The sequence below is a fragment of the Flavobacterium sp. ACAM 123 genome (assembly GCF_000264055.1).
In the GTDB taxonomy this organism is placed as follows: domain Bacteria; phylum Bacteroidota; class Bacteroidia; order Flavobacteriales; family Flavobacteriaceae; genus Flavobacterium.
On the sequence record NZ_AJXL01000005.1, the window covers coordinates 1 to 57671 of the forward strand.

51 protein-coding genes and 2 pseudogenes are annotated in these 57671 nt (G+C 35.2%); 37 read left to right on the forward strand and 16 right to left on the reverse strand.

The genetic code is table 11. From position 1 onward, the window contains the following. Positions 1 to 365: 365 nt before the first annotated feature. The 4 genes from alaS to A3SG_RS0101495 all read left to right on the forward strand — a co-directional run bounded on the left by alaS (position 366) and on the right by A3SG_RS0101495 (position 5730). Complete coding sequence (gene alaS, locus A3SG_RS0101480; protein WP_016988237.1) at positions 366 to 3014, forward strand: alanine--tRNA ligase; 2649 nt, start codon at positions 366 to 368, stop codon at positions 3012 to 3014. Positions 3015 to 3342: 328 nt separating this feature from the next. After that, positions 3343 to 4110 carry a hypothetical protein gene (locus A3SG_RS0101485; protein WP_016988238.1) on the forward strand — a complete coding sequence of 256 codons (768 nt, stop codon included), beginning with the start codon at positions 3343 to 3345 and terminating at the stop codon, positions 4108 to 4110. A gap of 31 nt (positions 4111 to 4141) precedes the next feature. Continuing rightward, entirely contained in the window at positions 4142 to 5107 is a 966-nt protein-coding gene (locus A3SG_RS0101490; RefSeq protein ID WP_016988239.1) for a GSCFA domain-containing protein, read from the forward strand. 2 nt (positions 5108 to 5109) lie between these two features. Then, positions 5110 to 5730: a DUF4230 domain-containing protein gene (locus A3SG_RS0101495; RefSeq protein ID WP_029596548.1), complete on the forward strand. Its 621-nt coding sequence runs from the start codon at positions 5110 to 5112 to the stop codon at positions 5728 to 5730. Positions 5731 to 5902: 172 nt separating this feature from the next. On the opposite strand, the gene A3SG_RS23015 is transcribed toward A3SG_RS0101495, so the two are convergent. The 5 genes and pseudogenes from A3SG_RS23015 to A3SG_RS0101510 all read right to left on the reverse strand — a co-directional run bounded on the left by A3SG_RS23015 (position 5903) and on the right by A3SG_RS0101510 (position 10227). After that, positions 5903 to 6253, reverse strand: coding sequence for an AMP-binding enzyme (locus A3SG_RS23015; protein WP_410500984.1), 351 nt, complete (start codon positions 6251 to 6253; stop codon positions 5903 to 5905). Positions 6254 to 6298: 45 nt separating this feature from the next. Next, positions 6299 to 6960, reverse strand: a pseudogene (locus A3SG_RS23020) (AMP-binding protein); the annotation flags it as partial. 137 nt (positions 6961 to 7097) lie between these two features. Beyond that, entirely contained in the window at positions 7098 to 7481 is a 384-nt protein-coding gene (locus A3SG_RS22110; RefSeq protein ID WP_016988243.1) for an AMP-binding protein, read from the reverse strand. Between the two features lie 501 nt (positions 7482 to 7982). After that, a complete protein-coding gene (locus A3SG_RS0101505) occupies positions 7983 to 8252 on the reverse strand; it encodes a hypothetical protein (protein ID WP_029596549.1) in 270 nt (89 codons plus the stop codon). A 214-nt stretch (positions 8253 to 8466) separates the two neighbouring features. After that, positions 8467 to 10227: an aromatic amino acid hydroxylase gene (locus A3SG_RS0101510; protein WP_016988244.1), complete on the reverse strand. Its 1761-nt coding sequence runs from the start codon at positions 10225 to 10227 to the stop codon at positions 8467 to 8469. A gap of 415 nt (positions 10228 to 10642) precedes the next feature. Between A3SG_RS0101510 and A3SG_RS0101515 the strand changes: the two genes are divergently transcribed. Beyond that, positions 10643 to 10897 carry a hypothetical protein gene (locus A3SG_RS0101515; protein WP_016988245.1) on the forward strand — a complete coding sequence of 85 codons (255 nt, stop codon included), beginning with the start codon at positions 10643 to 10645 and terminating at the stop codon, positions 10895 to 10897. Positions 10898 to 11029: 132 nt separating this feature from the next. Here A3SG_RS0101515 and A3SG_RS0101520 read toward each other — a convergent pair whose 3' ends face one another. The 5 genes and pseudogenes from A3SG_RS0101520 to A3SG_RS0101560 all read right to left on the reverse strand — a co-directional run bounded on the left by A3SG_RS0101520 (position 11030) and on the right by A3SG_RS0101560 (position 15648). Beyond that, complete coding sequence (locus A3SG_RS0101520; protein WP_016988246.1) at positions 11030 to 12160, reverse strand: esterase-like activity of phytase family protein; 1131 nt, start codon at positions 12158 to 12160, stop codon at positions 11030 to 11032. Between the two features lie 177 nt (positions 12161 to 12337). Further along, the gene (locus A3SG_RS22830) at positions 12338 to 12574 is read right to left on the reverse strand and encodes a group III truncated hemoglobin (RefSeq protein ID WP_016988247.1); all 237 of its coding nucleotides are present in this window, start codon (positions 12572 to 12574) and stop codon (positions 12338 to 12340) included. A gap of 61 nt (positions 12575 to 12635) precedes the next feature. Continuing rightward, complete coding sequence (locus tag A3SG_RS0101530; RefSeq protein WP_016988248.1) at positions 12636 to 13169, reverse strand: DUF4136 domain-containing protein; 534 nt, start codon at positions 13167 to 13169, stop codon at positions 12636 to 12638. 48 nt (positions 13170 to 13217) lie between these two features. Continuing rightward, a pseudogene (locus tag A3SG_RS22660) lies at positions 13218 to 15162 on the reverse strand (urocanate hydratase). Between the two features lie 297 nt (positions 15163 to 15459). Continuing rightward, positions 15460 to 15648 (reverse strand): DUF5522 domain-containing protein, encoded by a 189-nt coding sequence (locus A3SG_RS0101560; RefSeq protein WP_016988254.1) that lies wholly within the window; start codon positions 15646 to 15648, stop codon positions 15460 to 15462. 121 nt (positions 15649 to 15769) lie between these two features. Between A3SG_RS0101560 and A3SG_RS0101565 the strand changes: the two genes are divergently transcribed. From A3SG_RS0101565 to hemL, 4 genes are all read left to right on the forward strand, one after another. Beyond that, positions 15770 to 16111: a hypothetical protein gene (locus A3SG_RS0101565; protein WP_016988255.1), complete on the forward strand. Its 342-nt coding sequence runs from the start codon at positions 15770 to 15772 to the stop codon at positions 16109 to 16111. A gap of 170 nt (positions 16112 to 16281) precedes the next feature. Then, the gene (locus tag A3SG_RS0101570; RefSeq protein ID WP_029596550.1) at positions 16282 to 17187 is read left to right on the forward strand and encodes a 1-aminocyclopropane-1-carboxylate deaminase/D-cysteine desulfhydrase; all 906 of its coding nucleotides are present in this window, start codon (positions 16282 to 16284) and stop codon (positions 17185 to 17187) included. Next, positions 17180 to 18055, forward strand: a complete 876-nt coding sequence (locus tag A3SG_RS0101575; RefSeq protein WP_016988257.1) for a glucosaminidase domain-containing protein — start codon at positions 17180 to 17182, stop codon at positions 18053 to 18055. Before A3SG_RS0101570 ends, A3SG_RS0101575 begins: the two co-directional genes overlap by 8 nt. A gap of 48 nt (positions 18056 to 18103) precedes the next feature. Beyond that, on the forward strand, positions 18104 to 19390 hold the full coding sequence (gene hemL, locus A3SG_RS0101580; protein WP_016988258.1) for a glutamate-1-semialdehyde 2,1-aminomutase: 1287 nt from the start codon (positions 18104 to 18106) through the stop codon (positions 19388 to 19390). A gap of 227 nt (positions 19391 to 19617) precedes the next feature. On the opposite strand, the gene A3SG_RS0101585 is transcribed toward hemL, so the two are convergent. Further along, on the reverse strand, positions 19618 to 20097 hold the full coding sequence (locus A3SG_RS0101585) for a hypothetical protein (protein ID WP_016988259.1): 480 nt from the start codon (positions 20095 to 20097) through the stop codon (positions 19618 to 19620). A gap of 125 nt (positions 20098 to 20222) precedes the next feature. Between A3SG_RS0101585 and A3SG_RS18800 the strand changes: the two genes are divergently transcribed. Together A3SG_RS18800 and A3SG_RS0101595 are read left to right on the forward strand one after the other, a co-directional pair. Beyond that, entirely contained in the window at positions 20223 to 20435 is a 213-nt protein-coding gene (locus tag A3SG_RS18800; RefSeq protein WP_016988260.1) for a hypothetical protein, read from the forward strand. A 255-nt stretch (positions 20436 to 20690) separates the two neighbouring features. After that, positions 20691 to 21716: a 2-hydroxyacid dehydrogenase gene (locus tag A3SG_RS0101595; RefSeq protein WP_016988261.1), complete on the forward strand. Its 1026-nt coding sequence runs from the start codon at positions 20691 to 20693 to the stop codon at positions 21714 to 21716. 56 nt (positions 21717 to 21772) lie between these two features. Here the strand turns inward: A3SG_RS0101595 and lysS are convergent, their stop codons facing one another. Next, entirely contained in the window at positions 21773 to 23482 is a 1710-nt protein-coding gene (lysS, locus tag A3SG_RS0101600; RefSeq protein WP_016988262.1) for a lysine--tRNA ligase, read from the reverse strand. Between the two features lie 323 nt (positions 23483 to 23805). On the opposite strand from lysS, the gene A3SG_RS0101605 reads away from it, so the two are divergent. Then, on the forward strand, positions 23806 to 24543 hold the full coding sequence (locus A3SG_RS0101605) for a hypothetical protein (RefSeq protein WP_016988263.1): 738 nt from the start codon (positions 23806 to 23808) through the stop codon (positions 24541 to 24543). A gap of 68 nt (positions 24544 to 24611) precedes the next feature. Then, positions 24612 to 25319 (forward strand): lipoyl(octanoyl) transferase LipB, encoded by a 708-nt coding sequence (lipB, locus tag A3SG_RS0101610; RefSeq protein ID WP_016988264.1) that lies wholly within the window; start codon positions 24612 to 24614, stop codon positions 25317 to 25319. 97 nt (positions 25320 to 25416) lie between these two features. On the opposite strand, the gene A3SG_RS0101615 is transcribed toward lipB, so the two are convergent. Further along, the gene (locus A3SG_RS0101615) at positions 25417 to 26076 is read right to left on the reverse strand and encodes a ribonuclease HII (RefSeq protein WP_016988265.1); all 660 of its coding nucleotides are present in this window, start codon (positions 26074 to 26076) and stop codon (positions 25417 to 25419) included. Positions 26077 to 26421: 345 nt separating this feature from the next. Between A3SG_RS0101615 and A3SG_RS18805 the strand changes: the two genes are divergently transcribed. The 15 genes from A3SG_RS18805 to A3SG_RS20620 all read left to right on the forward strand — a co-directional run bounded on the left by A3SG_RS18805 (position 26422) and on the right by A3SG_RS20620 (position 44333). Continuing rightward, entirely contained in the window at positions 26422 to 28383 is a 1962-nt protein-coding gene (locus A3SG_RS18805; RefSeq protein WP_016988266.1) for a S8 family serine peptidase, read from the forward strand. 991 nt (positions 28384 to 29374) lie between these two features. Beyond that, the gene (locus tag A3SG_RS0101625; RefSeq protein WP_016988267.1) at positions 29375 to 32419 is read left to right on the forward strand and encodes a SusC/RagA family TonB-linked outer membrane protein; all 3045 of its coding nucleotides are present in this window, start codon (positions 29375 to 29377) and stop codon (positions 32417 to 32419) included. A gap of 12 nt (positions 32420 to 32431) precedes the next feature. Further along, positions 32432 to 33910, forward strand: a complete 1479-nt coding sequence (locus tag A3SG_RS0101630; RefSeq protein ID WP_016988268.1) for a RagB/SusD family nutrient uptake outer membrane protein — start codon at positions 32432 to 32434, stop codon at positions 33908 to 33910. 16 nt (positions 33911 to 33926) lie between these two features. Next, the gene (locus A3SG_RS0101635) at positions 33927 to 34766 is read left to right on the forward strand and encodes a hypothetical protein (protein ID WP_016988269.1); all 840 of its coding nucleotides are present in this window, start codon (positions 33927 to 33929) and stop codon (positions 34764 to 34766) included. A gap of 78 nt (positions 34767 to 34844) precedes the next feature. Then, on the forward strand, positions 34845 to 36059 hold the full coding sequence (locus A3SG_RS22665; RefSeq protein ID WP_255347650.1) for a putative porin: 1215 nt from the start codon (positions 34845 to 34847) through the stop codon (positions 36057 to 36059). Continuing rightward, entirely contained in the window at positions 36049 to 36774 is a 726-nt protein-coding gene (locus A3SG_RS22670; protein WP_255347652.1) for a putative porin, read from the forward strand. The genes A3SG_RS22665 and A3SG_RS22670 overlap by 11 nt, the downstream gene beginning before the upstream one ends. A gap of 238 nt (positions 36775 to 37012) precedes the next feature. Beyond that, on the forward strand, positions 37013 to 38374 hold the full coding sequence (locus A3SG_RS0101645) for a pyridoxal-phosphate dependent enzyme (protein ID WP_016988270.1): 1362 nt from the start codon (positions 37013 to 37015) through the stop codon (positions 38372 to 38374). 147 nt (positions 38375 to 38521) lie between these two features. Continuing rightward, positions 38522 to 39004: a 3'-5' exonuclease gene (locus tag A3SG_RS0101650; RefSeq protein ID WP_016988271.1), complete on the forward strand. Its 483-nt coding sequence runs from the start codon at positions 38522 to 38524 to the stop codon at positions 39002 to 39004. 293 nt (positions 39005 to 39297) lie between these two features. Then, positions 39298 to 40656: a hypothetical protein gene (locus tag A3SG_RS0101655; protein WP_016988272.1), complete on the forward strand. Its 1359-nt coding sequence runs from the start codon at positions 39298 to 39300 to the stop codon at positions 40654 to 40656. A 191-nt stretch (positions 40657 to 40847) separates the two neighbouring features. Continuing rightward, a complete protein-coding gene (locus tag A3SG_RS0101660; protein ID WP_029596551.1) occupies positions 40848 to 41216 on the forward strand; it encodes a hypothetical protein in 369 nt (122 codons plus the stop codon). Then, positions 41213 to 41635 carry a hypothetical protein gene (locus A3SG_RS0101665; protein WP_029596552.1) on the forward strand — a complete coding sequence of 141 codons (423 nt, stop codon included), beginning with the start codon at positions 41213 to 41215 and terminating at the stop codon, positions 41633 to 41635. Before A3SG_RS0101660 ends, A3SG_RS0101665 begins: the two co-directional genes overlap by 4 nt. Positions 41636 to 41925: 290 nt before the next feature. After that, positions 41926 to 42102 (forward strand): hypothetical protein, encoded by a 177-nt coding sequence (locus A3SG_RS0101670; protein WP_157485261.1) that lies wholly within the window; start codon positions 41926 to 41928, stop codon positions 42100 to 42102. 242 nt (positions 42103 to 42344) lie between these two features. After that, a complete protein-coding gene (locus tag A3SG_RS18815; protein WP_050979813.1) occupies positions 42345 to 42965 on the forward strand; it encodes a hypothetical protein in 621 nt (206 codons plus the stop codon). Between the two features lie 49 nt (positions 42966 to 43014). Then, positions 43015 to 43608 (forward strand): hypothetical protein, encoded by a 594-nt coding sequence (locus tag A3SG_RS20615; RefSeq protein ID WP_050979814.1) that lies wholly within the window; start codon positions 43015 to 43017, stop codon positions 43606 to 43608. Positions 43609 to 43682: 74 nt separating this feature from the next. Beyond that, positions 43683 to 44333: a hypothetical protein gene (locus A3SG_RS20620; RefSeq protein WP_029596553.1), complete on the forward strand. Its 651-nt coding sequence runs from the start codon at positions 43683 to 43685 to the stop codon at positions 44331 to 44333. A 271-nt stretch (positions 44334 to 44604) separates the two neighbouring features. Here A3SG_RS20620 and A3SG_RS0101690 read toward each other — a convergent pair whose 3' ends face one another. The 3 genes from A3SG_RS0101690 to A3SG_RS0101700 are packed head-to-tail and all read right to left on the reverse strand — an operon-like array spanning position 44605 to position 46333. Continuing rightward, positions 44605 to 44793 (reverse strand): hypothetical protein, encoded by a 189-nt coding sequence (locus A3SG_RS0101690; RefSeq protein WP_016988274.1) that lies wholly within the window; start codon positions 44791 to 44793, stop codon positions 44605 to 44607. A gap of 8 nt (positions 44794 to 44801) precedes the next feature. Further along, positions 44802 to 44945: a hypothetical protein gene (locus A3SG_RS21485; protein WP_016988275.1), complete on the reverse strand. Its 144-nt coding sequence runs from the start codon at positions 44943 to 44945 to the stop codon at positions 44802 to 44804. A 53-nt stretch (positions 44946 to 44998) separates the two neighbouring features. Beyond that, positions 44999 to 46333: a hypothetical protein gene (locus tag A3SG_RS0101700; RefSeq protein WP_016988276.1), complete on the reverse strand. Its 1335-nt coding sequence runs from the start codon at positions 46331 to 46333 to the stop codon at positions 44999 to 45001. 1171 nt (positions 46334 to 47504) lie between these two features. On the opposite strand from A3SG_RS0101700, the gene A3SG_RS0101705 reads away from it, so the two are divergent. The 9 genes from A3SG_RS0101705 to A3SG_RS0101745 all read left to right on the forward strand — a co-directional run bounded on the left by A3SG_RS0101705 (position 47505) and on the right by A3SG_RS0101745 (position 57577). After that, complete coding sequence (locus A3SG_RS0101705; RefSeq protein ID WP_016988277.1) at positions 47505 to 49067, forward strand: type I restriction-modification system subunit M; 1563 nt, start codon at positions 47505 to 47507, stop codon at positions 49065 to 49067. Next, positions 49064 to 50299 (forward strand): restriction endonuclease subunit S, encoded by a 1236-nt coding sequence (locus A3SG_RS20625; protein WP_016988278.1) that lies wholly within the window; start codon positions 49064 to 49066, stop codon positions 50297 to 50299. Before A3SG_RS0101705 ends, A3SG_RS20625 begins: the two co-directional genes overlap by 4 nt. A gap of 4 nt (positions 50300 to 50303) precedes the next feature. Further along, positions 50304 to 51056: a PD-(D/E)XK nuclease family protein gene (locus A3SG_RS0101715; protein WP_016988279.1), complete on the forward strand. Its 753-nt coding sequence runs from the start codon at positions 50304 to 50306 to the stop codon at positions 51054 to 51056. A gap of 1 nt (position 51057) precedes the next feature. Further along, complete coding sequence (locus A3SG_RS0101720) at positions 51058 to 51618, forward strand: hypothetical protein (protein WP_016988280.1); 561 nt, start codon at positions 51058 to 51060, stop codon at positions 51616 to 51618. 1 nt (position 51619) lies between these two features. Further along, positions 51620 to 54805 (forward strand): type I restriction endonuclease subunit R, encoded by a 3186-nt coding sequence (locus A3SG_RS0101725; protein ID WP_016988281.1) that lies wholly within the window; start codon positions 51620 to 51622, stop codon positions 54803 to 54805. Beyond that, positions 54798 to 55490, forward strand: coding sequence for a M48 family metallopeptidase (locus A3SG_RS0101730; RefSeq protein WP_016988282.1), 693 nt, complete (start codon positions 54798 to 54800; stop codon positions 55488 to 55490). The genes A3SG_RS0101725 and A3SG_RS0101730 overlap by 8 nt, the downstream gene beginning before the upstream one ends. Positions 55491 to 55717: 227 nt before the next feature. Then, a complete protein-coding gene (locus A3SG_RS21490) occupies positions 55718 to 55891 on the forward strand; it encodes a hypothetical protein (RefSeq protein ID WP_016988283.1) in 174 nt (57 codons plus the stop codon). 104 nt (positions 55892 to 55995) lie between these two features. Further along, positions 55996 to 57267: a DUF2851 family protein gene (locus A3SG_RS0101740; protein ID WP_016988284.1), complete on the forward strand. Its 1272-nt coding sequence runs from the start codon at positions 55996 to 55998 to the stop codon at positions 57265 to 57267. 70 nt (positions 57268 to 57337) lie between these two features. Beyond that, positions 57338 to 57577, forward strand: coding sequence for a hypothetical protein (locus A3SG_RS0101745; RefSeq protein WP_016988285.1), 240 nt, complete (start codon positions 57338 to 57340; stop codon positions 57575 to 57577). Positions 57578 to 57671 lie beyond the last annotated feature (94 nt).

Here is a 57671-nt window from a genome sequence, read left to right on the forward strand (position 1 = left end):
ATCTTTCGATACGCCAGTATTTTCCGAATCATAATAATATTTTACTTTCGCCATATTTTAAAATACCCTATTTTTGCGCATTGTAAAATGCAAGTAGAACAAATTTAATAAATGTTTCATTTGTTCTCGCGTTTTTTCAATAATAAATAAAATAATGTGCCTATTCCAGCTATTCGTTGCAAGTTCTCGTTTAGTTCTCGTTTTTTCTAATGAACTTGCAGGAGCTTTCTCTGGTCGCTCTGCCATTTCATGAAAAAATAGAGCACTAAATCTCGAAGCTTTGCACTGCTATCTGGGGCGTAGATTGCTTTTGAGCAAAATATAAATTAAAAAACTTAGCGCCTTAGTGGCAAAAAAGATAAATAATGAAATCACAAGACGTACGTAAACAATTTTTAGACTTTTTTCAGAGTAAAGGACACTTAATTGTTCCTTCGGCTCCCATAGTTCTTAAAGACGATCCCACGCTGATGTTTAATAATTCAGGAATGGCGCAGTTTAAAGAATATTTTTTGGGGAACGCCAAGCCAAAAAACAATAGAATTGCCGACACTCAAAAATGTCTTCGGGTTTCAGGAAAACATAATGATTTAGAAGATGTAGGTTTTGACACTTACCACCATACCATGTTCGAAATGCTGGGAAACTGGTCTTTTGGCGATTATTTCAAGAAAGAAGCCTTGCCTTGGGCTTGGGAATTTTTAACAGAAGTGTTGAAATTAGATAAGGAACGCTTGTATGTTTCTGTTTTTGAAGGAAACGAAGCAGAGAATGTGCCTTTTGATCAGGAGGCTTTTGATATTTGGAAACAATTCGTTCCTGAAGATCGCATTATCCTAGGAAATAAAAAAGACAATTTCTGGGAGATGGGAGATCAAGGACCATGCGGACCATGTTCTGAAATTCATATCGATCTCCGCAATGATGAAGAAAGAGCGGCAGTTTCAGGTAGAAGTTTAGTCAATGCAGATCATCCGCAGGTAGTTGAAATATGGAACAACGTATTTATGGAGTTCAACCGCAAAGCCGATGGTTCTCTAGAAAAATTACCAGCACAGCACGTAGATACCGGAATGGGATTTGAGCGTTTGTGTATGGCAATGCAAAATACTACCTCAAATTATGATACAGATGTGTTTACACCGCTTATTCAAAAAGTGGAGGAAATTACCGGATTGAAATATACACCTAATTCTGTCATTCTGGACGATAGTGAAGAATCTGAAGAACAAAATAAAACGAATATTGCGATTCGTGTAATTGTAGATCACGTTCGCGCGGTAGCCTTCGCTATTGCCGACGGTCAATTGCCTTCCAATACAGGAGCGGGGTATGTGATTCGCCGTATTTTGCGCCGGGCAATTCGTTACGGATTTACTTTTTTGAATACCAAAGAACCTTTTATATTTAAGTTGGTTGCTGTTTTAGCAGATCAAATGGGTGAATTTTTCCCTGAAATTAAAAAACAACAAGGCTTAGTGACAAATGTGATAAGGGAAGAAGAAACGTCTTTTTTGCGTACACTAGATCAAGGTCTACAGTTGTTAGATAACGTAATTGCTACAAATCAAGGAAAAGAAGTTCCGGGAGCAAAAGCATTTGAATTATACGATACTTTTGGTTTTCCTATTGATTTGACGGCTTTGATTCTTAGAGAAAGAGGATTCAGTCTGGACGAAGCCGGTTTTGATAAGGCGATGCAAGAACAAAAAACGCGTTCACGCGCAGCCTCTGAAGTTTCAACAGATGACTGGAAAATTTTAGTGGAAGGAAATACGGAGACTTTCGTGGGGTATGATCTAACGGAAATCCAAGCAAAAATAACAAGAATTCGTAAAGTGGACTCTAAGAAAGAAGGTGTGATGTACCAAATAGTTTTAGATACAACACCGTTTTATTCTGAAGGGGGAGGACAAGTGGGAGACAAAGGGGTTTTAGTTTCTGCAAACGAGACCATTCAAATTATAGATACTAAAAAAGAGAATAACTTAATACTGCATTTCACTAAAAAATTACCGCGGAATGTAAACGGTGTTTTTGTTGCTAAAGTAGATAGTAAATTAAGATCAGATACTACAAAAAATCACTCTGCGACACACTTGATGCATCAGGCATTACGGAGCATATTGGGAACACATGTGGAGCAAAAGGGATCATTAGTAAGTCCAAATCATTTGCGTTTTGACTTTTCTCATTTTGCAAAAGCTACTGATGAAGAATTGCAGCAGGTAGAAGATTTTGTTAATGCCAGAATTCAGGAACAATTGCCATTAATAGAAAGGAGAGATATTCCTTTCGCGCAGGCGGTAGAAGAAGGCGCTATAGCCTTGTTTGGTGAGAAATATGGAGATCATGTTCGTGCAATTAAATTTGGCGAAAGCATGGAGCTTTGTGGAGGAATTCACGTGAAGAATACAGGAGAAGTCTGGTATTTTAAAATTGTTGCAGAAGGAGCAGTTGCTGCAGGGGTTAGACGTATCGAAGCGATTACCGGTGATGCTGTCAAAGGTTTTTTTGCTTCTCAGGAAGTTGCATTGAATGAAATTAAGATCGCCCTAAAAAACCCGCAAGATGTTATTAAAGCGGTAGTGTCAGTACAAGAAGAGAATGCAAAATTAAAAAAGCAGGTAGAGCAATTAAGTAGAGATAAAGCAAAAGGATTAAAAATAGAATTAGCGCAACAAATTCAAGAAATAAATGGAGTACAGTTTCTTGCGGTGCAAGTGGATCTTAACCCAGAGGGAGCTAAAGATTTGGCGTATGATTTAGGGAAATTAGGGAGTAATATGTTTTTAGTTTTGGCTACAGCTGAAGAAGGAAAACCGATGCTGAGTTGTTATATTTCTAAAGAGCTGGTTGCGGATAAAAAATTAAATGCAGGGCAAGTAGTTCGTGAACTAGGGAAGTACATACAAGGAGGCGGCGGAGGTCAGCCTTTCTTTGCTACTGCTGGAGGAAAAAACGCAGGCGGCATTCAAGAGGCTTTAAACAAGGCAGTAGAGTTCGTGAGGTAGTTCTTTCTTACTGTTAAATAAGTAACCCTTTGCGTTTGTTCAGGCAAATCGAAAGGGTTTTTTGATAAAGTGTTAACTGCTTCAGCAATTAATTTAACTGCTCTTTGATCGTAAAAGCGATATAAAAACACCTATCACTCAAAAAACGATATTTAAATTGAAGCATGTTAGATTCAATCTTTTTATAAGATAAAAAGGAGTTTGCGATTTTCTATAAATAGTCTCTTAAACGAGTTTTTAGGCTGTTGGACTTGTTTAGTTTGCTAAGCAGAATTTATTTTTTAGATTTACTCGCCCTATTTGCAGCAAGCTTATATCACCTACTCCCATGAAACATTCAATTAAAATATTTTTGTTCCTCTCTGTTTTTTTTGTCTTATTGAGTTCTTGTTCCAATGACAACGAGGGTAAAGTTAAATTCCTTACAAAGTTAGTTGAAACACCAGAGGGTAGTGCATCGACTACAACTTTGCTCAAGTATATTGGGAATGAAATCGCAACTATAGATCGCGTCAATTCACATACTGACTTCAGCTATACAAATGGTCTGATTACAAAAATAGTAACGATAGACAAAGCTACGCAGGAAAGTACCACCTTAGAATATTCATACGATATCGATCAGTTAATACAGGTTCTCTGTCCAAACAATTATGTGATAAAGTATATTCACAATATCGATGGCACTGTTTCTTATGAAAAAAAGAGCGTAAATTCGGGAAGTCAAGAGGCCATGATTTATCATGGAACATTGCATTTTAAAGATAAAAATTTAATAAAAGACGAAAGGATTTTAGATGAAGCAGGGCCAGGCGTAGTTTCAAAACACACTGTAAATTTTGAATATGATTCTAAAATTAATCCTTTTTTTGCTATTTTAGGATATAATAAGTTACTGGATCACAAGGAGATTATTTCATTCAATAATAAGCTAATTAGCTTCGATGAGAATAGTACAACTAATGCGGCAGATCAAACCATATCTTCAGCTCAATTTTTTAATAGTACGTTTAAATACGACACGGATGGTTACCCTACAGAGCAGTTGACGGAAACAGCGAAGTCCGGATATTTAAAATCCGAATATTTTTACTAATAAATCCCTAAGTTTGCAGAAATAATATGCGATGCAATTTAGAACCCAAATACCCATTCCTAAAACTATTCACCCGATCGATTATAGCTCGAAGATTATATCTTTAGGCTCTTGTTTTGCGGTAAATATGTCGGAGAAACTGGATTATTTTAAATTACAGAATTCCTGTAATCCTTTTGGTATTTTGTTCCATCCGCTTGCAATCGAGAAATTAATCACCTTCGCTGTTGCACAAAAGGTATTTACGGAAGCTGATATTTTTTTTCACAATGAGCGCTGGCATTGTTATGATGTCCATTCTGATTTAAGTAATGGAGATTCAACTGAGTTATTAAAAGATTTGAATACCATTATTCAATCAATGATGAAAGAAATAAGCGAAGCGACGCATGTCATTATAACCTATGGGACGTCTTGGGTCTATCGAAATAAGGAAAGTAATGAAATAGTTGCTAATTGCCATAAAGTACCTCAAAAACAGTTTGAAAAGCATCTATTATCGATAGCTGTAATTCAAAAAAGTATTCAAAATACAATCTATTTAATACAATCTATAAATCCAGAGGTAAAAATCGTTTTTACGATTTCACCTGTTCGTCATTTAAAAGACGGTTTTGTTGAAAATCAGCAAAGCAAGGCGTATTTAATTAGTGCTTTGCGTGAAGCGCTGCTTCAATTGGTTTCTGTCAGCCCCGCCGGGAATTTTGGACTCTTTCCTTCCTACGAAATTATGATGGATGAACTTCGTGATTACAGGTTTTATGCCGAAGACATGTTGCACCCCAATCAAGTGGCCATCGATTATATTTGGAAACGTTTCAAGGAAACAAACATTTCAGAAACCGCTTTTGCAACAATGGAGGAAGTAGAAACGATACAGAAAAGCTTGTCTCATAAGCCGTTCAACCCCAATTCAGAGAGTCATCAAAAATTTGAAGCTAAACTAAAAAATAAAATCGCTACATTGGTTTCTCAATATTCATTTATGAAATTTTAATTATGCTTAGAAGATTACTTGTTTTTATGGGAATGATAGTCACCGTTGTGCTGTTGTTTAAATATTGTGAATTTAAGAAAGAGGACGACTCGGGAATCGATTATAATACTGACCTGATTCAGCAGCAAATTGTTAACGTAGGTAAGCTGGTAGTGACGGAAGGGCATTTCTCTGAAGTGGTTACGTACAAGAATAAGGAAAAGTATCTAATGGGTATGGTTTCATTCGATAAAAAAGCGTTGATTGTTGTTAACGCTGATGTCACTGTCGCTTATGATTTGCATAAAATGAAATATGACATTGATGAAAAAAATAAAACAATTTCCATTTTAAGTATTCCAAAAGAAGAAATAAAAATTAGTACTGACATTCAATTTTATGATGTGGAGCAAAGCAAGTTGAATCCTTTCACAGGGGATGATTACAACAAGATAAATAAATCAGTAAAAGCTAATCTGACTAAAAAGATACAAAAGTCTACCCTTAAAACTAATGCTCAAAATAGATTAGTTAGTGAGTTGGCGAAGTTTTTAATTCTTACTAATAGTTTAGGATGGACGTTGAAATACGAAGGTGTTATCATTGAAAGCGAAAAAGATTTTGAAGAAAAAGTAAAATTATAACAGGTTTATAATTTGTTTTTCTTTTGGTTAAAAAGAGATTAAACAGTACATCTGATTCAAACCCTTTTTTATGCTATTTTGACGGTCTTAATTCAGTTATCATCGTTTCTCTCATCTCGATTTTATGAATTTTACCAGTAACAGTCATAGGAAATTCAGTGACAAATTACACCTAGCTGGGAATGTTGTAATGGGCTATTTTTCCTCTACAGTATTCTTGTATTTCTAAAATTGTAAGTTCTGATTTGTCATATATTTGAATCCAAACACATACTTGCTCTCCGTATTTTTCATCTGAAATAGCAAAAACCGAAACTTCTTTAATTTTTTCATGGGTATATAGAAATTCTTCAATGACTTTCGGGTAAATGTTTTCTCCGCCATGGATAATCATGTCTTTAATACGCCCCACGATATTAATATACCCTTCTTCATCCATAGTCGCTAAATCGCCGCTATGTATCCAGCCTGAAGCATCAATAGATTCTTTTGTTTTGATGGGGTCGTTCCAATAGCCAAGCATTACGCAGTAGCGACGGTTACAAAGCTCTCCCGATTCACCTACAGGAACGACTTGATCCGTCCCGGGATAAATGATTTTTATTTCGGTATGCGGTAAAACCCTACCCACCGTGCTAACTCTTTTGTCAAAAGGTGCATTATGCTTATTTTGAGTACTCAATGGACTCGTTTCTGTCAGGCCGTATCCAATTTCCATTTCGACTAAATGCATTTCGGTTTGCACTTTCCTCATCAATTCGGAAGGACAGAGCGATTCGGCCATGATTCCTGTTCGCAAGCTGCTGAAGTCGTATTGTTTAAAGTCAGAATGCGCCAGTTCAGCAAAAAACATTGTGGGCACACCATAAATAGCGATTGTTTTTTCCTCAGCGACTGCTTTTAAAGTTGCTTCCGCATTAAAGGTCTCACTCGGGCAAATCATGGTTGCCCCCTGACTGATGCAACCCAAATTCCTAATACCATACCGAAGCAATGGTAGAGGGGAACTGGTATAACGATTTTGTCTTTTTCGGTGGTGAGTTGCGTTTTTACTGCGATATAGCCATTGTTTAGAAGGCTGTGATGGCTTAATGTCGCTCCTTTTGGGCTGCCGGTTGTTCCACTTGTAAATTGAATGTTAATGGGGTCGTCAAAAGAAAGGTGGCGCTGTCTGGTTTCCAGTTTATGATGATCAATTTGAATTCCCATATCGATAAATTCTTCCCACATCAGGATCCCTTGTAGGTTGTTTTGCTTAAAGGAATAACCGATTTTAACAACGGAAGCTCATCACAATCGAAAGTAGGAAGTCTATTGCTTTTGAGATTCGGAATCAATTCATAAAGCATTTGACTGTAGTCTGTGTACTAGTTTTTGTCCGCAATTACAATTGATTTGCAGCCTAAATAATTTGAGGCATATTCTAGTTTGTACGTTTGGTAACTGGTATTTATGTTTACTAAAATAGCACCTATTTTGGCTGTTGCAATTTGAACAATTAACCATTCTACACATTTGCTAGCACATATTCCTACACGATCGCCCTTTTGGATTTCAATCGCTAAAAATGCTTTGACACATTGATTTACTCGAATTTCTAATTGCTCGTAGGTATGGCGAATATTATGGTGTTTAGAGACCACGGCCTCGGTTTTGGGAAATCGACTTACGGTCTCCTCAAAAGCTTCGCTTATTGTTAGACCTAATAAAGGCTCGTCATTGATGCCGCTCGCGTAGCTGTATTTTTTCATGATCTCTTATTTAAAAAGGAGTGGATTATTTGTGATATCAGGCTCGGGTTTTCTTTAGGTGGAAAATGTCCGACGTCTTCAATAATAGTATATATCGCATTACTTCCAATTTTTTCGGTAATTCCGGTGCAATGTTCTTGAGTCGCATACTCGTCTTTTTCGCCTTGCAGTATGAGACTTGGGGACTGAATTTTTATAAGTAGCTTTTCAATATTCCAGTTGTTGAACGGCTGCGATAGCCAGTATTTGTCCCAAAATTTTGAAAAAGCGGGAATGTTTCATCGTTATGGTATTTTTGTAATTGGAAAATAATTTTTTCTGAATTCTTAAGGATGTTTCTAATTCCTGTTGTGGTAGCTTCTTCTACTTTAGCATGATCTGCAATACTAATGATTGCTTGCCAATCTTGATATTTGGCGGCATATAATAGCGAGACACTAGCCCCATCACTAAAACCAATTAAAATAAAATTTGTAAAGTTTTATGACAGTACAATTTGCCTTAGAAAATCGGCTTCCGCTTCAAGATAGCCTTTTGACCATTGCTTATCCAGCGGATCTTATTTTCCATGACCCAATCGATCATACAAAACCCTGCTATTTCCATTTTGCTACAAAGTTGAAAAGGAAAATCTTTCCAACTTGCAGAACAGCCCAATGCATCATGAATAAAAATCAGTACTGGTTTATTAGTTGAGTTCTGTGAGATGACCTGGCTGCAATAAATATTTTTCTTTGCTATGCAAATCTTCTTATTGCCTTTAGTACTCATGCTCAAATTTTCTTTATAAAATTTAAACATAGGTTTTTTTAGACCTGAATCAGTCTGACATCTGTTTTTCTTTTGCTACCATTTCGCAGAACTATTCCCATTTAACAAATAAGTAGAAAATCTGTTTTAGGAACAAACAAAATACGCCGCCAAACAAAAGATGTAGGGCGGCGTGTACAATGTAGAAATACTTTTTATGTAATAGTAATCGGTGTTATATCGTTATGATTTTGCGAAAAATTAAATCTAGGCCTCCAGAAATTAAATGGGCTATTGTAGGTCTTTTTTGTTTTAAATCTTCAAGGTAATCTAGAACTTCTTGAAGTAGGGGAGAGTCGTTTCGAGTTTGGAGAAGTTCCGCAATTTCAACAGTAAGTAACCAGTCATTTGGATGGTCCTTTTTTAGTCTATGGAAAATAGGATCTAAGGAAGCATAGATGTCTTGAGATTTCCTAATAATCCTTACCATCTGGTAAAGTACTTCCAAGTCATCCCGTTCAGCAGTCTGTTTTGCTTTAATGGTCGTGCTCGAAGGCATGTGGTTAATCAAGTCAAAACTGTTTGCGTCAGCTGGTCCGGAAAAAGCAGAAACTACTTTTTTTCCTACTGCCATATCATAAACGCCCCACTCCGGTTGAAACAAGATAGTTTCCCCATGTGTTACGGTACAGTTTTTAAAACGGATAAGGATAATTGCTCCTTTTAAATTTCTGGAACCAGTGATGATTTCTCCTTCTACGGTAATACCTCCTTCAAATTCCAGTTTTATACTGTTGCTTTCTGTTATGTTATAAGCGCTTAAGTCCTTTGGACTCATATCTTCAATCGCTAAATTGATTCCTTTCAGTTTCCCGATTGGACTACCAAAACCGCCGGTATGGTTTGCTGTTCCATGACCTACCAATTCTTTTTCGCGAGAAGCTAGTGCTGTTTTTCCTGTCGTTTGTATGTATATCGGTTTTCCATCTTGTTCAATTACGTTAGTGAACACTCCAGAAACTTGTAAACCGGTACTTAGTTCAATTGTACCTAAGGCACCCGAGACGATCAGTTTTTCGATTCCCGATAAGCCTCCAGTTCTCAATGCCATCTTATTGGCAAATTCCTCTAAAACTAAATTTAGATAAGCAAAATTAGGTGTCACATAAAGCTGGGGTTGCGGTTTTGTTATATCAAAATTAGCGTGCGCAGCAGCAATGGAATAAGTAATTTTTTGTACTTCATTAGTCATACACCATGCGCTTTCGCCAATGGAAGACAATAAACCAGCACCATATATTTTAGGGTTGTCCAATGTGCCTATCAAGCCATATTCCACAGTCCACCAGTGAAGGTTTCTAATTTGTGCCATTTCAGATAATTCACCCATGTTATTTTGTAAATCTTCTACTGCCTTTTCGGCTTCGTCAATAATTGCTTGTGGCGTATCTTCTGCTTCCTTCACAATCGAAAGCAAACGGATGGCTTCGTACATTTGGTAATCTTTATAGGATGAAATTGCTTTGCAGCCTATTTCTCCAAAACGACGCAAATATTCTGCATATTCTGGATTGGCGATAATCGGGGCGTGACCTGCACCTTCATGAACAATATCTGGCGCTGGCGTATATTCTATGTGTTCCAGTTGACGTATGTCTGATGCAATAACTAACACATTATAAGCCTGAAATTCCATAAAAGCGTTAGGAGGAATAAATCCGTCAACGGCTACGGCAGCCCAACCAATTTCAGTTAGGATACGATTCATACCATACATGCTCGGGATATTGTCGACTTCTATGCCCGTTTTTTTCAATCCTTCGAGATATGAATTATGTGCCACTTTTGACAAGTAATCTACATTTTTACGCATTACATAGCGCCAAACCGCTTGATTTATAGGCGTGTAATCGCTATAATCCTGGGGTTTAATAAATTGTTTCAAGTGTTTTGGCAATCGGTCTAATAAGGGATTACTTTCAATAGTTGAGTTCATGTTCAAAACGTTCTAGTTATGATACAAAAGTACGAATTCCGGTAGCTATTTCTCGCTTTTCACCACAAGTTTTTGCAAAGCTATTTGTTTTTTTAAAGTTCATAAAAAATCTTCCTTTAGTCGTCTTTTATAAACAAGAAGAACTAAAACGACTTTTACAAAAAGCTTTGTATTGCAATCTGGGCTAGGTTAGTCGGGTAGTACTGATGAATATCTTCTTCTACTCTATTAAAAAAAACAGTTACAGCAATCGTATGAAAAATCAGTAGTTCTGCTATTATCATCCTTTGCTGAGGTCTCTTTTTTAAAAGATGGTAACTAATAAGTTGCTAATAATCAGATTAATAGTTGGTTAATGTAAAATTTTTTTCCACTTTCAAAAAGTTGTATCTTTATAGTATAAAACAAAAATATTATGAATATTGAAACGTACAAAAATCAGATAATCAAAAAACTAATAGATGTGCAAGATAAAAGTATTTTAAAAAAAATAGATACAATCTTGAATGGAGACATTATAGTGGCGCGAACTATTGAAGGGAAAAACTTGACTAAATCACAGTATGTTGAACATATTGAGTCTGCTAGTGAGTCCGCTATAGATGGAGCCGAAACTTGCACGTCTGCGAAAGTGATTGATCATATATTGGGTGAAAAAGAAGACGGGTAATTTATTCTCGAGAAGTGGGATATTTATTTTCTAATAATCATAATTGCACTTTGGAAGGCTGTTCGCAAAGTACTGATAAATATATAAATAGCCATGGTATTTATAGCGCAGTTATTGTTCTGTTCTACAACCTTAGTCTACTTCAAAAAGCAGCACTTGCGTTTTTTGTTTATCAGAGAAATTATTGTCCGAAACAAAAAGTAGTGACTGCTTTCCACTGGCTAGTTTTGGACCAAAAGTCACTCCTTCAATATTATCTATAAAAACTCCCAAGTCGTCCATGTTTAGGATTAGTTTTTTAGAGGTTACTATAAACTTATTATGCTGCAAAGAAGTAATATTCTTAACGTCAGTCGCTTTTGAGAAATCACATAAATAGACTTTTATCGTACAGGCCTGTTTTCCCACAGAGTAGGATCGTTCCACCACTAATAACTGATCTTTTCCATAATACTGAATAGCAGATACTCCATTGACAGCAAAACCATCTTTAGGATTGGGTTCGTGCGCTATTGGATCTAATTCATAGGCATATTGCGCTGTATTTTTTCTGGATTTCACATCAAACTCATATAGGCGTATCAAGCCGCTCTTTGTTAGAGAAGCCTTACTGTCGTCCTCGTACAGGGGCTCTTCAATGTTAGTGTATAGTGTCGTATAGTTTTTGTTAAAAGCGATTCCTTCTAACACGCCATTGTTACGAGGGCCTTTTTCTTCTTTTTGCATGTTGAGATTCGCGGGTAAATCATAGGCATTTATAAATTTTCCTTCTGTGGTAGCTGTCTGAATCGCGGCGTGCTGCAGTACTGAAAAACCGTTGGAGATAACGCGAGCTCCTTCACTGCTCCATACTACTGTTTTTGTTTTTGGATTGTAACGTAATTCTTCGGGATCAATCGATTTATCAGGTTGTTCCTCCCAATTGCTGTATTTTTTACCAGCTGCATTTTTTAAGGGAACCACATTTTGAAAGGCTATACTATCTATTTTATTAGTTCCCAAATGGATTTTGGCAGTATAAAAGCGAGCGTCGTTGTAGACGGCTCTATCATCACAAATAAAATAATAAAGATCATTTTTAGCATCATAATCGATACTAGATAGTCCACCAACGACTGTGTTTTTAAATTCTTTATTGAAAGGAATTTCAATGCTGTTTAACAGTTTAAAGTTGGGATTGCTGTTTGCTGTTTGATTCGTTTTTACAGTAGAACAAGAGAGGAAGCTAAAGGGTAAAAAAGCAAGGAATAATAATTTGCGCATCTGGTGTTATTTCAAATTTAAAATGTTTCTGTTTTGTCCTCTATTTCTAAAATAGTCAATTTTATAATTGAACATTTCTGCCATATTCTTGGCGCGCAATTTTGCTTATTCAGCGGCAGCGCTAGCAAATAATTCGTCCGTTGTAGCGGTAAAAATTTCCATCCGGTGGTCAAAATGTTATTTGGCAACCGGTAATTGTTTAGAAGGAGGTAAAGGACTGCCTGAACAGGTATGTACCTCGAGTAGGATTGTTTGCCATAAGTGGAACATTTTTTCCAAATGTTCCGGCCAGCGATCGCCTATTTTTCTATTAAATATTGGACCGATCAAGTCGTCTTCTTGCACCTTGGGATAGAATGTGTCAACAAGTAATTTTATGTCCTCAAGGGTTGTTATTTCCCTAAGAATTGCCATAATTGGGTATAAAGAATTCTATGCAAAAGTAGACCAATTATATAGGAAAAATAATATTTGACTATTTAGATTTTGGAGGAAATTGTGCTAAAATCTTGGCGACAAACTCATTGATTCGTTTTTCTTTTTGCTCCCGATTTTCTGTTAAGTACCCTACACCTTGACCTTCCCAAATTAGTTCTTTTCTCTTGGCATCAATTAAGTCAATGTAAAGTGTTCCCTCTGTTGTCGAGCTAATATAATTGCGGCCTCCCCACAGGTAAGGGTTCCATCCGTATCCCCATCCATAACCCCAACCAGCATTGTATTGGTTTACGTCGATGCGTTCTCTTTCTTTGGTAAAAATATTCACCAACAAATCAGGGGTTTCACTTTTGATCATTCCTTTTTTGCTGAGTTCAGCATCTATGGCATTAAGAATTCTCTTTTTATCTAATCCAGAGATTTCAACTTTATCCACTCCTTTTTTATGGAATGCATAAGTCTTATATTGATTAAAATCTATGTTTTTATCGTAGTCATAATTAACTCTAACGGAGCTGCAAGCGCCTAAAATAAAAATAAAAAGTACCGGTATCAGTTTAAATGCTTTCATGGTGTAAATATTTGACGGATAAATCTTTACTAAGATACGTTCCTTTTTTTAAAAATCCAATAAATTATCAGCAACTATATTAGGAACCGTCACTTTTAATAAATGTTCCGCTTCCATCGTTCTTTTAATCGCAAATAGTGCACCTTCGTTACGAGCCCAACTTCTCCTAGAAATACCATTGTTAACATCCCAAAAAAGCATGGATTCAAATCGTCTTGCGGTTTCTTTAGATTAGTCGAGAAGCATACCGAAACCGCATTAATTACTTCGCCCCAGCCCACTCCGCCACCATCGTGGATCGATATCCAAGTGGCACCACGAAAACTGTCTCCAATCACGTTTTATATGGCCATATCAGCCGTAAAACGCGAGCCGTCGTAGATATTAGATGTTTCTCTGTAAGAAGAGTGTGTTCCCGATACATCATGATGGTCCCTTCCTAAAATTACCGTTCCAATATCTCCTTGGGCAATAGCCTCATTAAAAGAAGTTGAAATTTTTACACGGCCTTCCGAGTTGGCAGAAAGGATTCTCGCCTGTGAGTCGACTACTAATTTATTTTCCTGTGCGTCTTTTATCCATTGTCTTTTATCCAGCATTTCAACTGGTGCCCTCTTTGCCATCTTTTCCAGTACTTCGCAGGTGATGGTATCTGTTTTTTGTAATTCTTTCGGTTTCCCTGAAGCGCAAACCCAACGAAAAGGACCAAACCCATAATGAAAGCACATGGTTCCCATGATGTCTTGGACGTAACTTGGGTACTTGAAATCAGTATGATTCTCAGCCATTACGTCGGCTCCGGCACGAGAAGCTTCTAGTAAGAATGCGTTTCCATAATCAAAGAAATAAGTTCCTTTTGCTGTATGTTTATTGAAGGCGGTCGTGTGACGGCGTAATGTTTCCTATACTTTTTCTTTGAATAGATCGGGATTATTTGCCATCATTTCGTTCGCATCCTCAAAGGAAATGTCGGCTGGATAATGCCCGCCCGCCCATGGATTATGGAGGGAGGTTTGGTCACTTCCCAAATCGATATGAATGTTTTGTTCGTCAAATTTTCCCCAAACATCAACTACATTTCCGAGGTAGGCAATCGATACGATTTCTTTGTTGGCTTTCGCCAAAGCGACTCTTTTTACCAACTCCTCAATATCTTCGATCACTTCGTCGATCCAACCTTGGCTGTGGCGAATATAGGTAATCTTGGGATTGACCTCAGCACAAACCGTAATGCAACCGGCAATATTTCCTGCTTTGGGTTGGGCACCACTCATACCGCCTAGTCCTGAAGTAAGAAAGATTCCTCCTGAAGGACTTCGTTTTATTTTTCTAAAAGCATTCATTCAGTACCGTAATGGCGGTTCCGTGTACAATTCCTTGTGGTCCAATGTACATATAGGAGCCCGCAGTCATTTGCCCGTATTGTGATACTCCCAAAGCATTCATTTTTTCCCAGTCATCTGGTTAAGAATAATTAGGGATCACCATTCCGTTAGTTACCAAGACTCTAGGTGCTTCCTTGTGAGAAGGAAACAATCCCATAGGATGACCGGAATATAAAGTTAATCATTACTCGTCTGTTATTTCTAGCAGGTATTTCATAGTCAACAGCTATTGTGCCCAGTTTTGAAAAACAGCTCCATTTTCGCCAGAAGTGATTAATTCATGAGGATGATGTGCCACGGCATAATCCAGATTATTTTGGATCATCAGCATAATGGCTGTTGCCTGTTCGCATTTTCCGGGATGTTCCTCAATTGGGCGTGCGCGCATTTTATAATCCGGACAGAAGCGGTACATATAAATGCGACCATAGGTTTATAGCTTCTGACGAAATTCTTGAATTAGCTCGTCGTGATGTTGCGGATCAATATAACCTAAGGCATTTTTTTAAGGCTAGTTTTTTTTCGTCAGCCGAAAGGATTTCTTTTCGTTTAGGCGAGTGATTGATAGCCGCCTCATAAGGTTTTAGTTGAGGCAGTATAGCGGGTATTCCTTGTTATATTTGTATTTGAAAGAGCTCCCTAATCTCCAAAGGGGGAACTGTTTCTGTTGTCATATTTATGATTTTTTAGCTGTATTTTTTATGTCAACTATAAAAAATTTGGAATGTCAACTTAGTTTTTTATCGTGTGTATTCGTGAGATCATTTAAGATAACAACTATCTGATTGATGGTAGGATTCGTGAATGTTGATTCGATATCATAGTGAACAAATACCCATCTCTTTTTTTCGTCGTTTTAAACACTTCAACTATTATTATTAAGCTCTAACCTAAATTACTATTTGTTATTCATAGTTTTTATTTATCCCACCTTTGGGGGTTGGAGGTCCTCCATAGGGACAATGACGGCATCCGCTTTTACAGCAATATCCTCTTTTTAGGTGGTGTTTTTCGGTAAAGCATTTATAACCTTCAGGAGTGTAATAAAAGTCTTCGCCTTCGATTAATTTATTTGGATCATTCTCATCTATCATATTCGGAAGTAGTCTATTGTAAGCAGATTTGTAATGTTTCAATTTATCGCGATACTCAAATAATTGAGTATTTCATTAAAAAGCACTATTTTAGTCGTGCAAATTTATAATTTTATAACGAATGTTTCTTATTATAACAAAATATTTAATTCCCAAAGATTTTCGTGGATTAACCATTTTTCCATTCGTTTTTGTAAGATGTCGCGAGGACAAACAAAACATTGTTTTTATAAATCATGAAAAAATACACTTGCGTCAGCAATTGGAATTATTAATAGTTCCTTTTTATATATGGTACATCTTGGAGTATTTTGTACGATTGGTTCAGTATAAAAATAGGGATTTGGCTTACAGGAATATTAGTTTTGAGCGTGAAGCGTACAGCAATGAATACGACGTGGGCTACTTGAAAGACAGAGCTATTTTCCGATTCACAAAGTATTTGGCACTAAGCGAAAAGTAACTTTAATCAAAAGCGCTTTTAAAAAGCTTCTACTTCCTGTTGTGTTGTCTTTCATTTTTATGATGTTTAGGGTTTTATGACCATTTAAAGGAGCAAGACTTTTGGCGAGAATGGCTGTGAATCTTGCTTTTTTCTTGCATATAAACTTTACCTTTGTAAAAAATATTAATTTGAATCAAGCTCTTTCTATACTATTTCCTAATTCAATTTCTGTAACTATTAAACGGGAAGATTTGATTCATCCTTTTGTTTCGGGAAATAAGTTCCGGAAGTTGAAGTACAATTTACTTCAAGCAAAAGAGGAGAACCAGACGACACTGCTCACTTTTGGCGGAGCCTACTCTAATCACATTGCCGCAGTAGCTTTTGCCGGAAAAGAACACGGATTTAAAACCATTGGAATTGTTCGAGGGGATGAGTTGTATGATAAAATAGCAACTAATCCAACCTTGAAATTTGCCCAAGACTATGGTATGCAATTCGAATTTGTCTCAAGAGAAGAGTATCGATTAAAAAGCGAAATTTTATTTTTAGAAAACTTAAAACAGAAATACGGGGATTTTTACCTTATTCCCGAAGGAGGTACCAATGAGCTAGCCATAAAAGGCTGTCAGGAAATTCTAACCAAAGAAGATGAACAGTTTAATTATATTTGTTGTCCCGTGGGAACTGGCGGAACAATTTCCGGAATTATTAACAGTGTATTGCCACATCAAAAAGTTTTAGGATTTCCTGCTTTAAAAGGGGACTTTTTAAAAGATGAAATCCGTAGTTTTGTACCTGCTATTACAAATGAAAATTGGGAGCTGATAACTGAGTATCATTTTGGTGGATATGGTAAAGTCAATCAGGATTTAGTTGCTTTTATCAATCAGTTTCTTGAAAAAAATAACATCCCTTTGGATCCTATTTATACTGGAAAGATGGTTTTTGGCGTTATGCATAAGATAGATACCAATTATTTTCCGGCAGGTTCAAAAATTTTGCTGATCCATACCGGAGGAATTCAAGGAATCGAAGGGATGAATACAAAATTGAGAAAGAAACAATTACCAATAATAAATGCCCATGTTTAAAAAAATCCTACTTGTACTTACACTACTTACTTTACTGAGCTGTAATGTTACAAAACCTGTAATAGTAACGAAAAAACCCGTGCCCTCAAGCTCAAAAAAAGTGGCTACTCGTTCTGTCAAAAAAACAAATGAAGTCAAGTCGATACTGAGGAACGATAAAAAACAAGTTGATGAGGTAGGTGAAGTGATAGAAGCAACATCGATAACATACGTTGGGACTGATGTGATAGGCAGGTATATTTCTCAATATAAAGATATTGCCATAAGTAATATGCGAATTTATGGAATCCCGGCAAGTATTATTTTAGCTCAAGGGATATTAGAATCGGGAGCAGGAAGAGGCGACCTGTGTATTAGAGCCAACAATCATTTTGGGATAAAATGCCATGAGGGTTGGACTGGAGAGTCGGTCAGGCATGATGATGATTCCAGTCAAGAATGTTTTAGAAAATACTATGAACCTGCAGAATCGTTTAATGATCACGCCTTGTTTTTGACAGGTAGAAGCAGGTATTCCAGTTTATTCACTTTGCGCAAAGAAGATTATAAAGGCTGGGCAAATGGGCTAAGGAGAGCGGGATATGCCACGGATCCGAAATATCCAGATAAACTAATATCGTATATCGAGCGCTACCATCTGGATCAGTTTGATGCCTTCGTAATGGGTCAAGAGTATGTTCCAAGTGAAAATCGAGATACGAGAATAGCAGCTCTTGGCAGTCAAAACCAGTCGTTACATGAGGTTCAAAAAGGAGATACTTTGTATTCGATATCAAAAAAATATAATTTATTGGTTACTGAATTAAAGCAAATAAATAATCTGTCAGCTAATACCATATCTATCGGTCAAAGGCTGATAGTGAAATAATAGAATTTTAGAATAGAGAAGGTTGTAAATGAAATAACAAAATTACACATGTTATATAAAAGAAGTAGTCAGCTTTTTGCTGAAGCAGAAAAGGTAATTCCAGGAGGAGTAAATTCACCAGTAAGAGCATTCAAAGCAGTAGGGGGAACTCCAATTTTTGTGCAACGTGCCAAAGGCGCTTATCTGTACGATGAAGATGGAAATCGTTTGATTGATTATATTAATTCTTGGGGTCCTATGATTTTAGGGCATGCCTTTGAGCCTGTGGTACAGGCCGTAATTGAGAAAGCAAAGTTGGGTACTTCTTTCGGTATGCCAACAGAATTGGAGACTCAAATTGCTGCTTTAGCTGTTTCTATGGTGCCTAATGTCGATAAAATAAGATTTGTGAATTCAGGTACAGAAGCCTGTATGAGTGCAGTAAGACTAGCTCGTGGATTTGCAAAAAAAGATAAAATAATAAAATTTGCTGGTTGTTACCATGGGCATTCTGATTCGTTTTTAATTCAGGCAGGAAGTGGAGCAGTAACTTTTGGTTCGCCTAATAGTCCTGGAGTAACTGCCGGAACAGCTAAAGACACTTTACTGGCTACCTACAATGATTTAGAAAATGTTAAGACTGTAATTGAAGCCAACCAAAATGAAATTGCCGCTATAATCGTGGAACCAGTTGCGGGTAACATGGGCTGTATCCCGCCGAATAGAGGATTTTTAGAAGGTTTACGCCAACTTTGTAACGACAATGACATTCTCCTTATTTTTGATGAGGTTATGACTGGATTTCGCCTAGCACGTGGCGGAGTACAAGAGTTATTAAATGTTAATGCTGATATTATTTGTTTCGGAAAAGTAATAGGTGGTGGTTTGCCCGTAGGGGCTTTTGCAGCTCGCGCAGAAATAATGGATTATCTTGCTCCAATAGGACCTGTTTACCAAGCAGGAACTTTATCAGGAAATCCATTGGCCATGGCTGCAGGGTTGACGATGTTGCAAACATTAAATAATGATCCTGCTATTTTTGACAGATTAACAGAGAAAACAGCTTATTTGCACAAAGGAATTGAAGCGGCTTTAACAGCAAATAATGTGGTGCATACTATAAATAGAATTGGATCTATGATTTCGGTTCATTTTGATGCTACTCCCGTAATTGATTTTAAATCGGCAGCAAATGGAGACAATGAGACATTCAAAAAATTCTTTCATGGATTGTTGCAGGAAGGAATCTATATTGCGCCATCTGCATATGAAAGTTGGTTCATAACGGATGCACTTAGCTACGAAGATTTAGATTTTACGATTCGAGCAGTTGATAAAGTATCTAAAACCTTTTAAATACTGAAAAAACTTCCGGTAAAAGCCGGAAGCTTTTTTTACTGATTGAATATTCAAAACAGTCAGTCCAAAAATTTTTATGGGGTAATACAAAGCTTCCGGGCATAATAATACTAGTTGAAGAGGGAAATAGTAAAATGGAACTAGACTATATCGAACATAAAGCGGTATTTGATAAAACAGGGCGTGATATTAATGCTATTTCAGTAATACACCATAAGCGTGCTCTATCTAATTAGATTTATTTCTGTATGTCTTTTTTTTTGATCCATTCTATCGCCCCTTTTTTTCTGCATTCTTTCTGACCTTCTTGTTTCTTGCTTACTTTTCATAGTATTCCATTTTTCAAACTGATCTTCAGGTAAGATATTTTTCATTTTGGCTTTCATGTTAATGTGCTCGTCTAGCATTTGACTTTTTCTTGTGACACGCTCGTCTGAAGAAAGTTGTGAATTCAAATCTTTATTTGCTTTCCTTTCTTTCATTCGTGATTCTCGTTTAGCAGTTTGCCCGACGATGATACTTTTCATCTGTCCTTGCTGTTTTACACTCAATTCCAGTTCTAAAGTTATTTTTTTCAACATCAATTGATTGCTTTGCTCAAGAGTGAATTTTTCCATTTCAGCTCTTTTAGGCCTGTCTTTTCTGTCTTTTGCAACACCGGTCATACTAACAACAAATACTACCGCGATAATTAATTTTTTCATTTCTATTGTTTTAGAGTTATGTTTATCAGATGCGTATCATTAAATAAGGTTTAATCCCATAATGAAAGTTTAGTAGAAGTGATATTTGTCAAATAGAATTGAAAAGAAAGATCTGCCTTTGCACGATGAAAAAATGTACGGTCATAATTATTCTCGTTTTGTTTCTAAAACCAGTATTTCCGGTTCTAGACTATGCTGTAAATAATGATTATCTATCGAAAGTACTTTGCATCAATAAAGACAAACCAGAACTTAAATGTTATGGCAAATGTCATTTGTTGAAAGAATTGGCGAAGGCTTCAGAAGAGGACAGACCCATTTCTTCTGATAAAAAGTAAAGTTCAAATCTTTTTGTTGACCTCAATCACTTTAGTTCTGGCATTGTAGCTTCAGCTGCTTTAGATTCTATTTTAAGACAAAGTGGAAAACTGGGAATTATACTTTCTGAAACATAAAAAGCACAACTAAGCACTTTCTTATTTATAAATATTTTGAATAAATAGTGTAGCGGTACTGTATTTCTAACTTTTGATATTATCTTTATGGCATTCCCCTTGTGAGATTAACTACTCCTTTTAATTTATTTCAATACTATGACAACAAAGAGCAACTTAATTACACAAAAGATTTCTTTCTTTTCAACACAGTCTTACGATAAAGTCTTCTTCGAAAAGTACAATGCTGATTTTGGCTTTGAATTAGAGTTTTTTGAAGTTCAATTGAATTCTCGTACTATAAATTTAATGCAGGATACTGCTATTGTGTGCGTTTTTGTTAACGATGTTGTAGATGCCGAAGTCATTGAAAAACTGGCAGAAAATGGCGTGAAAATTATAGCATTGCGTTGTGCAGGCTTTAATAATGTTGATCTTATAGCTGCAAATAAAGCAGGTATCAGAGTTTGTCGTGTGCCATCGTATTCTCCCGAGGCTGTGGCTGAGCATGCTATGGCAATGATATTGACTTTAAATCGTAAAACACATAAAGCGTACAATCGAGTGCGGGAACAAAATTTTTCGTTAAACGGACTTTTGGGTTTTGATTTACATGGTAAAACAGTAGGGGTTATAGGAACCGGAAATATAGGTAAAGCATTTGCTAAAATTGTTTTAGGCTTTGGTTGTAAAGTTTTAGCTTTTGATATCAATAAAGATCAAGAAATGGAAAAGTTGGGAGTGCAATATGAACCCATAGAGACTATCTTTAAATCGGCTGATATCATTTCTTTGCATTGTCCATTAAATGATAGTACAAAGCACATGATAAATCAAAGTTCGCTTTTGCAAATGAAAGATAATATCATGCTTATTAATACCAGCAGAGGAGCTTTAATTAATACTACAGATATTATCGAAGCGCTAAAAAATGGTAAAGTTGGTTATTTAGGGATTGATGTATACGAACAAGAAGAGAAATTATTCTTTAAAGATTTGTCTGAAGATATTATCCAAGACGATGATATACAGCGACTAACGAGTTTTCCTAATATGTTGCTAACTGCTCATCAGGCATTTTTCACTAATGAAGCACTTACCCAAATTGCGCTCACTACTTTTAGAAATGTATCTGATTTGATCATTAAAAAGGACATTGATAATAAAGTAGCACTATTAAATTAAATGAAAAGAGGCTGTTCGAAAATGACAGCCTCTCTTCTATATTTTATATGTAAAAATTATTCCTTCAAGCGACAAGCCTTAGTATCTCCAACAACAATGACTTCGGTCATTCCTAAAGAAGATAAATTTTTCATCGCTTTATCCCATTTTTTACCGCTCAATTCTGATTTTATTTTCAATAAGCCAAATTCCATTTGGTCTTCATTAGCTCGCAATAAAGAAACAATCAGTTTTTCATCGTCTTCCAGCTCCACTTGAACTTGTTTTTTCTCGGGTCGCATTTGAGGGAACAACAACACTTCTTGGATAGAGGCATTATTAGTCAAATACATGATCAAACGATCCATTCCTATTCCCATACCTGATGTAGGAGGCATTCCGTATTCTAAAGCTCTAAGGAAATCTTCATCAATAAACTCAGTTGCTTCATCATCTCCTTTTGCAGCTAATTTTAGTTGCTCTTCAAAACGTTCTCTTTGGTCAATAGGGTCATTTAATTCAGAGTAGGCGTTTGCTACTTCTTTACCGCAAACCATTAATTCAAAACGTTCTGTTAATTCAGGATTGTCTCTGTGTTGTTTACACAAGGGAGACATTTCCTTTGGATAATCCGTAATGAAAGTGGGTTGGATATAGTTTCCTTCGCATTTAGCGCCAAAAATTTCATCAATCAATTTTCCTTTACCCATCGTTGCATCCACATCAATTCCCATTCCTTTTGCTGCATCAAATAATTCCGCTTCACTTTTACCAGAAATATCAAAACCAGTAAAATGTTTAATAGAATCAGTCATCGTAACGCGCGCATACGGAGCTTTGAAGTTTATTTTATGCTCGCCAAAGGTAGCTTCGCTTGTTCCGTTTACCGCGACAGCACAATGCTCTAAAAGGTCTTCGGCAAATTTCATCATCCAGTTGTAATCTTTGTAGGCTACATATATTTCCATGGCGGTAAATTCTGGGTTGTGCGTTCTGTCCATTCCTTCGTTACGGAAGTTCTTTGAAAACTCATATACTCCTTCAAAACCACCAACAATCAATCTTTTTAAATACAACTCATTGGCAATACGCATGTACAAGGGCATGTCAAGCGAGTTGTGGTGCGTGATAAACGGTCGCGCTGCAGCACCACCAGGAATTGGCTGTAAAACAGGTGTTTCCACTTCAAGATAGCCTCTATCGTTAAAGAAAGAACGCATAGCATTGAACATTTTTGTCCTCTTGATAAAAGTTTGTTTTACATGATCGTTCACCGTTAAATCTACATAACGACGACGGTATCTTTGTTCTGGATCTGCAAATGCATCATATGTTTTACCATCAGCATCAGTTTTCACAACAGGAAGTGGTTTCAAGGCTTTTGCTAAAACAGTCATTCCGTAGATATGAACCGATATTTCACCTACCTGAGTTCTGAATACCGTTCCGCGAACCCCAATAAAATCGCCAATATCCAATAGTTTTTTGAAAACTACATTGTACATTGTTTTCTCTGCGTCAGTTGAAATATCATCTCTCGCAACATAGATTTGAATGCGCCCTTCCGCGTCTTTCAATTCCGCAAACGAAGCCTTTCCCATGATGCGTTTTCCCATCAACCGACCTGCTAAAACTACTTCCTTTCCTTCGTACTTATCAAAATCGGCAAGGATGTCGCTGGAATAAGCGGTAATTACAAATTCGTTTGCAGGATAAGGGTCAATCCCTAATTCGCGTAATTGGGTGAGTGCTTCTCTACGAAGTGTTTCTTGTTCGGATAATGCCATTTTATGCTATTTTTAAGTCTGCAAATATAGTCTTTATGTGTTAAAGTTGCAAAGTCATAAAGTCTTATAATTGCAGTGTTGAAAGAGCTGTTTTCAGGAGCACTAATTTATATTACTTCAATTGCGAGTTGTCCTGCTCTCCCCTTTATCTCTCTGTCCCGAAGCTTCGGGATAGAGAGGATATCGGCTCAATCAGGGCTATTCACCGTGATTTTGTTTTTTAAAGGCGTTTTTCAAATTAAAAACCATTAAATAATCGGAAATTAATTACATTTATATAAAAATAGTTAAAGTGAAAATCTATAAATAAGGATGCATAACAAATGAAAAAATACTTTTACTTTTTGATATTGGCAGTTTTCGCTAGCAGCTGCCAAGTCAGCGAAACCATTTATCTCAACGAGGATGGCAGCGGTAAAATTGAAGTCGTGGAGCTTCGTGATGAACACAGCTATATGCAGATTGCAGGGGCTAATTATTCCAAAGAAGAAAAGTACGTCGACACCTCCTATACTTTTAGCGACGTCGTTTTAAAATACAACGACACCTTTTTAAAATTTACGAAGTCGGAACAGGAGCTATTCTCTACCTATAAAGAGGTGAATGTGCATGTCAAAAAAAGTTCTTATGATAAAGAATTTAGAACAGAGTTTACGCAATCTTTCGATAAAATAGAAGCCATTCCAGATTTATATAAAACAGAAGATTATGCGGATGATCTGGAGCATAATTATGCGCTAACTGCTGAAAAGCATTATTATAAGGTGAGTTATGACTTTGACGGAACCGTTTTTAATAGAATTGTAAAAATCACTGATGTAGCAGAACTTGAAAAAGCGTCGGGACGAATTGATACTTTAAAAATTCAAGGGTCAAGATTTAATTTGGTGCAAACCTTTACGTTGAGCTATAATTTTTCTCGAAAAATAAAATCGGTTTCGAATGTGAATGCTAAAATCAGTCCCGACAAGAAATCATTGTCGTTGCAACTACTTTTGACTGATTGTTTACAAAACCCGCAAGGAACAGCGCTGGAAGTAGTGTTGGAAAATGCCCTGTAGTAGACTTTCTTGTTTTATAACTTTAAGTCAATAAAATCCTTTGTAACTTTGCCATTCAAAGAAGAAAAATGAATAAGACGATGCAACTACAAGATTTAGGAAACAAAGACTATAAAGAAACTTGGGAATACCAGGAAGAATTGTTCAAAGGAATCGTTGATTTGAAAATCAGAAATAGGAGAGAGGAGCTTACTTTAGAGACGCCTAATTATCTTTTGTTCGTGGAACATCCTCACGTGTATACCTTGGGAAAAAGCGGTGATTTGTCTAACTTACTATTGTCCGAAAAACAACTCGAAGACAAAGGCGCTACGTTCTACAAAATAAACCGTGGTGGCGATATCACGTATCATGGACCCGGCCAAATTGTAGGATATCCGATAATAGATCTAGAGAACTTCTTTACAGACATCCATAAATATTTGCGTTTTCTGGAAGAAGCCATTATTCTTACTTTACAGGAATATGCTATAGAATGCGGCCGTAGTGATGGTGAAACTGGGGTTTGGTTAGGTGTAGGAACTCCATTTGCCAGAAAAATTTGTGCTATGGGTGTACGTGCATCACGTTGGGTTACTATGCATGGGTTTGCCTTAAACGTAAATGCCGACTTGGGTTATTTTGACAATATCATTCCTTGCGGTATTCGTGGAAAGGCAGTAACCTCTTTAAACGTCGAACTTGGTGTCGAAAAGGTAGATGAGGAAGAGGTAAAAGAAAAAATCTTGAAACATTTCACGGAGTTATTCGGTTGTGAGATTCAATCGGCAATGTAAAATCGTTAATCAACAATCTAAAATCCTTTTTTAATCAAGTAATATTTTAAAAAGACAAAGCACTATTCCATTAAGTCTCCCTTTGCTTTGGCGAAGATTAAATATCTAACTTCAATTGCTCTGGTAATAACTTGAACGTCATTCGGTGGTATTTAGTAACACCATATTTTCTGATGGCGTCACGGTGTTCCTTAGTTGGATAGCCTTTATTTTGTTTCCAGTTGTACATGGGGAATTCCTCGTGAATCCGATTCATATACTCGTCGCGATATGTTTTAGCTAATACGGATGCTGCAGCAATACTCATGAATTTTGCGTCGCCTTTTACAATACTACTATTGGGTATAGAAGTCAAAATGCCGATTTCTGCTGCTGTAAAAATTTTTCCACTACAGTTTTTTATGCCTTTTTTTCGAATAAAAGGACTGTTTCCATCGACTATGATGTAATCGGGTTGCGGACTGAGTTTCAAAATGCATTCCTGCATTGCTTTAATCGATGCGTTCAGGATATTGATGCTGTCGATTTCTAAAGGCTCTAGATGAGTCACCGCGAAGGTTATGGCTTGCTGTTCGATTAAATGTCGTAAGGTTTCTCGTGCTTTTTCAGACAGTTGCTTACTGTCATTCAGGATTATATTCTCAAAATTAGAGGGGAGGATTACTGCGGCGGCGGTAACAGGTCCCGCAAGACAACCGCGACCGGCTTCATCGGTTCCAGATTCTAAAAGGATTTTTGAAAAACTAAGTTCGAGCATATAGCAAATTTAATAAAAAAAATATTCGATTGTGTGTATAATAAGGTGTGGTCAGAATTTCTCTCTTTATTAATTGGAAGAATGGCTTTTTTTGGTAGCGTAATAGTGTATAAAAAAGCATGATTTTAGGAAGCATTGGCATGTAAATAGGCAAATAGAGTACTGGGTGCTAAATTATTAATAGCTGTTTGAGTTAATTTAAAAATATAATTCTATTTTTACGGGGTTAATAGCTGGCCTTTAATTAAAACTAATTAATAAGAGTCTGATACCAGTTCAATAAAAACCTAAAAAACATATATTCTAAAACAACTTCATTACCAATAAATTATCTTCGAATCGATTATGATAAAAACTACTTTAACAATCTCTATAACTTTCTTACTGCTCGCCTCTTTATCAGGTTTTTCTCAAACAGAACTTCAAAAAAAAATAATTCAAAAGGAAGGTAATAAAGAAGTGCTCCTCACTATAATAGATCGATTAAACAAAGAACATAAGGAGAATTATAGTAAAACATTAGATTTAGCTAAAAAAAGAGGATGGAAAAAAAGATACACTGATAGTCTGGGTAACTTTTATGAGTTAAAAGAAGTTACGAATGATGGGTATCCATTATACTATACTTCCAGTAATATAGGTTCTGCTTTTACTTCTAGGGCTAATAAGTTAATGCCAAACGGAGGTTTGGGGTTAAACCTAACAGGTAAAGAATTGTATGTAGGGGTTTGGGATCAAGATAATGCGAAGATAAATCATAAAGATTTTGAAGGTAGGGCATTTGTATTTGATAATAATACCAATCCAGTATCATATCATTCTACTCATGTAACTGGAACAATTATAAGTTCAGGTGCGAATTCATCTCAGGGTAGTGGGAGAGGAATTGCTTATGAGAGTTATGCGTATATCAGCAATTGGACAAATGATATAGCGGAAATGGCTACTTTAGCAAACAATAACGGACTCTTACTTTCTAACCATTCTTACGGTTTGGCTTCTGCTGACGCCTCTTTTCCAGAATATATTTTTGGAGCGTATCGACCTGATTCAAGGAATTTAGATCAGGTTGCATTTAATGCACCTTACTATCAGCCGATAATTGCGGCCGGTAATGATAGAAATAAAGTACCCAATATTAATGGAACTAAACAAGGTTACGATTTAGTAACAGGTTTTTCGACCTCTAAAAATGCAATCGTAGTTGCGGCGGTGGCACAGTTAAGCGCAACGGGTTATACTGGACCTACGGATGTTGTAATGTCTAACTTTAGTAGTTGGGGGCCAACAGACGATAATAGAATTAAGCCAGATATCGCTATGAAGGGGATAGGGGTTTATTCTACATCAGACGCTGCAGATAATATAAGTTACGGTACTTTATCAGGTACTTCAATGGCAGCTCCCGGTGTAACAGGAACATTGCTATTGTTGCAACAGCATTTTATAAATAATAGTTCAGATAATTTTATGCGATCAGCAACCTTGCGGGGTTTAATTATTCATACTGCTGATGAAGCTGGTGAAGCTGATGGACCAGACCCTCGATTTGGATGGGGTTTATTAAATGCTGAAAAGGCGGCAGTTTTGATTACGAATGCTTTTCAAGGTGGTAAAAAAGCTACTATTCAAGAATTTGACTCAAGAGTATCGACACTTCCAGCATTAATAAATGGTGGTAGCTATAGTAAAACAGTAAAGGCCGTTGGGACACAACCTTTAATAGCTACTTTGTCATGGACCGATAGAGCGGGAGTGGCTAATACAGGAACTGTAGATTTGAAGGATCCAGTTTTGATTAATGATTTAGATATAAGAATAACTAAAGGGGCAGAGACTTATTTTCCATGGAGGCTTAATGATATAAAAAGTTCACCGGCAATCAGAGCAGATAACAATGTGGATAATATTGAAAAAATTGAAGTTAGGGATGCTGCAGAAGGTCTTTATACAATTACGGTTACTCACAAAGGGAATTTAACGGGAGGTTTTCAAGATTTTTCTTTGATTGTTTCAGGGATTGATCAAAATAATTTAGGGCTTAATGAAGTCGATGCCAAAACAATTAGAGTATGGCCAAACCCTACCGTCGGGAAAGTCAATGTTTCTTTACAATCAGATTCCTCAGAAGACGCTGAAATTTCAGTCTATACTCTTTTAGGTCAAAGAATAATCCATAAAAAACTTAGTGTAAGTAATGGTGAAGTTTATGGAGAAATAAACTTAGAAAAGTACAATTCAGGAATATTCTTTATGAAAATAATGCAAGGAATGAAAGAATCGACTTTAAAAATAGTTAAAGAATAATTTTCGTCTCATAATTTTGTTGTAATCGAATTTTTTGTGGGTTCTTGCTACTACTAAAGTAAAATGCCGTATTAAACTCTTCAACTTATTTATGCTGTAAATAAGTTGAAGAGTTTAATACGGTTCTTTTTTATAATAAAAACAATCTTTTATTTCAATCATATATTTATGCCTTGGCTTTAGTTTTAATACACATTAGTAAATTGCATTTAGAAAAGTATTCAAAATATTGTTTTTTATAAAATATAAAGGAGCAAAAAAAGAGATTGCTTTTTAATTATTAAATAATTTCATTTCCTCTCTATTCCTTATGAATAACTATTAGCTGTGATTCAAAATAGTAGTCATGAAATATGCTGAATGAAGAACTGTGTTTGCAGTAATAAACGCTGCAAGTTTCTCGTATATTACTTCATCGGTTCTTGATTTTCAAACAAGAGGGCGCTTCTTCAGTAATCAAGAGCATCCTACGTAGTTTCGAATCCGTATGAATTAATGTTTAATTTAGTTTGAGGAGGAAAGAATATATTTTGTAAAATGTTGAATGTTTATTTAAAAGATTTGCGAAGTCTGTTTTAAAGGTTCCTAACTTACTTAAATAGTAGATCATTTAGATGTAGCCAAACACAGTAAATGGCACTTGTGTTTTCTATGACCTCAAGGGTTGTTTGAACGCGAAACGAAATAAGTACCATCTGTGATTTTTATAAGTATTTCGCCCTCGAGCATTTGATCATTGTTACAAAATTATTCTTTGCCAACTGCATTTATAAGGCGTGCTAATTGCGTTTATTCTTTATTTTCTATTTGGCTTATCCTATTTTTAAAAATATGTTTTTTATACTTTTTTGGGGCGTAAAGGTCCAAAAAACAGCTCTTTTTATGAACGTCTGTATAGTACTATTATAAAAACGTTAAATTTTATGATTTGTTTTTGTTTTATGTAAGATATAATTAGCATATTTGTCATAACTAATTCAAAAATTTAAATATGAGATCAAAATTCAAATGGATTTATGCACTTTTGTTAGTGTTTACAATTCAGTTAGTATCCGCTCAAGAAAAAACAGTTACGGGTGTAGTTTCGGATGGTACAGGATCATTGCCAGGAGTCAATGTTATCGTTAAAGGCACAAAGAAAAGTGCGCAAACAAATATGGACGGTAGGTATTCCGTTCAAGCAGCAAAAGGGGATGTGTTAATGTTTTCTTTTGTAGGTATGACTGAAACCTCTGCTGTAGTAGGTGCTTCAAATACTATTAATGTTAAGATGCAAACCGGAGTAAGTCTGGGTGAGGTGGTTGTTCAGGGTTATGGTATAACCAAGACAAAAACCAAATCTAATGTATCTTCTGTTACAGTTAGTTCTGAAATTATTGAAGGTAGACCAAATGCTTCCTTTATTCAAACATTACAATCTCGCGTTTCGGGATTGAATATTGCATCAGGATCAGGACAGCCTGGAGCTAATAGTACAATCATACTTAGAGGTACTGGTTCTATTAATGGTAAAATTGAGCCATTATTTGTAATAGATGGAATTGCATTAGATTCGGATAACTTTAGAAGTTTGAACCCAGATGATATTGCATCGGTTTCTGTTCTCAAAGATGCAGGAGCTACTTCTATTTATGGAAATAGGGGTGCAAATGGTGTTATCATTGTAACCACTAAAAAAGGAAGTTTTAATTCTCCTTTACAGGTTAAATTTAGTTCTAATGTAGGTTTTACAACATTGCAAAAAACTAAATACGATTTGATGGATTCTCAGCAATTATTAACTATTGAAAGACTATACGGTAGAGGTAGAGGATTTTCAGGTGGAGTTAACGGAGCGCCAATGACTGATGCAGAAATTGCAGCGGTGTCAACCACAGACTGGACAAAATATTTTTTCAGAACAGGTATTAGTAAAAACAATGTTTTGAGTTTAAGTTCAGGAAGTAAAAACATGACCTCTTTTACTTCTATTGCTTATTTTGATCAACAAGGGATATTAGTGGATTCTGACTTAAAAAGATTCAATTTTAGAAGCAATTTAAGTGGAAGATCAAATGATGAGAAATTTTCTTATTCTACAAATACCTCGATTAACTTTTCAAGAAGAAATGAGCCTACTAGTATTGGTACTGGTGGGATAAATCAAAACTTCGTGTTAGGGGCAAATAACGGTGTTCCATATCTATCACCTAAGGATTATTCTACACCTGCTCAGCTTTTATTAGATTATAGAGCTGACGGAACATTATTAAGAACTCCTCTAATGTTGGTTGATAAATTAAAAACGTTTAAAAATGTACTAGACGAATTAAAGGGATTAGTAAATTTACAAGCGGGATATAACTTATCAAAAGATTTTACTGTAGGTACATCTGTAGGTTTAGACTATACACAAGAAACTAGTTATTTATGGCAAAATCCAATTTCTTTTAATTCACTATTGTTTGCAAATGCAGCTGTAGCTAATGATAAAGAAGATCATGCTTTTGATAGGAGAGCAATTTTCACTTCAAATTCAAGATTGGTATATGATCATGTTTTTAACGAAAAACATACTGTGAATGCTGCAGCATATATTGAATACATCAAATCGCATCGTGATGGTTTTAATTTTAGACAAAATGGTTTAAATGCTAAAACGACTTCTCCAGGAGCTGGTACAGGTTATATTTTAGACGGTCCAGCTAATGATAGAAATGTACCTAGGGTGCAAGCTTATAAATTTACCGCAGGTTTGTTTTCCTACTTTGCAACGGCTGATTATGATTATGATGGGAAGTATGGTTTTGGTGCTTCGGTTCGTAGAGATGCTTCTTCTAGATTTGCATCCTCTTTTAGGTGGGGTACATTTTATTCTTTGAGTGGTCGTTGGAATATTGATAAAGAGGCTTTCATGCAAGGTTCTATTTTTGATTTACTTAAGTTAAGAGGTTCTTATGGTACTTCAGGGAATCAAGATGTTTCTGATGGAACATTCCTAGCTCTAAACAATACAAGAGAACTTTATACTACAGGAGTAGGGTATAATGGGACACAATCGTTTATATTAAGCCAGTTAGCTGTGCCTGATTTACGATGGGAACAAACAGCTCAGGCAAATATTGGTATAGATTTCGCAGTTTTAAATAATAGATTGACTGGTACATTCGATATTTATAGAAAGAAAACGAAGGATTTGTTTATTCCAGTACCTCTTTCAGCAATTAATGCCACTAGTGTTGTTAATGCAAATTTTGGATCTCTTCAAAATGAGGGTATTGAGGCTACATTGGCGTACGATGTTGCAAAAAGTACTGATGGGTTTAATCTTTCTGTTAATTTTAATGGTTCGTATAATAAAAACACTATAATTGATATTGCTGGTGCAACTGGTAGAATCGATAATGGTACTACAGTTATAGAAGAGGGTAAAACAATTAACGAGTATTTCTTAACAAGATATCAAGGAGTTAATCCCGCTAACGGTAATTTATTGTTCTTAAACGCAAGTGGGGATTTAACTGAAAATGTAGATCCACTAGCAGATAGAGTTAGTACTGGTAAATCTAGAATTCCGGTATATCAAGGAGGTTTTGGTTTTGATTCTAGCTATAAAGGTTTCTTCTTAACATCAAATTTTTCTTTTACTGCCAAGATTCACAGAATTGATTACGATTTATCAGGATTAGTTAATCCAAGGGGTAATGTAGGTACCTTTAACGTGTCTACAGATTTATTGGATGCATGGACACCTGATAATAGAGATACTAACATTCCTTCTTTGAAAGCCACTAACTTTGCTTCAGATAATAATTCTGATAGATTTTTAGTTGATGCTTCTTATGTAAGATTACGTTTTGTATCTTTCGGATATGATGTTCCTAAAAAAATGCTTGAAAGAAGTCCTTTTAAAGGTTTCCGTGTATTCATGCAAGGGGAAAATTTAGTTACCTTCTCTAAATGGAGAGGATGGGATGCTGAGAGTACGCGTGTTGCTGATCAATATCAGTATCCAACGCCAAAAATAGTTTCTGCAGGTATACAATTAGAATTTTAATATAAAAAAGACATGAGAAAAATTAATTTTATTTTATTCGCATTAATCGTTTCATTGTGTTCTTCGTGTGAAGATGCTATTGATATTGTGCAGGCTGGTGAACTAAGTCCGCTAGTGACTTTTCAGACTGTTGACGATTTACAGTTAGGGCTTAATGGAGTGTATTCTTCCATCGTTGGAGAAGCCCCAATTGCTTTTAGTACCGTTTTTACTGATGAGGTAGCAATAGGTTTTGCTAATGGTGGTCAGGGACTAAATGGAGGAGAATATGTTTTTAACCTAAACACGGGTTCTGCCGATGCAGCAATCATATGGGGGACAAACTATTCCCTAATTAATAGAGCTAATAGAGTTATTGCTGGTGCAAATTTTATTACTCCTTCTGCGGCAGAGAAAGCTGCTTATGATAATGTTGTAGCGCAAGCGCACATTTTGAGAGCGTGGGGTCACTTTGTATTGCTAAGCCATTTTTCTACAGACTTAACTAATGATAGCGCTCTTGGTGTTATTAAGGTTGACTTTGTGCCGCAAACGACGCAGCAATTGCCTAGAAATACAAATGGTGAAGTTTTTAGTTTAATTGACGCTGATCTTGTTTTTGGTTCCTCTTTAACTACAAATGCTACTAATACGAACCGTACGTTCGTGTCTCGTGATTTTGTTAAAGCATTTAAAGCGAGAATGGCTGCATACAGAGGGAAATATGCTGTTGCAGGACCTTTGGCTGATGAGCTAATAGCTGCTTATCCTTTGACAAGTCGATCTGCTACTGTAGCTACACAAAACACCTCCGCTTTTTTGAATATTTGGACAGACGTCGCTATACCAGTTAACGATGAAGTTATTTTTAAATTAGAACGAGTTGCACTGAATACCTTAATTAATTCGATTTGGGCGTCAGTAAATAGTACTGTATCTGGATCTCCTTTTTATGAAATGGGTACAAATTTGTATAATTTGCTTGATAATACGAACGATATTAGAAGACGCGCTTTTGTAAGTCCAACTTCTGAGCCGGCTAATAACAAGTTAGTTATAGGGAAATATCCTGGTTCTGGTGGTATTGTACAATTAAACGATGTTAAGATTTTTCGTTCTGTGGAGATGTATTTTATAAAAGCGGAAGCACTTGCTGCTGTTGGTGATTTTGCAGGAGTTGCTACACAATTGCAAAAAGTGAACACGGCAAGATTTGTTGCAGGAACTGCACCTGTCATTGCTGTACCTGCTAATGAAAAAGCTGCTTTTGCTGAAATTTTAAAACAACGTAGAATTGAGCTTTGCTTTGAAGGACATAGATATTTAGATTTAAAGCGTCTTGGAGTAAAAGCTGGAGTTACTATTGATAGAAACACTGTTGATTGTAGTGCGTACGACGCCTGTAGTATTCCAAATACAGACTATAGATTTACAATGCCAATTCCTGGGGCTGAAATTGGAGCGAATGCTGCACTTAAAGGGCAACAAAACCCAGGTTATGCTACAAATTAATTTTTAAAAATATATTATGAAAAAACATTTATTAAAATTAACCGCTCTTGTTTTATTTTTCGGAATTATGACCAGCTGTGAAGAAGACAAGGTTATGTATAGCGGTAGTCAATCGCTTGCTGCATTTGTTGGGGCTTCTGGTTCCTTACCAGTAAAAGAAGAGGTAGAGTCTACTTTTAAAATTAAAGTTGATATCTCATCAAAGTCAACTGCTGCAAGAGTTATTGAAGTTAGTGTTGCTAAGGCCTCTACTGCTTTACCATCGCAATATCAAATTGATGCGGCAAGTTTAGTTATTCCTGCAGGGTCTTACTCAGGTGAAATAATTGTAAAAGGTAATTTCAATAATTTGAATGTTGGTCAAACTGTGTCCTTGATTTTAAGTTTGGATAAAATTGGTGACGCAACTGTTGAGCCTAGCAAAAAATTATTCACACTGTCGATATTTAAATTTTGTGTTTCAGAATTAGCAGGCACGTTTGCTTATTCAACAACTAATATCTCTTCTCCAGACGCTGGTGGAAGATCTGTGGCAGGTCCAGTAACTGGAAATGTAGTTTTTGCAGCTACTGCAGCAGCTGGAGTTTATACTATATCTGATGGGTCATTTGGTGGGTTCCGAGCATTGTACTTTACTGCATACGGAGATACTGCCGCTACTGGCTTAGGATTGACTGATGTTTGTAACAAAATTGCATATAGCGGCAAGGATAATTATGGTGAAGCATATACCTTTACAAATCTTGTTGTAAACGGGAATAAATTAACTTTTAATTGGGCTAGTGGTTTTGGTGAAAAAGGATTAACCACTCTTACCAGATCTGACGGTAAAAATTGGCCAAACTTAAAGTTATAACTTTAGTCATATAAATTTTTAAACCATCCCAATTTCGGGATGGTTTTTTTTTTACCTTTACCGACCTAATGTCTTATTATGAAGCAATTTTTTCTTTATCTTTTAATTTTATTATCATTCTCATTAACTGCTCAGGTTGATAATTTTTTAGATGAAAAAAAGCTCAAAAAAGAGGTAGATGGTAAATCCCAGCAAGTCGCGACAATGGATCAGTATCGATTTATTTCTATAGAGCGCGATACTACTTATCTAGATACATCGCTCACCATCCAAAGAGAATATACATTTAATTATTTACGAAAAGATAATTTTGGACTTCTTGCTTTTCCTAATGAGGGACAAACCTACAATACCTTACAATATGGTTTAGATAATTTTTCTCCTTATCCTGAATTTGGTTTTAAAGCGAAGCATTTCAATTTCTTAGAAGCAAATGATATTAAATACAGCTCTGTTGCGACTCCCGTTACCGAATTGTATTTTAAATCGGTAATGCAGAAAGGACAGTCTTTAGATGCTTTTTTTACGGTGAACACTTCGCCAAGGCTCAATTTTTCTATTGCGTACAAAGGCTTACGTTCCGAAGGGAGATACATTAACCAGTTGTCTAGCACAGGAAATTTTAGGTTTACCACAAGTTACAATACGCTGAACAAACGATATGTTGCCAATGCGCATTTTACCTATCAAGATATCTTAAATGAAGAAAATGGGGGGATTACAACAATTAGTGATTTTGAAGATGAGGACCCAAGGTATGATAACAGACAACGTCTTGAAGTTTATTTTAGTGATGCGGAGTCATTTTTAAAGGGTAAACGGGTATTTCTGGATCACTTTTTAAGGATAAACGCTAACAAAGGAGATAATAATTTATATGTGAGCCATCAAATCAATTACGAGAATAAATTTTTTGAATACAACCAGGAGACGCTTGCTTCGACAGTAAGATCACAGTCAGTTTTTAGGTTTGGGGATTCTTACGTAACTAGTGGTATTAATGACCAGACTCATTACAACAAAATGTATAATAAATTGGGTTTGATCTATGAAAACACCTTACTTGGGAAGTTTCAGTTTTTTGCCGATGATTTCAGAAGCAACTATTACTATAACCAAATATTAATTAGAGATGATAAAACTATTCCGGCTTCATTGACTAGAAATATAAACAGCGCGGGTGGTCAATATGAGTATCAAAAAAAGAATTGGAACGGTAAGTTTTTGTATTCGAGATCAGTGACGAATCAATCCTTATCGAATTTAGAGGCGAAATTAAACTATGTATTTTAATGATGATTACCAATTCTCTTTTGGATACCAAAACGTAAATAAGCTCCCCAATGATAATTATAACTTATATCAAAGTAGTTATGTAAATTACAATTGGTCTAATAATTTCAAGAATGAAAAAATAAATGCTATCACAGCTAATGCAGTTACTCCTTGGGTGGAAGCATCAGTGAAGTTGATGACATTAGATGATCATCTCTATTTTGAAAATAATGCCGTAGATGAAAGTCAGCAGATTGTAACTCCTAGTCAATATAGTAATACCATAAATTATGTTTCGGTCAAAGTAAGTAAAGAAATAAAATTTGGGAATTTTGCTTTGGATAATACTTTTTTATATCAAAAAACGGATCAGCGGGATGCGATTTTAAATGTTCCAGAAATTGTGACTAGGAATACCATTTATTATACCAATTATTTGTTCAAGAAGGCATTATTTTTACAAACAGGTGTTACCTTACATTATTTCACAAACTATTTTGCGAATGATTATAATCCAGTCATCGGGGAGTTTTTCATTCAGAATAAAAAAGAAATTGGAAATTATCCTAACTTTGATTTTTTTATTAATGCACGGATTCAGAGAACTAGAATTTACTTGAAAGCTGAGCACTTTAACTCTTCGCTTACGGGAAATAACTTCTATGCTGCCCCTAATAATCCTTACCGTGATTTCATGATTCGTTTTGGGCTAATCTGGAACTTTTTTAATTAATCCCTTCGTTTTTTGGACTGGTGGTAATGATTCTTATGCTTCGGGATGCCAGACTTTTGAATGTTTTTAGAAGCTACTAAAATAGAAAGGTAGAAATGAAACTCGCTGAGGTGCTTTTGAATAGTAATATGATCAAGTATTCGCGAACTCAATATAGGGAATGAGGATTATTTTGTAACAAAATACTATCTTTGCAAAAGTATTTCTAACAAATTACAATCTTAAAAAGTACAATTAAATGCAATACGCAGAAAATATATTAGGTACAATAGGCGATACACCATTAGTGAAACTGAATAAAGTCACTGAAGAAGTGGATGCATTAGTGCTTGCCAAAGTAGAAACTTTTAATCCCGGTAATTCTGTAAAAGACAGAATGGCGGTAAAAATGATTGCAGATGCCGAAGCGGATGGTAGATTAAAGCCAGGAGGTACTATTGTTGAAGGAACATCCGGGAATACAGGAATGGGATTGGCTTTAGTTGCCATCGTCAAGGGTTATAAATTGATTTGCGTCATGTCAGATAAGCAATCCAAAGAAAAAATGGATATCCTTCGTGCTGTTGGAGCAAAAGTTGTGGTTTGTCCGACAGATGTTGAGCCTACCGACCCGCGTTCTTATTACTCTGTTTCTGCCAGATTAGCCAAAGAAACACCAAATTCTTGGTACGTTAATCAATACGACAATCCATCGAATGCTATTGCACATTACGAGCAAACAGGACCTGAAATTTGGGCTCAAACGGAAGGCAAAATTACGCACTTTATAGCGGGTGTAGGTACTGGAGGGACAATTTCGGGTGTTGGAAAATACTTAAAAGAAAAGAATCCCAATATCAAGATATGGGGTATTGACACCTATGGTTCTGTATTTAAAAAATACCATGAAACTGGAATTTTTGACGAAAACGAGATTTATTCTTATATCACAGAAGGAATTGGAGAGGATATTTTACCATTAAATGTAGATTTTTCTTTGATTGATGGGTTTACCAAAGTAACAGATAAAGATGCCGCAGTATACACGCGAAGAATTGCGAAGGAAGAAGGTATATTTGTGGGGAACTCAGCAGGAGCTGCCATAAAAGGGCTGTTACAATTAAAGGAGCATTTCAAGCCAGAAGATGTCGTTGTTGTTTTATTTCACGATTCAGGAAGTCGTTATGTCGGGAAGATGTTTAATGATGACTGGATGCGCGAACGCGGTTTCCTAGAGGAGGAAGTTAAAAAAGCAGAAGATGTGATAAAAGATCATATCGATAAGCCTCTAATTGTTGCACGTACAGAAGAATTAGCTTCCCATGCTATCGAAAGAATGCGTAAATATAAAATATCACAAATACCCGTAATGGATATTTCAGGATTTGTAGGTTCACTGGATGAGACTGATTTGTTTCAAAGTTATGTACATGATAAAAACTCAGCTGAAAGGCCAATTAAGGAAATCATGGGAAATCCTTATCCTATTGTCCAGATGGGAACATCAATCGAAGAAGTTTCTAAATTGTTTAACAGAGATAACGCTGCGGTATTGATCGACTTAGGAGAAGGAAGATACCACATTATTACAAAATATGATATTATAGGTTCTATTAAATAGGTTTTACTTTTGATAATCACAACGTACAGACCACCGAATTGCCGAGTTAAATTCGGTAAATTCGTGGTTTTTTTTCAAATAATTAAGAGGTGCGCAAATCTGATATCATAATTTTAAAATAGCAACCTCTAACCTCTAACTTTAAAAATGACATTTACGGCAATAGATTTTGAAACGGCAACGGCATTCCATCCCTGTTCGGTAGGGATAGTGACAGTTGAAAATGGAGTGATAGTAGATGAGTTTGTTAGTTTGATTAAGCCGCCAAATAATCTATATTCGCCTTATACAATTCAAGTCCATGGAATTTATCCAAGAGATACGATGAATGCAAAATCATTTACACAAGTCTTTCCTGAAATCCAAAGACGACTGCAGGGTAGGGTCATAGTAGCGCACAATGAGAGTTTTGACAGGAACGTGTTGGCTAAATCAATGGCGCTGTATGGATTAAATTACGACGATTTGAACTTATCGCCTCGATGGGAATGTACCGTAAAAATTTACAAAGCAAAAGGATTGAAGCCAACGAAGCTTAGTGATTGTTGCAGAACAATGAAAATTCAACTGAATCATCATGAAGCATTATCAGATGCACGGGCTTGTGCTAAACTGTATTTGTTGAGATAGTTTTAGAGATTCAATTCACAGTGTAAGTTATCTGTTTTTTCATTACTTTAGTTTCTTAATTACAAGGCTTTATGATGAAAGAAGATTTTCTCCATTACCTCTGGAAATCGATTTTATTTTGTACTGTACTAGATATCAGTGTGTTTTTCAGTTATTTTAATTTTTTGTGATTTAAAATATATCAGATACAATCAAATAGTGTCATAATATATCACATAATTCATAACTAATTAGACATAGGACTAAACTTTTCTCAATTCACTTAGTATAAGTATTAATTAAAAACTTCTACTATGAGGATTAAACAATTGAAGGTCGAGTACTATTTACCCCCTTCCAAACTTGAACTAAAATACAGATCTACACCTGAAAGTGTATATGTAAAAATCCATTTGCCGCCATATATTGAAGATGGCAAAAAAAAATATAGACCATACCGATTTTCAATATGCAAGGTTATACCGCAATATTTTGGAAAAGTGGAGGAAAACTATAAGTATGACATTATCACTGTTCATAACAATAGATTAAACAATTCCCCTTTTAGAGACGCAAGTGGGAAAATCAATGATGCATTAGATGAGATTAGTAAACAATATGGTTATAATTTGCCCAATAACGATATTTTAATTAACGAAATTAATCGTTTAATTGGGCGAGGTCAACAAGAAGTGGAAGTTCCAAATGCGACTGAAGAGGTAAAGAGTATTTGTTTGATTACTGCAGTAAATGAGCGATATCATAAAATGGTTACTATAAGTAAACAAAATCGACTTGATTCTTGTTCAGAACACACGATTCATTCTTATAGGAGTATGGTGCTCAACATCCAAAAGTACCACGATGACAATGGTGCAGTTAACTTGTTGAAATTGACAAATGATCAATGGGATGCGATGTGGGAAGTGATTTTAACGTATAAAAAGGGTGTTGGTAATTATAAGTTTACGACTCTGCGGTTACAACAAAAGCAATTGCGGGCTATGTTAAAGAAAAGACCGAATGGCGACCTACCTCTTTTAAATTTAAATGATGATTTGTTTAATATGGATAAAGATCCAATTAATGAGCACACACAAATATTTTTTACAGAAAATGAATTGAAGGTTCTGATAAAAGCATCCTTTGATCATCCGGACATGGAATATGCAAGAAAATATTTAATCATTGCGTCGCTGACGGGCCAGCGTTATCAAAGTATGAAGAATATGTCTAATTGTAAAATTGTATGGAATGCTCAATATGGATTCTTTTATGCCCATTTTGAACATATTAAGACGGGTACACACTGTTATTGCCCATTGTTTGATGACGTTGTAAAATTGTGCCCTGATAATGTCTTTTTGAATTTTGACAAGACTAATCAAAATTCTCAATATTGGATTGACAAGGTAGTCGTTGAATTAGGTTTAAAAAAAGGTATAAATATATCTTCACATACATGTAAAAAAACGTTTGTATCGCTTCTTAAACCCTATAGAATTACAAATGAAACACTGTCTTTGGTAACACATCCAGACGTAGAGTATAGCGAAAGTTGTGTTGGGGATTATGATAAGTCTGATTTAATTTACAAGTCTGAAACCTTTTATGAGGCAACCAAAGGTATAGTTGATAAATATCCTGATACAGTATTTAGGTACGGAAAATAATAGGTGAGTAAAGTATCTTCACTATCAGGATATGAGGCTATCATAGCATGATAGTGAACTATTCTTGCTGTGATAGCTAAGTTAGCATGCCCACAATTGAGGAGCATAGTATCGCAGGTGCTGAGTATGTTTATCATAAAAAGGAATAAAACATTGATTAGTATTAAATTAACAGTTAGAAAGAGCTACGTATGACTAGAGCGGAAATTATCTCAGTATGTCAAGAATACAATATTACCAACTACTTAATCAACAAGGATGGGACCGTCGATGTTTTTGGCGATGTAAATTTAGGCTCATGCAATTTGAACAAGATACCTCTACTATTCAATCACATATATGGTGAATTTATAGTCAGTGATAATTTTTTAACTTCACTTTTTGGATGTCCCAATGAAGTTGGCGGTGATTTTTCTTGCAATATAAATCAGCTGACTTCTTTAGAGTATGCGCCACTAGTAGTCGGGGGAGGGTACAGATGCGAGGATAATTTACTAGTATCAATTGCTGGTTCCCCCGATCAAATAAAAAAAGAATTTTTTGTTACTCTAATCGATTGATCGACTTAGTGGGTGGTCCTGCCTTAGTAGAGGGGGATTTTTACTGTCACAGTAACCAGTTGTTAACATTAAAAGGCGCACCAGTCACCGTTAACGGCGACATGCACATAGGCAATAACCCCCTAATGAACCTTGTAGGTTGTCCTAAATTAGTGAAGAAAGATCTTTATATCTCTGACAATATATTGTCATTGTATAGCGGCGACACTGATCTTATTGTAAAAGAAGACGTTTATCTTATAAACGATTATCCAGCAAATAGGAATGTGCGGCTGCCCCAACAAATAATCGACAACCACGCTAAAATTAGAATTATCTTGAAGTATCAACAATACTTCGAGGTATGGAACGAAAATCAATCGCTAAATCAAGAAAATTTTGATATATTTATTGATGAGATTAATGATGGGTTACTTTAAAATAGTTGTCTTTAATTTGTATTTAACAGGTGATAAGTTAGAATTACATCTTATAATAAATTGAGCGTCACAAGCTACTCTATATGTCATCGTACGAAAAAAAACAATACCATGAAAGCCATCCGATGATTGATGATCATTATTGTCCTCATCATTATTAGACACTATGTAATCCTTGTCATAATTCCATTCACATTTAGATGATTTCGGCAACTTTGATTTCTTGGTATCTACATTACTTACTAACACTAAATCTTCTATTACAGTATTATGAAGCTGGTGCAAAGGCTATGCAAAATCGTATAAAGAATGATGATAACATTAATAAGGCTTGGGCATTCGCCAATGCACTCAAAGCTAATGGGATGAATGGTGTTGAAATCACTGCAATGTTAAATGAACATGGGTACAAGACTTCAAGAGGTTGTCAATATTATCATCAAACAACAATGCGATTACTTAAATAATTCTAATGATTCTAATAATTTAAGGCATCTAAGGCACGAGCGATAGCGAGTGCACAATACAATATTTCAAATAATACTAGGATATCTGAATTGATTAAATTGTATTTGCATCTTTATTATCTGTTAGTGCTTACTAACATCGATATGTACTTATATTTTTCCTACTTAGGGAACGTTTAGCGAGAATTATTATACATGATACAGTATCATGTAGTACTCTATGCTTTTTAATATATAGTAATATGGATAATAATACGAAAATTGCAGAAAAGGAAATTGTAGAAATCTGCCAAGAATATGATATAATGAATTACTACATCAATCCGGATGGGTCAATTGATGTAGATGGTGATGTTGATTTATCAGGTAAGCGATTACGACAATTACCGCTTAAATTTGGTAAAGTTAGTGGGGATTTTGATTTTGACGATAATTACATAAGTACATTAGAGGATTGTCCTAGTGTAGTGGGTGGGAATTTTTATTGTTCTGATAATGAATTAACTTCCTTAGAGGGTGGACCGAGTAAAGTGGGTGGACATTTTTATTGCGATTGTAATATTTTGGCTTCATTAGAGTTTTGTCCAATTGAAGTGGGTGGGGATTTTAATTGTTATTATAATGAAATAACTTCATTAGAGCATTGTCCTGGTGTAGTGAGTGGGGATTTTAAATGTTCCGCAAATGTTTTGACTTCATTAGAGTTTTGTCCGAGTAAAGTGGATGGGGATTTTGATTGCCGTAATAATGATATATCGATACGTGATTTAGTTGAATTACAATGTAATATAGGGGGTAAGATATATTCTGACCATACGCCAGAAGAAATAAGAATGGCAACTATTGATTATATCTTAAAGTAATTACACCGCTCACTGCGTTCGCGCCACCCTGAATCTTATTAATTATCATATGAAAATCACCGAAAAGGAAATTAAGAAGTTATGTAGACAATACGATATCACTAATTATACAATTAACCAAGACGGCTCTATCGATGTTGATGGTGATGTATATTTAGCAGATATGATACTAAAGCGAATACCGCTCAACTTCAATCGAGTCAGTGGTAATTTTATATGCAATCATAATCGGGGATTGGTGTCCCTAGATGGTTGTCCTAGTGAAGTGGGTGGGGATTTTATTTGCCATCGCAATCGGTTAACAACTTTAAAGGGCGCACCCACTAAGGTTGGTGGGTCCTTTAAATGTTATAATAATGTTTTGACTTCATTAGAATATTGTCCTAGTTCAGTGGGTGGTAATTTTGAATGTTATTATAATGAATTAACATCATTAGAGTTTTGCCCTAGCTCAATTGGTGGTAAACTTGAATGTTGGGGTAACCAATTATCTAAAGAATTCGATGTGTTATTCGACCAATTATCTAAAGAAGAAAAACGTATATTATTAAAGTATCATCACCAATTCGAAGTATGGTACCAAGGATATAATCATGATAATGCGGTAGAACTTATAGAAGAGATTAAAGATGGGTTATTGTAATTACTGGGAATAATTCTGAGTATCTTTAAGTACTCTAATGCACGAGCGATAGCGAGTGTTTAATCTTAATTAGTATGAACAGTCAAAGGATACGGCAACTATGTAGTCAATATGATATCACCAATTATTCCATTAACCAAGATGGCTCGATTGATGTAGATGGTGATGTTATCCTAAGCAAGATGAATATCATTATGATACCACTTAACTTCAATCGAGTGAGTGGTAATTTTATTTGTTCATATAATCAATTGACTTCCTTGAAAAATGCACCAAGGATAGTTGGCGAGTCTTTCGGGTGTCGAATCAATCTATTAACATCATTAGAGCATTGCCCTAAAATAATTGGTGGTAGTTTTAATTGTGGGAAAAATCGATTAACTTCATTGAAACATTGTCCAAGTGAAATACATGGTGATTATAACATAGAGTATAATAAGTTGACTTCATTGGAATATTCCCCAGCCACTATAGGTGGTAGTATAAGATGTGAATTTAATCTGTTAACTTCATTAGAGCACATGCCAACTTATAGTGTTGATGGTGATATTGATTATGGTTATAACCACCTACCAATTAACTTCCATGCTATCGTTGATGAACTATCTGATCTGGATATGAATGTATTTATAAAGTATCATCACCAATTCGAAGTGTGGTATCAAGGATATAATCACGATAATGCGGTAGAACTTATAGAAGAGATAAAAGATGGGTTATTGTAATCTGATTTCATATTATCATAAATGAACACTCGCTATCGCTCGTGACCTTAGATTTGATTAATTTTATTTGATTTGAATAATTGTAATATCTTTGAGTTATTGTAATCTGATTTGAGTAATTGTAATATCTTTGAGTAATTCTAAGCCAATCTAAGGCGAGCGATAGCGAGCGTCACATTAAGTAAGTATAATATTACTAAATAATAATAGAGGCTTATATAGTCTCTATTTAATTATAATTGTGTTAGTATACAAATACTGTTATCGCGTCTTAAACGAGCTTGTTTAAAGCCGTAATGCTAATTATCAGTCCTTTACTATAGTTGAATAAGATTGTCTCACCATAATCTGAATTGATATATACCATATCATCACCATTGTGACGAAAGAAACTACTAATCTGCAATATCCCATCTAAGACAGCTGCATCAATCTGATTTCTTATTTTAACATTATCCATTTTTAATATTATTTTATAGTATATATTAAAATTGGAATACCTCTATTCATCCCATTAATTTCAATCATTGTATTGAATAATTCCCCATCCTTTATTACACCGGGAATCCCTTTGTAATAGTTTATCTCTTCTGATTTAGCTTTTGATGACATATTTCCTTTCCTATTTTTACCAAAAAAACCTCTAATTGTAGAGGTTTGTGGGGTTATTTATTTTTGATTTTACATTTGAAATCCCTTTCATCAAATATTCTTTGCATTAATTCCAATGTTCTATCATAGTCTACTGGTCTTACTCTTATCGAATCATGAATCGAAAGGCATGGAATTCTTTTTGCACAGATCATAGCAAGTACAGTAGTTATCATAAGGGAACTTTCCGCATTTTGTAGCATAATTGAAAAGGCGGCGTACCCATTTTTTTGCTTAAATTCAGTAATTGATTGCATTAATATCGGGAAAATCTTGTTTAACACCTTTGGGTGATTTCTTTCTCTACCAAAGTTGGCTAGCATCATGTATTTCTTTGCCGCCAATCTTCCTTCGTCACCTTCTAGTCCTAATTCTTCCATTATTAATTCATATAAATATCCTTCTTGTGCTGCTTTGATAAAATTATCATCCATTGGGAAGTTACTGATGTTACTTAGGAAGGCAAACTGGCTATTAACCAAGTCAATTTCAACTGTTTTTACCCCTTTTAATGACACATATTCGAACAATTCGCTCGCTATACAGGTTAAATTGTGATCGAGTCGCTTATTTGTCTTGTTTCTAGAGCAGTACCATTCTTTATTTTGAATTTTTCTCACATTATATGTGTGTAATATTATCAAATCCGTTCTTTTTCTGTCTATGAATGATTTGACACTATCTATATAAAAATTGTCATTGAATTTAATCAGAGCTTTATTGTGTCGAACGGCTTCATTTAACCAATAATCTCTTGATGCAGGTATCTCTTTACCATCAATTAGAATAGTCACGGTAGGATCAGTGATTTCATCGCCAATTAAAATGTTTGACAATTTTTCTTCTACCATCTTTGGAATGAAATTATATACACCATGTGAGATTGTTATCATATCAAAATTTGGTTTCATTTTTTGATATAATATTTTTTTGTCAGTACTATCGAAATGTTCGAAATATGTAAATGAGATTGGTGAATTGTATATTAAGTCCGGGTGGAATTTATAATGCTTAGGTCTCGGTTTTGGTGTGATTTCTAGGCCATCACCACCTATCTTTTTATTAGTATCATTGTTGTTGAATATATATTTACCATCAGTAATTAAAATACCATTGTTGTTTAGTTCTTTCATGATTGATGACCGTATTTTCGGTGTTGGTATTATTTTTATTATGAATGATTTTCGTAGTGGTATCTCTTTGGTGAAATCTACCGCACTATTAAATGTGCTTGTGTAGATGTTAAAAACCTCATAACATAAGATTTTTGAGTAACTCTTTAAGGTGGCTATGTTTTTTGCAGAACCAAGGAATGGAATTTGTTCAATCTTTTGATTTAGGCTTGTCATTAACAGATGATTGTAATTGTACATTGCTTTTAGTGTTTTTTTTTTTTATTTGTTTTAGAATTATATAAGTCTTAATATCTAATGCTATTTGTGTTTTTTTAGAGAGGTACACTACCAGGGCTAATTACTTCCCTGGACCTCTGTTAGAGTTATATGATTGATTAGCTATAAAGTTTACAGTCAATTGAAATTTCTACACTTTATATATTATAGTTTCAGACTCGTTTTCTATTATCTATATTTATTACAGTTAGCAGTATGACTTATCTTAGAACGTTGCCCGTTTGGGTCGGGCACTTTGCTGCATATGGAAGTGATTAGTTGAAATGTAAATAACACTTTTAACACCAGTGTTTATAGGGGTTTATCTGTGTTTGGTTACCATATTAATGGAATGTAATTAGATATAACTATATCTAGATAATTGAATATGATATAAGGATAATTGAATAGAATACTGGATTGTGGATGTCACCGAAATCACCGATATTCGACACACGCAGCCCCAAGCGGAGTGGGTAGTGCATTTTGAATATTATTTAATTTTATCAAATATTTGAGTATGGGATAGTTAATCTTTTCATTATTGTCTTGCCGTTAACAAAGCGGTGTTTGCACCTACACGAGGCACTTATCACTATATATTATATTCGATGAGAAGAAAAAAGTTTATATTATCGAATGATAAATATTAATCAATACACTATATGAAAAGTGATTTATGACTAACGTATGATAGTATGGAAGGCACTTTTGATTTATATTTTGATGAAATTCGAGGGAAATTCATTGAATTGTACTATTATATGTACGATAAGTAGCTACTTGATAACATTTACCAAAAACGATGGCTTTAAAGTAGCACCGATACCTAACTTAAAACATGGCAGTCTTCGGGCATAGATTTGTTTTGTAATATCACCAAAACAGGGTATTGCTTATCCATTATATTATTGTGATATTGCACCTATAAATAGCGGGACGGGTAATCGTATAGAAAATATAAATAGATTTTATACATGTCTAAGCTTGAGACTTATAGACATTAGTACTGTATATAGTGTATGATAGACCTCGACATATGACAATATTTGTACTATTTTTAACCCGCCATATTATAATTTAACTGGAATTTGAGTTTAAACTCATATAAAACATACTAACACATACAATGTCTGATAAGAAATTAACACTTGAAACACTCGAAAGCTGGCTATGGGATTCCGCTAACATCCTTAGGGGAAGTATCGATTCATCTGATTTTAAGAATTACATATTTGGCTTACTATTCCTTAAGCGTTCTAATGATGTCTTTGAAGAAGAGGTAGAAGCTATAATGAAGCGTGATGGTATATCTCGTCAAGAAGCCGAAGAGGAAACGTACTTTCAACTACCTGTAGAATCTCGTTGGGAAACCATCAAAAAGGAAACCGAAAACATAGGTATAGCACTAGACAAAGCATTTGCGGCTATTGAGCGTGAAAACACTACTCTTGAAGGTGTCATGACCGCTACTAAATTTGGCGATAAAGAGAAGCTATCTGATGAGTTGTTACAACGCTTGTTAAGACATTTTAACCAACATTCACTACGTAATGAACATCTAGCATCAAATGATTTATTAGGTGATGCTTATGAGTACTTAATCAAGATGTTTGCTGATGATGCAGGCAAGAAAGGTGGAGAATTTTATACACCAAGAGGTGTGGTGCAACTAATTGTACAATTGATTAAGCCTGAGCCGAAACAAAAAATATATGATCCTACAGCGGGAAGTTGTGGTATGCTAATTGAATCAGCACGTTACATTGCTAATTTGCCTGATGGTAAGGTAGGTAACAACGTCAATGTATCACTTTATGGACAAGAAAAGAACTTGGGTACATGGGCAATTGGAAAATTGAACATGCTTCTTCATAATTACTCTGATGCTGATATTCGTAAAGGGGATACATTGGTTGACCCAAAGCACCGTAACGATCAAAACGACCTAATGCTCTTTGATAGAGTAATAGCTAATCCCCCGTTCTCGATGGATGGATGGTGGACCCCAGCGGAAAACTCAATTGAAGTGAAACTAGATAAAGCGGGTAAAGAGAAAAAAGTAACACCTGATTATAAAAAAGTAGTTAGTGACCCTTATGGTCGATTTCAATACGGTGTGCCACCAAGAGGGTATGCTGATTTGGCATTTCTACAACACATGGTAGCTGTCTTAAAACAGGACGGTAAAGCAGGTGTAGTATTACCACACGGTACGTTATTTAGAAGTGGTGCTGAAGGACTAATTCGTAAAGGGTTATTAGAAGCTGATTTAGTTGAAGGTATCGTTGGTTTACCCTCTGCGTTGTTTTATAACACTGGGATACCAGCCTCTATTTGGATTATAAACAAGAACAAAACCGAAGCTCAGAAAGGGAAAGTAACCATTATCGATGCTAGTAGCGATTACAAAGAAGGTAAGAATCAAAACGAATTATTAGCAGAGCATGTAGCTAAAATAGTAAATGCTTATGATAATGCCACCGATGTGGACAAGTACATGCGTGTGGTGGATGTGGCTGAACTCGCTGAGAACGATTTTAATCTTAACATATCTCGATTTATTGACACTAGCGAAGCGGAAGTTGAAGTAGATATTAAAGCAGTTCATATAAAACTAGATGAACTAGAGCAACGGGAAGCAAATATAGATGCTAAGTTGACTAAGTTTTTAAAAGAATTGGGAGTATGAGTTTAGAATACAAATCAACGCCAATAGGTGCATTGCCTAATGAATGGAAAGTCCTTCAACTTGATGAAATCGGGGAATTTAAAAATGGGATAAACAAAGGAAAAGAAGATTTTGGTCATGGGTTTCCAATGGTAAACTTAAATGATGTATTTGGGGTATCTACTATATATAATACAAACCTAGGGCTTGTAAATTCGACTATTAATGAAAGAGAATCATACTCTTTAATAAAAGGCGATGTTTTATTTATTAGGTCATCTGTTAAACCTAGTGGTGTTGGTTTGACTGCTACAATTTCATGTGATATGAGGGATACTGTTTATAGTGGATTCATTATTAGGTTTAGGGATAATGGTGTTTTGGATTTGGGTTATAAAAGACACTGTTTTTATGAAAAAGGATTTAGAGACAGACTATTAGCAAAAAGTACTGTTAGTGCTAATACTAACATTAATCAAAACGCACTTAATACATTACTATTAGCAGTTCCGCCCCTACAAGAACAACAAAAGATAGCCGAGATATTAAGCACAGTAGATGCTAAAATTGATATTATAGACCAACAAATTACCCAAACCCAAGAACTCAAAAAAGGCTTAATGCAACGCTTGCTTACCAAAGGCATTGGGCACACTGAGTTTAAAGATTCACCTTTAGGGAAGATTCCTAAGAGTTGGGAGGTGGTGAAACAATCAGAGGTAGCCACGTTTTTCAATGGAAGAGCTTACAAATTAACTGAATGGGAAAAGGAAGGCATTCCTGTAATACGATTGCAAAACTTAACAGGTACGGGTAAAACTTATTATTATTCTAACTTAAAATTGCCCGACCATCAATATTGTCACAATGGAGATCTACTATACATGTGGTCTGCTACTTTTGGACCCGTTAAATGGTTTGGAGACAAAGCAATCTACCACTATCATATTTGGAAAATAGAACATGATTTAAATAGATTAGATAGTGGTTTCCATTATTATTTACTAGATGACGTTACTGCTAGGATGAAAAACGAATCGCATGGCTCGACGATGCTTCATGTAACTAAAGGCGGTATGGAGAAGTTACTAATAAAATTACCGTCACTAAAGGAACAACAAAAAATAGCAGATATTTTAAGTTCGGTTGATGAAAAATTAGAAGTACTACTTGAAAAGAAAGTCCATTACCAAGTGCTGAAACAAGGTTTGATGCAACAATTGTTAACAGGTAAGATTAGAGTAAAAGTGTAAGGTTATGGAAAATGATATATCTAGCATTGAACTACTAATTGGCGAATATGATGCGTTAAAGATTGTTTTTGAGCAAGAGCGTATTGATGAAGATATTCCTAAGTATGAATCGCTATTAGATGATTTTGGTGTAATGAAAAAAGAGTATCACACTTGGAATCACATTGAAGCCGAAAAGTATAATATTTTTAATATTTTAAACATTCGCCATGGAGAAACCAAGACACATACGCCTTATTTAATCAACTTGCTTAATCCTAAAGCATCACATGCACAGGGATTAGTGTTTTTTAATCTTTTTATAAATGCTATAGCCCCAGATAGTAAAAAGCATCTTTATAAAAATTTGGAACCAAAAAACATTAGACTAAAAGAAGAAAAATGTACCGAAGACGGACGATTGGATATTTTCATAGAGAGCATTGGTGTAAAGGAGAAATTTGTAATTGTCATCGAGAACAAAATCAATGCTCTTGACCAGACAGAACAGCTATCACGATACTATAACCATTGTAAGAAAAGTGGTTTTACAGATGCTAACATTCTTCTTATTTACTTGACTAGAAGAGGTTGTGAAGCAAGTGATTTTTCGATGTTACCATTAGATAGAGAAAGATTAAAAAATCATGATGTATTGGTTTACATGAGTTATCGTCATGATGTAAAAAACATAATGAAAAAGTACATTGAAGAACTACAATCAAACAAAGTGAGATTTATTGCCCAACAATACCTAGATATTATAAAGACATTTTAACATGAGTGAGTACGAAAATAGAGTTTTAAAAATGTTAACATCATCAGAGGAGAAATTCAAATCAGCCTTTGAAATTACAAATCATTTTAATAAAGTCAAAAAACAACTTGTAATAAAGTTTTGGAAAAACGTTGAAGAAGAGTTAAATAAACTAATAACCGATAGTGATGAAACATTTAAAGTAAAATTAGATTCAGATGTCTTTCATAGTAATTCTAAATGTTTTTTATACCTAGATAACAAGACTGAAGCACGTTTTTTATACGAACATTTATCCACTAACCAATGTATGGGGTTATGGTATGAAAACCAAAAATTCAACACTCAAAAAATTGATAGTTTTAGAAATGAATTTCAAAATGAAATCACATATTACACTAAGCAAACTTGGTGGATTTCATTTAAAAACTTAGATGAAAATTTCAGTAATTTCGAATCATTACTAATGATATTACCTGAAAACGCTGAAGTGTACAGTAAATCAAAAGCCCAAGACCTTTTTGATTTTGCAGTAGAAAATAAGACGCATCTTCAATATATTATTAATAATTGTCTTAAATAACATGAGTCAAAATCCTGAATACATCTACAGTGAATTACCAGCAATTGAGTTGTTCCGGCAACTAGGATATCAGTACTATGATGCTAGTAAGTATGATGAACGGGAGGATATTACTGAGGTAATCCTTAAGGACAGGTTAGTTAAGGCTATCCAGAAACTAAACCCTTGGATAAACGAAAACAACCTAAATAAAGCCTATTCAGAACTTACTTCTGTAAATGGTGCTTCCCTGATGGAAATCAATCAGAAGATATGGGAACTTATTAGAGGTGGTACCTATACTGTAAAACAAGTCATCAATGGTGTCGAAGAATATAGACCAGTACATTATATAGATTATCTACATCCTGATAACAATGATTTTTTGGTGGTGAGCCAGATGAGTTTTCATAACAGAGTGGGTAGAAAATCGAGACCAGATTTGGTGATATTTATTAATGGTTTACCTATATCTGTTATCGAATGTAAATCACCAATAGCACCTAACGCTTGGGATTCTGGTTACAATGATCTAAAAGAGTACCAAGACTTGAATGAGAAGCTATTTCACTTCAATCAGATATGTGCAGCTGTCTGGGGAATTGGTGGTAAATACGGTGCTATAAGTTCACCGCAACAATTTTACTCTGTTTTTAAAACTAGTAAAAAAGAGGATTTAAAGGGATCAGTAACAAAAGAAACAGAACAAGACAAACTGATTCGTGCCTTATTTACTAAGGACAAAGTATTAGATATCATACGTCACTTTGTACTTTTTGAATTAGAAGAAGGCAGAACCATAAAGAAACTACCAAGATATCAACAGATAAGAGCTACCAACAAAACAATCGAACGCTTACAAGCTGGTGAAGGTGGAGTTGTCTGGCATACACAAGGTTCAGGGAAATCACTAACCATGGCTTATGTTGCCCGTAAACTACAAGCCCCTGAATTTGGATTTGACAACCCTACGGTGATGATAATGACTGACCGTAAAGATCTAGACAGACAGATTACAACTACATTCCAGAATGTAGGTTTTAAGAATGTAAACCAAGCATCATCAGTAGTACATCTAGATAAGCTACTACGAAATGATTATGGTGGTATTATCACTACTACGCTGCAAAAGTTTCAAGAAACCGATAAAGAAGCAACTACATCTTCAGACCAAACAGAACTGGAAGAACGAGCTAATTTGTTAATTGAAAAACACATCAATGACAAAACACTTATCAAGATAACCAAAGAACTACAAAAAGGGAAATGGGTGGAGATTGAACGAGAGGAAATAGAATTACAGGAACTCTCAAAGAAAGAGAATCTGTACATCTTAGTAGATGAAGCTCACCGCAGCCATTACGGGTTTTTAGCTTCATTCATGCGTACCGTTTTGCCTAATGCTAAGTTTATTGCCTTTACAGGTACACCAATATCCAAAGAAGACAAATCAACACTGGGCGAGTTTTATGGTGGTGATTACATAGATGTATATACCATTACTGAAGCCGTTGCTGATGGTGCTACAGTAGAATTACTTTATGATGAAGGTATTGCTTTACTGAGTATAAAAAAGGAAGAATTAGATAAGGAGTTCGAAGAAAAATTTGGTGATGCATCAGAAGAGAAAAAAGACAAGTTAAAGCGAGAAGCACTGCGTAAATACCAACTATCGAAAGAGCGTATCAATGATATATCCAAACATATAATAGACAATTATAGAAACAAGATTTACCCAGATGGACATAAGGCCATGATAGTGTGTAGTGGTCGTCCACATGCTTTAAGGTATCAGCAAGCTTTCGAGCAGTTGAAGGCGGATGGTTATCATGCGTTTGAGTCCAAGGTAGTGATGAGTATTGGGTCACCGAAATCGGATAAAATTGCCAAGGAATACTTTGAAACCTTAGAATGGAATAAAAATAACCCAACTGACAAAAAACCTGTTTTTGTTGTACCGCCTGAGGATATAAAAACGGTGACAGATAATTTTAAATTACCATTTGGTAACGAGAATGAAACTGAAAAATCAGGTAAAAAGAAGTTTGATAACACAGCATTCATTATTGTGTCAGACATGTTATTGACAGGATGGGATGCACCCATCGCTTCGTGCTTGTATCTGGATAAGCCACTTAAGGAACATAATCTACTTCAAGCAATTGCAAGGGTAAACCGTTCTAGAAAAGGTAAAAGTGCTGGTTTCATTGTGGATTACAATGGCATTACTGCTTACTTGATTCAGGCGTTAGAAATCTTTTCAGGTGACATTAGGCCTGATGATATACTAAAGAACATAAATGAAGAATTCCCAAAGTTAGAGATGAATCACACTAAATTGGTAGACTCTTTTAAATCAATGAAAATTGATCGGAATTATCAACGAGATGAGTATATAGATGCAGCAGTTCGTTTCATTGAACCGATCAATAAAAGAGATGATTTTAAGGTTTTCTTAAAGGATTTTAATAAGTCAATAAATATTGTGTTACCAAACACAAAAGCGATGAAGTATCAAGCTGATTTCAAGTTATTCAATGAGATTAGACTGAGAGCTAGAAATGCGTTTCCAGATGATGATGAGTTAAAGATTACCAAGGATGAAAGCAATATGCTTCAAGAAATGATTGATGAGCATTTGAAGTCTGAAGGCATTGAAAGTTTATTAGCCGAACCAATTTCTATTATAGATAAGGATAAGTTCAAAGAAGAAATCATGAACGCATCACCAGCTACGAAAGAGTTAAAGTTGCGTAATAATTTAAAGCATACCATCAAAGTGGGGTTAGACAAGAATCCTGACTTTTACAAGCCATTGGCACAACGTTTAGATGAATTACTAAAACTCAAGAAAGAAGAACGCATCACACAACTCGACTTGTTGAAAGCATATGCTGATATCCAAGATGATATCATAGCGGAACAAAAAGAAGGGGAAGACAAGGGATTTAAAACAGAGCGTCAGAGAGCTGTTTATAACTCAATGAAGCTTCTGTTTGATGATAATGCAGAAGATGCTACAAAGACATTGTTTGATCTTATTGAGGGCGAGTTAAATATCATAGGTTGGCAAGCTAAAGGTCAGGTGCAGAAAGACATCCAAAACAAGATAATGAGGTATTTAACATCAGCTAAATTAGACCGTGAGGAAGCAAAAGTTAAAGCCAAAGAATTGTTAGATGTTATAATAAAGAATCAAGATGTCTAGCGTTCAATACGGTGATAATACCATTGAATATACGTTCCTTGAAAAAGAGGGACTGAAATCACATTATATCACCGTTCAGAAAAGGGAAGGTGTTATTCTAAAGGGCAAAGCTATACCGTTAGAACATGCCAACAAGCTCATTCTAAAAAAAGCCAAGTGGATATTGGATAAACTAGAATTGGTTAAATTTATCAATGAAGAAGATATTGTTACTGGGAGTCGCATTCAATATTTGGGTAGAAAGTATTATGTAGAACTCATCATTAATGAAGAATTAAAGGAGATAACAATCGATTTCACCGAGTCTAAATTTGTGCTTTATTTACCCAGATCCCTGAATACTCAGCTGTCCCTAAAAGAGGCTTTTAATGCTTATCAGAAAGAGAAAGCCATTGAGAAAATTAAACCACGTATCAAGAAATGGTCTAAGACCACTGGATTGTCATTCACTGATATTAAATTCAGGAAGCTTGATAAACGATGGGGAAGTTGTACACCAAGCAACACCATCATTATCAACATAGATGCTATTAAGTTGCCCTTTAGCTTAATTGATTACCTCATAGTTCACGAATTGGTTCATACCAAGATAAAAAGTCATTCCAAGGAATTTTGGGCAGAATTATCCAAACATATCCCCAACTGGAAAGAGTTAGATGAGAAGATGTATGGGATGAAGATGTGATGGTACAATCTATATATGTTTATTGCCCTGTAATATGTTAAGGCATTTTTCAATAAGTCCTTTAGCTTCTTCCACTTCCGATTGTGTTATATTATGATATGAGTCAAGAAGATAGAATCATGAAAGAAATTGATAAAATAGAAATAGTTACCTAATTTGTAAACAACAGCGGCGATTTCGCATATAACATTTACTTAGCAATAATGCTGAGGTTAAAATGTAACAATATGGAATATATCACCACAAGAGAGGCGATGCGAATGTTGAATGTTAAAAGCGCAACAACTATGACAAAATACGACAAAATGAAAATAACTAAGCCTTATGTGATACTAGGAACAAAGCGAAAAAGATATAAGGTTGATGACTTATTAACAGTAATGAAGAAGGGATATTTATAATCCCTTTTTTATATCTTTGTATTAAATTCGATGCTTATTAGACATAGTGAAATTTTGGAAAGTTTTTAAAAAACTAAACACCTGATGTACAGTACATTTACAAGATGAAAGAAGACTTTCTACATTACCTCTGGAAGTTCAAGAAGTTCGATACCCTTAATTTGAGAACTTCAAATAATGAGGAAATCACTATCACTAATGTAGGTCAGTATCTAGAGCTGGCAGGTCCTGATTTTTTCAATGCTCAAATTGTGATCGGTGATCAAGTGTGGGCGGGAAACGTGGAGATTCATCTAAAATCTTCGGACTGGTATGTACATCATCACGAAAGGGATGCAGCATATGAAAACGTAATCTTACATGTAGTTTGGGAACACGATACTGAAATTTACAGAAAAAATAATACTGAAATTCCTGTTTTAGAACTCAAGAAATATGTTGAAAAAGACACAATAAACAATTATCAGTCATTAATGGCCCCAAAGGCTTGGATTTTCTGCGAAAAGGAGTTAACTGATGTCTCTCCTTTTATTTTAAAAAACTGGCAAGAGCGCTTGTTTTTTGAACGACTAGAAAGAAAGTCTAAAGCTATTTATGAGCTGCTGGAACAAACTAATAATGACTGGGAGGCAGTTTTGTTTTGTATGTTGGCCAAAAATTTCGGATTGAATACGAACGGCGAAAGCTTTCTAAAAATAGCGACTTCTATTCCGTTTTTAATCATTAGAAAAGAAAGTCATGAGGTCGAAAATTTGGAAGCGTTACTGTTCGGTAGTGCGGGATTATTAGACGTTGAAAAGGAGGATAATTATTTTAAAGATTTAAAATTCAGGTATTACTATTTGTTGCACAAATACCAAATAGAGAAAATCAGTTGTAATCCAGTTCAATTCTTTAAGCATCGCCCTGATAACTTCCCGACTATTCGACTGTCGCAATTGGCAAACTTGTATCACAGCAACCAAAGTTTATTTTCACAAATAAGCGAGCTTAATTCGGTTAAAGCGATCTACGCGCTTTTCCAGGTTTCTGAATCTTCTTATTGGCAGGAACATTATCAATTTGATAAGGTAAGCTCAAAAAAGAAGAAAATGCTGTCGAAGTCATTTATAGATTTGATTATAATAAACACTTTGATTCCCATTCAATTTGCTTACGCTAAAAGCAGGGGAGAAGAGATTGTAGAGCAGTTAATCCACTTACTAAATGAAGTCGCGCCTGAGAAGAACGCCATTATGAATAAATTTAGGTCTTTTGGCATAAAGCCAATGAGTGCTTTTGAAACGCAAGCGATGTTGCAGCTGAAAAATGAGTACTGTTCTAAAAGCAGATGTTTAGAGTGTGCTATAGGTATGGAATTAATGAAGGCTACCTAATTTTTTTTCTCTTTAATTTTAGCAAATAATAATTTTGTATTTTTGTACGATAGATTAATTAAATAATACTATGGCACAAAGTGTACCTAAAATAATAAAGTTGAAATACTTTTTTGAAAAGTATGGTTTCCATGTGTCATCTCGGCTGGCAGATAGTTTAGGGATGCGTGTAACAAGCGTAAGGCTGTTCTTTATATATATATCGTTTGTAACGGCGGGATTATGGTTTGGCGTGTATTTAACGTTGGCTTTCTGGATCAAATTAAAAGATTTGATTCGTGCTAAAAGAACTTCGGTATTTGACTTATAATACCGATTATTTTAAGCCAATAAAGTTTAGGTGCACTGCAGATATAGTTTGAAAAAAATTTGGTTTTTTTAAATTATTTGAAAAGCATATACTG

Excerpts from the sequence above, each read along its gene's own strand:
- alaS (WP_016988237.1), top strand. The coding sequence starts at position 366 with ATGAAATCACAAGACGTACGTAAACAATTTTTAGACTTTTTTCAGAGT.
- A3SG_RS0101485 (WP_016988238.1), top strand. The coding sequence starts at position 3,343 with ATGAAACATTCAATTAAAATATTTTTGTTCCTCTCTGTTTTTTTTGTC.
- A3SG_RS0101490 (WP_016988239.1), top strand. The coding sequence starts at position 4,142 with ATGCAATTTAGAACCCAAATACCCATTCCTAAAACTATTCACCCGATC.
- A3SG_RS0101495 (WP_029596548.1), top strand. The coding sequence starts at position 5,110 with ATGCTTAGAAGATTACTTGTTTTTATGGGAATGATAGTCACCGTTGTG.
- A3SG_RS23015 (WP_410500984.1), bottom strand. The coding sequence starts at position 6,253 with ATGCTTGGCTATTGGAACGACCCCATCAAAACAAAAGAATCTATTGAT.
- A3SG_RS22110 (WP_016988243.1), bottom strand. The coding sequence starts at position 7,481 with ATGAAAAAATACAGCTACGCGAGCGGCATCAATGACGAGCCTTTATTA.
- A3SG_RS0101505 (WP_029596549.1), bottom strand. The coding sequence starts at position 8,252 with ATGAGTACTAAAGGCAATAAGAAGATTTGCATAGCAAAGAAAAATATT.
- A3SG_RS0101510 (WP_016988244.1), bottom strand. The coding sequence starts at position 10,227 with ATGAACTCAACTATTGAAAGTAATCCCTTATTAGACCGATTGCCAAAA.
- A3SG_RS0101515 (WP_016988245.1), top strand. The coding sequence starts at position 10,643 with ATGAATATTGAAACGTACAAAAATCAGATAATCAAAAAACTAATAGAT.
- A3SG_RS0101520 (WP_016988246.1), bottom strand. The coding sequence starts at position 12,160 with ATGCGCAAATTATTATTCCTTGCTTTTTTACCCTTTAGCTTCCTCTCT.
- A3SG_RS22830 (WP_016988247.1), bottom strand. The coding sequence starts at position 12,574 with ATGGCAATTCTTAGGGAAATAACAACCCTTGAGGACATAAAATTACTT.
- A3SG_RS0101530 (WP_016988248.1), bottom strand. The coding sequence starts at position 13,169 with ATGAAAGCATTTAAACTGATACCGGTACTTTTTATTTTTATTTTAGGC.
- A3SG_RS0101560 (WP_016988254.1), bottom strand. The coding sequence starts at position 15,648 with ATGATAGATGAGAATGATCCAAATAAATTAATCGAAGGCGAAGACTTT.
- A3SG_RS0101565 (WP_016988255.1), top strand. The coding sequence starts at position 15,770 with ATGTTTCTTATTATAACAAAATATTTAATTCCCAAAGATTTTCGTGGA.
- A3SG_RS0101575 (WP_016988257.1), top strand. The coding sequence starts at position 17,180 with ATGTTTAAAAAAATCCTACTTGTACTTACACTACTTACTTTACTGAGC.
- hemL (WP_016988258.1), top strand. The coding sequence starts at position 18,104 with ATGTTATATAAAAGAAGTAGTCAGCTTTTTGCTGAAGCAGAAAAGGTA.
- A3SG_RS0101585 (WP_016988259.1), bottom strand. The coding sequence starts at position 20,097 with ATGAAAAAATTAATTATCGCGGTAGTATTTGTTGTTAGTATGACCGGT.
- A3SG_RS18800 (WP_016988260.1), top strand. The coding sequence starts at position 20,223 with ATGAAAAAATGTACGGTCATAATTATTCTCGTTTTGTTTCTAAAACCA.
- A3SG_RS0101595 (WP_016988261.1), top strand. The coding sequence starts at position 20,691 with ATGACAACAAAGAGCAACTTAATTACACAAAAGATTTCTTTCTTTTCA.
- lysS (WP_016988262.1), bottom strand. The coding sequence starts at position 23,482 with ATGGCATTATCCGAACAAGAAACACTTCGTAGAGAAGCACTCACCCAA.
- A3SG_RS0101605 (WP_016988263.1), top strand. The coding sequence starts at position 23,806 with ATGAAAAAATACTTTTACTTTTTGATATTGGCAGTTTTCGCTAGCAGC.
- lipB (WP_016988264.1), top strand. The coding sequence starts at position 24,612 with ATGAATAAGACGATGCAACTACAAGATTTAGGAAACAAAGACTATAAA.
- A3SG_RS0101615 (WP_016988265.1), bottom strand. The coding sequence starts at position 26,076 with ATGCTCGAACTTAGTTTTTCAAAAATCCTTTTAGAATCTGGAACCGAT.
- A3SG_RS18805 (WP_016988266.1), top strand. The coding sequence starts at position 26,422 with ATGATAAAAACTACTTTAACAATCTCTATAACTTTCTTACTGCTCGCC.
- A3SG_RS0101625 (WP_016988267.1), top strand. The coding sequence starts at position 29,375 with ATGAGATCAAAATTCAAATGGATTTATGCACTTTTGTTAGTGTTTACA.
- A3SG_RS0101630 (WP_016988268.1), top strand. The coding sequence starts at position 32,432 with ATGAGAAAAATTAATTTTATTTTATTCGCATTAATCGTTTCATTGTGT.
- A3SG_RS0101635 (WP_016988269.1), top strand. The coding sequence starts at position 33,927 with ATGAAAAAACATTTATTAAAATTAACCGCTCTTGTTTTATTTTTCGGA.
- A3SG_RS22665 (WP_255347650.1), top strand. The coding sequence starts at position 34,845 with ATGAAGCAATTTTTTCTTTATCTTTTAATTTTATTATCATTCTCATTA.
- A3SG_RS22670 (WP_255347652.1), top strand. The coding sequence starts at position 36,049 with ATGTATTTTAATGATGATTACCAATTCTCTTTTGGATACCAAAACGTA.
- A3SG_RS0101645 (WP_016988270.1), top strand. The coding sequence starts at position 37,013 with ATGCAATACGCAGAAAATATATTAGGTACAATAGGCGATACACCATTA.
- A3SG_RS0101650 (WP_016988271.1), top strand. The coding sequence starts at position 38,522 with ATGACATTTACGGCAATAGATTTTGAAACGGCAACGGCATTCCATCCC.
- A3SG_RS0101655 (WP_016988272.1), top strand. The coding sequence starts at position 39,298 with ATGAGGATTAAACAATTGAAGGTCGAGTACTATTTACCCCCTTCCAAA.
- A3SG_RS0101660 (WP_029596551.1), top strand. The coding sequence starts at position 40,848 with ATGACTAGAGCGGAAATTATCTCAGTATGTCAAGAATACAATATTACC.
- A3SG_RS0101670 (WP_157485261.1), top strand. The coding sequence starts at position 41,926 with ATGCAAAATCGTATAAAGAATGATGATAACATTAATAAGGCTTGGGCA.
- A3SG_RS18815 (WP_050979813.1), top strand. The coding sequence starts at position 42,345 with ATGGATAATAATACGAAAATTGCAGAAAAGGAAATTGTAGAAATCTGC.
- A3SG_RS20615 (WP_050979814.1), top strand. The coding sequence starts at position 43,015 with ATGAAAATCACCGAAAAGGAAATTAAGAAGTTATGTAGACAATACGAT.
- A3SG_RS20620 (WP_029596553.1), top strand. The coding sequence starts at position 43,683 with ATGAACAGTCAAAGGATACGGCAACTATGTAGTCAATATGATATCACC.
- A3SG_RS0101690 (WP_016988274.1), bottom strand. The coding sequence starts at position 44,793 with ATGGATAATGTTAAAATAAGAAATCAGATTGATGCAGCTGTCTTAGAT.
- A3SG_RS21485 (WP_016988275.1), bottom strand. The coding sequence starts at position 44,945 with ATGTCATCAAAAGCTAAATCAGAAGAGATAAACTATTACAAAGGGATT.
- A3SG_RS0101700 (WP_016988276.1), bottom strand. The coding sequence starts at position 46,333 with ATGACAAGCCTAAATCAAAAGATTGAACAAATTCCATTCCTTGGTTCT.
- A3SG_RS0101705 (WP_016988277.1), top strand. The coding sequence starts at position 47,505 with ATGTCTGATAAGAAATTAACACTTGAAACACTCGAAAGCTGGCTATGG.
- A3SG_RS20625 (WP_016988278.1), top strand. The coding sequence starts at position 49,064 with ATGAGTTTAGAATACAAATCAACGCCAATAGGTGCATTGCCTAATGAA.
- A3SG_RS0101715 (WP_016988279.1), top strand. The coding sequence starts at position 50,304 with ATGGAAAATGATATATCTAGCATTGAACTACTAATTGGCGAATATGAT.
- A3SG_RS0101720 (WP_016988280.1), top strand. The coding sequence starts at position 51,058 with ATGAGTGAGTACGAAAATAGAGTTTTAAAAATGTTAACATCATCAGAG.
- A3SG_RS0101725 (WP_016988281.1), top strand. The coding sequence starts at position 51,620 with ATGAGTCAAAATCCTGAATACATCTACAGTGAATTACCAGCAATTGAG.
- A3SG_RS0101730 (WP_016988282.1), top strand. The coding sequence starts at position 54,798 with ATGTCTAGCGTTCAATACGGTGATAATACCATTGAATATACGTTCCTT.
- A3SG_RS21490 (WP_016988283.1), top strand. The coding sequence starts at position 55,718 with ATGGAATATATCACCACAAGAGAGGCGATGCGAATGTTGAATGTTAAA.
- A3SG_RS0101740 (WP_016988284.1), top strand. The coding sequence starts at position 55,996 with ATGAAAGAAGACTTTCTACATTACCTCTGGAAGTTCAAGAAGTTCGAT.
- A3SG_RS0101745 (WP_016988285.1), top strand. The coding sequence starts at position 57,338 with ATGGCACAAAGTGTACCTAAAATAATAAAGTTGAAATACTTTTTTGAA.